Source organism: Streptomyces albipurpureus (assembly GCF_023701525.1).
In the GTDB taxonomy this organism is placed as follows: Bacteria; Actinomycetota; Actinomycetes; order Streptomycetales; family Streptomycetaceae; genus Streptomyces; species Streptomyces albipurpureus.
The window spans coordinates 57,672-115,204 of the sequence record NZ_JAMQAW010000052.1 but is presented as its reverse complement, the minus strand read 5'-3'; the positions used below and the strand labels follow the sequence as shown (position 1 = coordinate 115,204).

General features: G+C 68.8%; 52 protein-coding genes and 1 pseudogene (2 of these 53 cut by a window edge). 38 read left to right on the top strand and 15 right to left on the bottom strand.

Going from position 1 to position 57,533, the window contains the following annotated elements; translation table 11 throughout:
• The 13 genes and pseudogenes from trmD to NBG84_RS32485 all read left to right on the top strand — a co-directional run.
• Positions 1-507: the 3' portion of a tRNA (guanosine(37)-N1)-methyltransferase TrmD gene (gene trmD, locus NBG84_RS32545; protein ID WP_250923280.1), read on the top strand. The gene continues 315 nt to the left of window position 1, outside the view; only the last 507 of its 822 coding nucleotides appear in the window; its start codon lies beyond the left edge, outside the window; it ends in the stop codon at positions 505-507.
• 130 nt (positions 508-637) lie between these two features.
• Positions 638-988, top strand: a complete 351-nt coding sequence (rplS, locus tag NBG84_RS32540; protein ID WP_250923279.1) for a 50S ribosomal protein L19 — start codon at positions 638-640, stop codon at positions 986-988.
• 152 nt (positions 989-1,140) lie between these two features.
• Entirely contained in the window at positions 1,141-2,028 is an 888-nt protein-coding gene (lepB, locus tag NBG84_RS32535; protein ID WP_250923278.1) for a signal peptidase I, read from the top strand.
• Positions 2,021-2,988: pseudogene (gene lepB, locus NBG84_RS32530) on the top strand (signal peptidase I); the annotation flags it as partial. The gene lepB (NBG84_RS32535) and the pseudogene lepB (NBG84_RS32530), both read left to right, overlap by 8 nt.
• 13 nt (positions 2,989-3,001) lie before the next feature.
• Positions 3,002-3,949: a signal peptidase I gene (gene lepB, locus NBG84_RS32525; protein ID WP_250923333.1), complete on the top strand. Its 948-nt coding sequence runs from the start codon at positions 3,002-3,004 to the stop codon at positions 3,947-3,949.
• A 92-nt stretch (positions 3,950-4,041) separates the two neighbouring features.
• Complete coding sequence (lepB, locus tag NBG84_RS32520) at positions 4,042-4,779, top strand: signal peptidase I (RefSeq protein WP_250923277.1); 738 nt, start codon at positions 4,042-4,044, stop codon at positions 4,777-4,779.
• On the top strand, positions 4,772-5,380 hold the full coding sequence (locus NBG84_RS32515; protein ID WP_250923276.1) for an NUDIX hydrolase: 609 nt from the start codon (positions 4,772-4,774) through the stop codon (positions 5,378-5,380). Before lepB (NBG84_RS32520) ends, NBG84_RS32515 begins: the two co-directional genes overlap by 8 nt.
• Before the next feature lie 55 nt (positions 5,381-5,435).
• Complete coding sequence (locus tag NBG84_RS32510) at positions 5,436-5,744, top strand: DUF2469 domain-containing protein (RefSeq protein WP_003965949.1); 309 nt, start codon at positions 5,436-5,438, stop codon at positions 5,742-5,744.
• Between the two features lie 85 nt (positions 5,745-5,829).
• A complete protein-coding gene (locus NBG84_RS32505) occupies positions 5,830-6,189 on the top strand; it encodes a YraN family protein (protein ID WP_250923275.1) in 360 nt (119 codons plus the stop codon).
• Positions 6,189-7,802, top strand: coding sequence for a YifB family Mg chelatase-like AAA ATPase (locus NBG84_RS32500; protein ID WP_250923274.1), 1,614 nt, complete (start codon positions 6,189-6,191; stop codon positions 7,800-7,802). The genes NBG84_RS32505 and NBG84_RS32500 overlap by 1 nt, the downstream gene beginning before the upstream one ends.
• A gap of 500 nt (positions 7,803-8,302) precedes the next feature.
• Positions 8,303-9,475, top strand: coding sequence for a DNA-processing protein DprA (gene dprA / locus NBG84_RS32495; protein ID WP_250923273.1), 1,173 nt, complete (start codon positions 8,303-8,305; stop codon positions 9,473-9,475).
• Between the two features lie 253 nt (positions 9,476-9,728).
• On the top strand, positions 9,729-10,565 hold the full coding sequence (gene whiG, locus NBG84_RS32490; RefSeq protein ID WP_250923272.1) for an RNA polymerase sigma factor WhiG: 837 nt from the start codon (positions 9,729-9,731) through the stop codon (positions 10,563-10,565).
• A gap of 71 nt (positions 10,566-10,636) precedes the next feature.
• Positions 10,637-11,194 (top strand): TetR/AcrR family transcriptional regulator, encoded by a 558-nt coding sequence (locus NBG84_RS32485; protein WP_250923332.1) that lies wholly within the window; start codon positions 10,637-10,639, stop codon positions 11,192-11,194.
• Positions 11,195-11,826: 632 nt separating this feature from the next.
• On the opposite strand, the gene NBG84_RS32480 is transcribed toward NBG84_RS32485, so the two are convergent.
• Positions 11,827-12,501, bottom strand: a complete 675-nt coding sequence (locus NBG84_RS32480; protein WP_250923271.1) for a M23 family metallopeptidase — start codon at positions 12,499-12,501, stop codon at positions 11,827-11,829.
• Positions 12,502-12,758: 257 nt separating this feature from the next.
• Between NBG84_RS32480 and rpsB the strand changes: the two genes are divergently transcribed.
• From rpsB to NBG84_RS32435, 9 genes are all read left to right on the top strand, one after another.
• On the top strand, positions 12,759-13,715 hold the full coding sequence (rpsB, locus tag NBG84_RS32475; RefSeq protein WP_250923270.1) for a 30S ribosomal protein S2: 957 nt from the start codon (positions 12,759-12,761) through the stop codon (positions 13,713-13,715).
• Between the two features lie 145 nt (positions 13,716-13,860).
• Positions 13,861-14,706, top strand: a complete 846-nt coding sequence (tsf, locus tag NBG84_RS32470) for a translation elongation factor Ts (RefSeq protein ID WP_250923269.1) — start codon at positions 13,861-13,863, stop codon at positions 14,704-14,706.
• A 192-nt stretch (positions 14,707-14,898) separates the two neighbouring features.
• Positions 14,899-15,693 (top strand): UMP kinase, encoded by a 795-nt coding sequence (gene pyrH / locus NBG84_RS32465; protein ID WP_250923268.1) that lies wholly within the window; start codon positions 14,899-14,901, stop codon positions 15,691-15,693.
• Positions 15,694-15,841: 148 nt separating this feature from the next.
• Positions 15,842-16,399 (top strand): ribosome recycling factor, encoded by a 558-nt coding sequence (gene frr, locus NBG84_RS32460; protein WP_250923267.1) that lies wholly within the window; start codon positions 15,842-15,844, stop codon positions 16,397-16,399.
• Positions 16,399-17,544, top strand: a complete 1,146-nt coding sequence (locus NBG84_RS32455) for a phosphatidate cytidylyltransferase (protein WP_250923266.1) — start codon at positions 16,399-16,401, stop codon at positions 17,542-17,544. Before frr ends, NBG84_RS32455 begins: the two co-directional genes overlap by 1 nt.
• 535 nt (positions 17,545-18,079) lie before the next feature.
• Positions 18,080-19,189: a dual-specificity RNA methyltransferase RlmN gene (gene rlmN, locus NBG84_RS32450; protein WP_250923265.1), complete on the top strand. Its 1,110-nt coding sequence runs from the start codon at positions 18,080-18,082 to the stop codon at positions 19,187-19,189.
• Positions 19,190-19,475: 286 nt separating this feature from the next.
• Complete coding sequence (locus NBG84_RS32445; protein ID WP_250923264.1) at positions 19,476-20,573, top strand: thiamine ABC transporter substrate-binding protein; 1,098 nt, start codon at positions 19,476-19,478, stop codon at positions 20,571-20,573.
• Positions 20,549-22,243 carry an ABC transporter permease gene (locus NBG84_RS32440; RefSeq protein ID WP_250923331.1) on the top strand — a complete coding sequence of 565 codons (1,695 nt, stop codon included), beginning with the start codon at positions 20,549-20,551 and terminating at the stop codon, positions 22,241-22,243. Before NBG84_RS32445 ends, NBG84_RS32440 begins: the two co-directional genes overlap by 25 nt.
• Positions 22,243-23,295, top strand: coding sequence for an ABC transporter ATP-binding protein (locus tag NBG84_RS32435; RefSeq protein ID WP_250923263.1), 1,053 nt, complete (start codon positions 22,243-22,245; stop codon positions 23,293-23,295). The genes NBG84_RS32440 and NBG84_RS32435 overlap by 1 nt, the downstream gene beginning before the upstream one ends.
• Positions 23,296-23,376: 81 nt before the next feature.
• Here NBG84_RS32435 and NBG84_RS32430 read toward each other — a convergent pair whose 3' ends face one another.
• The 5 genes from NBG84_RS32430 to NBG84_RS32410 form a co-directional block, all read right to left on the bottom strand.
• Positions 23,377-23,847 carry a nuclear transport factor 2 family protein gene (locus tag NBG84_RS32430; protein WP_308312142.1) on the bottom strand — a complete coding sequence of 157 codons (471 nt, stop codon included), beginning with the start codon at positions 23,845-23,847 and terminating at the stop codon, positions 23,377-23,379.
• 165 nt (positions 23,848-24,012) lie between these two features.
• On the bottom strand, positions 24,013-25,164 hold the full coding sequence (locus tag NBG84_RS32425) for a hypothetical protein (RefSeq protein WP_250923262.1): 1,152 nt from the start codon (positions 25,162-25,164) through the stop codon (positions 24,013-24,015).
• Positions 25,146-25,874: an ABC transporter ATP-binding protein gene (locus NBG84_RS32420; RefSeq protein ID WP_250923329.1), complete on the bottom strand. Its 729-nt coding sequence runs from the start codon at positions 25,872-25,874 to the stop codon at positions 25,146-25,148. The genes NBG84_RS32425 and NBG84_RS32420 overlap by 19 nt, the downstream gene beginning before the upstream one ends.
• A gap of 205 nt (positions 25,875-26,079) precedes the next feature.
• Positions 26,080-27,459 carry an aspartate aminotransferase family protein gene (locus tag NBG84_RS32415; protein WP_250923261.1) on the bottom strand — a complete coding sequence of 460 codons (1,380 nt, stop codon included), beginning with the start codon at positions 27,457-27,459 and terminating at the stop codon, positions 26,080-26,082.
• On the bottom strand, positions 27,444-27,935 hold the full coding sequence (locus NBG84_RS32410; RefSeq protein WP_250923260.1) for an Lrp/AsnC family transcriptional regulator: 492 nt from the start codon (positions 27,933-27,935) through the stop codon (positions 27,444-27,446). The genes NBG84_RS32415 and NBG84_RS32410 overlap by 16 nt, the downstream gene beginning before the upstream one ends.
• Before the next feature lie 182 nt (positions 27,936-28,117).
• On the opposite strand from NBG84_RS32410, the gene NBG84_RS32405 reads away from it, so the two are divergent.
• Positions 28,118-29,557, top strand: coding sequence for a gamma-aminobutyraldehyde dehydrogenase (locus tag NBG84_RS32405; protein ID WP_250923259.1), 1,440 nt, complete (start codon positions 28,118-28,120; stop codon positions 29,555-29,557).
• A 269-nt stretch (positions 29,558-29,826) separates the two neighbouring features.
• On the opposite strand, the gene NBG84_RS32400 is transcribed toward NBG84_RS32405, so the two are convergent.
• The 5 genes from NBG84_RS32400 to NBG84_RS32380 form a co-directional block, all read right to left on the bottom strand.
• A complete protein-coding gene (locus NBG84_RS32400; protein ID WP_250923258.1) occupies positions 29,827-30,213 on the bottom strand; it encodes a VOC family protein in 387 nt (128 codons plus the stop codon).
• Positions 30,210-30,503, bottom strand: coding sequence for an ArsR/SmtB family transcription factor (locus tag NBG84_RS32395; protein ID WP_250923257.1), 294 nt, complete (start codon positions 30,501-30,503; stop codon positions 30,210-30,212). The genes NBG84_RS32400 and NBG84_RS32395 overlap by 4 nt, the downstream gene beginning before the upstream one ends.
• A gap of 73 nt (positions 30,504-30,576) precedes the next feature.
• Complete coding sequence (locus tag NBG84_RS32390; protein WP_250923256.1) at positions 30,577-31,362, bottom strand: SAM-dependent methyltransferase; 786 nt, start codon at positions 31,360-31,362, stop codon at positions 30,577-30,579.
• A 53-nt stretch (positions 31,363-31,415) separates the two neighbouring features.
• Entirely contained in the window at positions 31,416-32,144 is a 729-nt protein-coding gene (locus NBG84_RS32385) for a glycerophosphodiester phosphodiesterase (protein ID WP_250923255.1), read from the bottom strand.
• Positions 32,145-32,213: 69 nt separating this feature from the next.
• Positions 32,214-33,239 (bottom strand): adenosine deaminase, encoded by a 1,026-nt coding sequence (locus tag NBG84_RS32380; RefSeq protein ID WP_250923254.1) that lies wholly within the window; start codon positions 33,237-33,239, stop codon positions 32,214-32,216.
• 113 nt (positions 33,240-33,352) lie between these two features.
• On the opposite strand from NBG84_RS32380, the gene NBG84_RS32375 reads away from it, so the two are divergent.
• Positions 33,353-33,967: a DUF4190 domain-containing protein gene (locus NBG84_RS32375; RefSeq protein WP_250923253.1), complete on the top strand. Its 615-nt coding sequence runs from the start codon at positions 33,353-33,355 to the stop codon at positions 33,965-33,967.
• A 571-nt stretch (positions 33,968-34,538) separates the two neighbouring features.
• Here the strand turns inward: NBG84_RS32375 and ybiA are convergent.
• Positions 34,539-35,093, bottom strand: coding sequence for a riboflavin biosynthesis intermediates N-glycosidase (gene ybiA / locus NBG84_RS32370; RefSeq protein WP_250923252.1), 555 nt, complete (start codon positions 35,091-35,093; stop codon positions 34,539-34,541).
• Positions 35,094-35,406: 313 nt separating this feature from the next.
• Between ybiA and NBG84_RS32365 the strand changes: the two genes are divergently transcribed.
• The 8 genes from NBG84_RS32365 to NBG84_RS32330 all read left to right on the top strand — a co-directional run bounded on the left by NBG84_RS32365 (position 35,407) and on the right by NBG84_RS32330 (position 45,370).
• Positions 35,407-36,918, top strand: a complete 1,512-nt coding sequence (locus NBG84_RS32365) for a gamma-aminobutyraldehyde dehydrogenase (RefSeq protein ID WP_250923251.1) — start codon at positions 35,407-35,409, stop codon at positions 36,916-36,918.
• 56 nt (positions 36,919-36,974) lie between these two features.
• Positions 36,975-38,231, top strand: coding sequence for a polyamine ABC transporter substrate-binding protein (locus NBG84_RS32360; protein ID WP_250923250.1), 1,257 nt, complete (start codon positions 36,975-36,977; stop codon positions 38,229-38,231).
• Between the two features lie 75 nt (positions 38,232-38,306).
• Positions 38,307-39,461 carry an ABC transporter ATP-binding protein gene (locus tag NBG84_RS32355; RefSeq protein ID WP_250923249.1) on the top strand — a complete coding sequence of 385 codons (1,155 nt, stop codon included), beginning with the start codon at positions 38,307-38,309 and terminating at the stop codon, positions 39,459-39,461.
• On the top strand, positions 39,458-40,381 hold the full coding sequence (locus tag NBG84_RS32350; protein WP_250923248.1) for an ABC transporter permease: 924 nt from the start codon (positions 39,458-39,460) through the stop codon (positions 40,379-40,381). Before NBG84_RS32355 ends, NBG84_RS32350 begins: the two co-directional genes overlap by 4 nt.
• Positions 40,381-41,178 (top strand): ABC transporter permease, encoded by a 798-nt coding sequence (locus NBG84_RS32345; protein ID WP_250923247.1) that lies wholly within the window; start codon positions 40,381-40,383, stop codon positions 41,176-41,178. Before NBG84_RS32350 ends, NBG84_RS32345 begins: the two co-directional genes overlap by 1 nt.
• Before the next feature lie 36 nt (positions 41,179-41,214).
• Entirely contained in the window at positions 41,215-42,627 is a 1,413-nt protein-coding gene (locus NBG84_RS32340; RefSeq protein WP_250923246.1) for an NAD(P)/FAD-dependent oxidoreductase, read from the top strand.
• Between the two features lie 384 nt (positions 42,628-43,011).
• Positions 43,012-43,473, top strand: a complete 462-nt coding sequence (locus NBG84_RS32335) for a hypothetical protein (protein WP_250923245.1) — start codon at positions 43,012-43,014, stop codon at positions 43,471-43,473.
• A 97-nt stretch (positions 43,474-43,570) separates the two neighbouring features.
• Positions 43,571-45,370 carry a chitinase gene (locus NBG84_RS32330; RefSeq protein WP_250923244.1) on the top strand — a complete coding sequence of 600 codons (1,800 nt, stop codon included), beginning with the start codon at positions 43,571-43,573 and terminating at the stop codon, positions 45,368-45,370.
• Here NBG84_RS32330 and NBG84_RS41245 read toward each other — a convergent pair.
• Together NBG84_RS41245 and gabT are read right to left on the bottom strand one after the other, a co-directional pair.
• Positions 45,306-45,803 (bottom strand): phosphatase PAP2 family protein, encoded by a 498-nt coding sequence (locus NBG84_RS41245; protein WP_308312141.1) that lies wholly within the window; start codon positions 45,801-45,803, stop codon positions 45,306-45,308. The genes NBG84_RS32330 and NBG84_RS41245 overlap by 65 nt on opposite strands.
• A 493-nt stretch (positions 45,804-46,296) precedes the next feature.
• Positions 46,297-47,631 carry a 4-aminobutyrate--2-oxoglutarate transaminase gene (gene gabT, locus NBG84_RS32320; RefSeq protein ID WP_250923242.1) on the bottom strand — a complete coding sequence of 445 codons (1,335 nt, stop codon included), beginning with the start codon at positions 47,629-47,631 and terminating at the stop codon, positions 46,297-46,299.
• Positions 47,632-48,538: 907 nt separating this feature from the next.
• Here gabT and NBG84_RS32315 point away from each other — a divergent pair.
• The 6 genes from NBG84_RS32315 (at position 48,539) to NBG84_RS32290 (ending at position 57,162) form a co-directional block, all read left to right on the top strand.
• Positions 48,539-50,692, top strand: a complete 2,154-nt coding sequence (locus NBG84_RS32315; RefSeq protein WP_250923241.1) for a type IV secretory system conjugative DNA transfer family protein — start codon at positions 48,539-48,541, stop codon at positions 50,690-50,692.
• A 209-nt stretch (positions 50,693-50,901) separates the two neighbouring features.
• Positions 50,902-52,464 (top strand): PucR family transcriptional regulator, encoded by a 1,563-nt coding sequence (locus NBG84_RS32310; protein ID WP_250923240.1) that lies wholly within the window; start codon positions 50,902-50,904, stop codon positions 52,462-52,464.
• A gap of 213 nt (positions 52,465-52,677) precedes the next feature.
• Positions 52,678-53,673, top strand: a complete 996-nt coding sequence (locus NBG84_RS32305) for an EamA family transporter (protein ID WP_250923239.1) — start codon at positions 52,678-52,680, stop codon at positions 53,671-53,673.
• Positions 53,674-53,839: 166 nt separating this feature from the next.
• Complete coding sequence (locus NBG84_RS32300) at positions 53,840-55,285, top strand: aldehyde dehydrogenase family protein (protein WP_250923238.1); 1,446 nt, start codon at positions 53,840-53,842, stop codon at positions 55,283-55,285.
• A 93-nt stretch (positions 55,286-55,378) separates the two neighbouring features.
• A complete protein-coding gene (locus NBG84_RS32295; protein WP_250923237.1) occupies positions 55,379-56,584 on the top strand; it encodes a UDP-N-acetylglucosamine--N-acetylmuramyl-(pentapeptide) pyrophosphoryl-undecaprenol N-acetylglucosamine transferase in 1,206 nt (401 codons plus the stop codon).
• A gap of 278 nt (positions 56,585-56,862) precedes the next feature.
• Positions 56,863-57,162: a hypothetical protein gene (locus NBG84_RS32290; RefSeq protein WP_250923236.1), complete on the top strand. Its 300-nt coding sequence runs from the start codon at positions 56,863-56,865 to the stop codon at positions 57,160-57,162.
• A gap of 121 nt (positions 57,163-57,283) precedes the next feature.
• On the opposite strand, the gene NBG84_RS32285 is transcribed toward NBG84_RS32290, so the two are convergent.
• Positions 57,284-57,533, bottom strand: the final stretch of a protein-coding gene (locus NBG84_RS32285) for an NsdA family TPR-like regulatory protein (protein WP_486679382.1). Its footprint extends 980 nt past the window's final position; only the last 250 of its 1,230 coding nucleotides appear in the window; its start codon lies off the right edge, out of view; the stop codon is at positions 57,284-57,286.

Below are 57,533 nucleotides of genomic sequence, written 5' to 3'. Positions count from 1 at the left end.
TCCGCCCTGCCCTGGCTGGTTTTCACCCCAGCCCGCTATGAGGGCATCGACCGTCGGGTCATCGACGAGTACGCCACCCGCATGCCGGTGTACGAGGTGTCCATCGGGGACTATGTGCTGGCGGGCGGTGAGGCGGCCGTGCTGGTGATCACCGAAGCGGTGGCCCGGTTGCTGCCGGGGGTCCTCGGCAACGCCGAGTCCCATCGCGATGACTCCTTCGCCCCGGGCGCGATGGCCAATCTCCTCGAAGGACCCGTCTACACCAAGCCGCCGCAGTGGCGCGACCGCGCCATTCCGGATGTGCTGGTCAGCGGGCACCACGGAAAGATCGCACGCTGGCGCAGGGACGAAGCCCTGCGCCGCACGGCGCTCAACCGGCCCGATCTCCTGGAACGCTGCGAAGCCGGTGACTTCGACAAGAAGGACCGGGAGATCCTCTCCATCCTGGGCTGGGCGCCGGAACCAGGCGGCCGATTTTGGCGCAGGCCGGAAGGCGTGGAAGAATAGGCCGTTGCCGTACGTCCGGCGCGCGCCCCTGCCACAGGGGGACACGACGCCCGCTTCGACGCAGCGGCCCTCCGAATTTCCACCTCTCTCCCGCTGATGACCTGTGGCATCGCGAAGAAAGCAGACGAACATGTCGCACGTGCTCGACACCGTCAACTCCGCCTCGCTGCGGACCGACCTTCCGGCGTTCCGTCCCGGTGACACCGTGAACGTGCACGTTCGCGTCATCGAGGGCAACCGCTCCCGTATCCAGCAGTTCAAGGGCGTCGTCATCCGTCGCCAGGGTGCTGGGGTCAGCGAGACCTTCACCGTTCGCAAGGTCTCCTTCTCCGTCGGCGTTGAGCGCACCTTCCCGGTGCACAGCCCGATCTTCGAGAAGATCGAGCTGGTCACCCGCGGTGACGTTCGCCGCGCCAAGCTGTACTACCTCCGTGAGCTGCGCGGCAAGGCCGCGAAGATCAAGGAGAAGCGCGACAGGTAAGCCACGGCGCCCGCCGGGCGCTGATGGGCAACCGGGCTACCGCGATGCGGTGGCCCGGTTTTTCGTTGCCCGTTTGAGCTGCGGGGCAGCGCCGAGCCCTTGGTTCTGGGCGCATTCGCCTCCACAGCCGGGCCGGATAGGCTTCCCCCTCGATGGACACCGAAGCGAAGTACTCAGAGCGCGATCCCGCCACCGATCCCCATCCGGGGGAGTCGGCGGAGGGATCGCGCTCTGCGGATTCGCGGGGCGATACCGGTACTGAGGCCACCACGGAATCCATCTGGGCACGACTGGGGATCGGCTCCTGGCGCGGAATGGCCGTCCTGGGTGTGACCGTCATCACCGTTGTCCTGCTCTTCAGCCATTTCGTGATCCAGCCGTTCCAGATTCCCAGCGGTTCGATGGCTCCCGCCCTGCACTCCGGGGACCGGGTTCTCGTCAACAAGCTGGCGTACCGTTTCGGTGCGGAACCCGAGCGCGGGGATGTGATCGTCTTCGACGGTAGGGGATCGTTTGTTCGGGAAGGCTTGGAGGAGAATCCGGTCAGTGCTGCGGCGCGGGGTGTCCTCACGGCAACCGGCCTGATGGACCCCGACGACACGGATTTCGTCAAACGAGTCGTGGGCGTGGGCGGTGACCGGGTGGTCTGCTGTGACAAGGGGGGCGGGATCCAGGTGAATGGCGTAGCGGTCGACGAGGGCTATCTGTATCCCGGCGACAAGGCGTCCGAGGTGGCGTTCGACATCGTCGTCCCGGACGGCACCCTCTGGGTGATGGGGGATCATCGGAGTGATTCCCGTGACTCCCGTGATCATCTTGGTCAGCCCGGTGGCGGGATGGTTCCGGTGGAGAAGGTCGTGGGGCGCGCGGACTGGATCGCCTGGCCGGTCAGCCGCCTGACCTCGTTGGAAAAGACCGACGCGTTCGCCCGCGTACCCGATGCCTCAGCGCGGCCGTCCCATGGGCGGATGAGCGGGCGGAGCGCCCCGCCCGCCGGTGTGCCCATGGGTTCGTCGGCGCCCGGCGGCATAGATGGGTAGGCGGGGCCGGCACGCGGCACCCCGGACGGACAATCCGCTGCCCACCGGGACGCGGCGGACCGATGAGGCCCGGCAACTGCCCGGGCGGGCCGAGCGCCGCAGACTCGCCAAGAAGGTGCGGCGTAAACGCAGGCGCTCAGCCTTGGGGGAGATTCCCCTGCTCATAGTGGTCGCGTTGATGATCGCGCTGGTCCTCAAGACGTTTCTGGTGCAGGCCTTTGTGATTCCGTCGGGCTCCATGGAGCAGACGATCAAGATCCAGGACCGGGTGCTGGTGGACAAGCTCACCCCCTGGTTCGGCTCCAAACCCCGGCGTGGCGATGTGATCGTCTTCAAGGACCCCGGCGGCTGGCTCCAGCAGGAGAACAGCCCGGTCAAGAAGAACGACCCCATCGGGGTCAAGCAGATCAAACAGGGGCTCACCTTCATCGGTCTGTTGCCGTCGGATGATGAGCAGGACCTGATCAAGCGGGTGGTCGCAGTCGGTGGTGACACCGTGAAGTGCTGTGACGAGAAGGGGCGCGTCACCGTCAACGGGGTACCGCTCATCGAGCCCTACCTCAACCCCGGCAACGTCCCCTCCTCACTGACCTTTGAGGTGAAGGTGCCGCCCGGGCGGCTCTTCGTGATGGGGGACCACCGCTCCAATTCGGCCGATTCACGCTTCCACCTCGACAAGGACGAGCGGGGGACGGTCTCCGAGGATCTGGTCGTCGGGCGGGCCGTGGTCATCGCCTGGCCGGTCAAGCACTGGCGCAGGCTGGAAGAGCCCGAGACCTACGCATCCGTCCCCAATGCGGGTGGTGGGGCGACCGCGGCGATGCGCGAGTCGAATAGTGTGTCGTCCCAGGATCACAAGGGAATGGTCCTGCTCCCGCGCCCTGCGGAACTTCCGCTCGTTATGGGAGTAGTGGGTCTGCTCCTTCTGCGGGGCAGGCGGTTGGCAACGGAGTGAGGAGTTGATGTGGGGGACGTGGCGGTCGGCGCACGGTCCGGACACGAGCAGCCGGATGACAGGCCGGGGAAGCCCGCCGAGCCATCCCCGCCGATGTCGGGCGATTCTCCCGGGGAGCCCCCGGGAGGCGGCTCGTCCGGCTTTTCCGACGATGGTTCTCCCGGTCCCGCCGAGGGCGATGACCCGGGGAGGAAGAAGCAGCAGCGCTCCTTCTGGAAGGAGTTGCCGCTGCTGATCGGCATCGCGCTGATCCTCGCGCTTCTGATCAAGACATTCCTGGTGCAGGCGTTCTCGATTCCATCGGACTCGATGCAGAACACCCTCCAGCGGGGGGACCGGGTGCTGGTGGACAAACTCACCCCCTGGTTCGGCTCGGAACCCGAGCGCGGTGAGGTCGTCGTCTTCCACGACCCCGGTGGCTGGCTGCTCGGCGAACCCACGCCCGAACCGAATGTGCTCCAGAAGTTCCTCAGCTTCATCGGACTGATGCCGTCCGCTGAGGAGAAGGACTTGATCAAGCGGACGATCGCGATCGCTGGTGACACGGTCGAGTGCAAGAAGGGCGGCCCGGTCAAGGTCAATGGCAAGGCCCTCAACGAGCCCTACATCTACCCTGGCAACACGGCCTGCGACGACCAGCCCTTCGGCCCGTTCAAGGTGCCGAAGGACCGGATCTGGGTGATGGGCGACCACCGGCAGAACTCCAAGGACTCCCGCTACCACATGGAGGACTCCAACGAGGGCTTCGTACCGGTCGACAAGGTCGTCGGTCGCGCTGTGGTGGTGGCCTGGCCGGTCAACCGCTGGTCGACGCTTTCGGTGCCGTCCACCTTCGGCCAGCCCGGGCTGAACGCGGCTGCGTCGGTGGCGGTCTCGTCCGCGCCGCTGGCGATGGGCGCGATGGGTGCGCTGCCGATTGTGCTCTGGCGCAGGAAGCGGCTGACCACGGCACATACCCCCCGGTAAGGTTCCGTCCCAGCCGCGGATCGCCCGTTGGATCGCCGTGGGAGGCCATCAGACCTCCCACCCGGCGGTCGGCCGGGGTGAGGAGCACTGGGATGGGAACTGGACGTACCAACGACGGCCGCGGCCGACTCGGCAGCGCACTGTCGGGTGTGGCCGTGGCCGTCGGCTGTGTGCTGTTCCTCGGGGGTTTCATCTGGGGCGCCGTGGTGTACCAGCCGTACACCGTTCCGACGGATTCCATGGCGCCGACGGTCGATATCGGCGACCGGGTGCTCGGTCAGCGGATCGACGGGGACCAGGTGCGTCGGGGGGACATCGTCGTCTTCCGTGACAGCGGGTGGGGCGATCTGCCGATGGTGAAGCGGGTCGTCGGGATCGGCGGGGACGAGATCACCTGCTGTGGTGAGAGCGGCCGTCTGACGGTCAACGGGCAACCGATCGAAGAACCGTATCTGCCCGCCGACGGGCCCGCCTCGGTGAGCAACTTCACCGCGAGGGTGCCCAAGGGACAGCTGTTCCTGCTGGGCGATGAGCGAATGGGTTCATTGGACTCCCGCACCCACCTTGAGGACCCTGGACAGGGATCGGTGCCCCGCTCGGCGGTCGAGGCGCGGCTGGACGCCGTGGCATGGCCGCTTGACGGCGGAGTGCTGGAGCGTCCGCGGAGCTTCGCCGAACTGCCCGGCGGGGTGTCGCGACCCGGGCCGGTGAAGGTGATCGTCGGTTCGGTGGTCGCGGGCATGGCGCTGATCTTCGGCGGGGCCGCGTACGGGCCGCTGGCCAAGGTGCTGACCCGCCGCCGGGACGGAAAGGCAGCCGCCCATGTCTGATCACGACGCCCACGGGCGTACGGGCCCTCAGCGGGGCGACCCTGCCGGGGCTGGAGCGCCGGGGACCGGTGCGGGGTTCTCCACCGCGAACGAGGCGGCGGCGCGCGCCTCTGATGCCGGGGCGCTGCGGAAGGTGGCCCGGGTGGTGCTGCTCGACCCCCAGGAGCGCATTCTGCTGATGCACGGCTATGAGCCGGACGATCCAACCGATTCCTGGTGGTTCACCCCCGGAGGCGGGCTGGAGGGTGCGGAGAGCCGCGAGGAGGCGGCCCGTCGCGAGCTGGCCGAGGAAACCGGGATCACCGAAATCGAACTGGGACCGGTGATCTGGCGACGGATCTGCTCGTTTCCCTTCGACGGCCGCCGCTGGCACCAGGACGAGTGGTACTTCTTGGCACGCACCGCCCAGCCCGCGCTGGGTCCGCGTGCGCTGACCGAGCTGGAGCAGCGCAGCGTCTCGGGCCTGAGGTGGTGGACCTCCGCCGAACTGTCGTCGGCGCGTGAGACGGTGTACCCGACCAAGCTCGCCGAGCTGCTGCGCACGCTGCTCGCCGAGGGTCCTCCGAGCACGCCGGTCGACCTGGGCCCCGAAATCGTCTAGGGGCGCATGGGGCTGGCGCACAATAGGGGGACGCAAGGCTGAAGGGGAACATGCCATGAGCGCCGAGGACCTCGAAAAGTATGAGACCGAGATGGAGCTGAAGCTCTACCGGGAGTATCGAGACGTCGTCGGGCTGTTCAAATACGTGATCGAGACCGAGCGTCGTTTCTATCTCACCAATGACTATGAGATGCAGGTCCACTCGGTCCAGGGCGAGGTCTTCTTCGAGGTCTCGATGGCGGATGCCTGGGTCTGGGACATGTATCGGCCGGCCAGATTCGTGAAGCAGGTACGGGTGCTCACGTTCAAGGACGTGAACATCGAGGAGTTGAACAAGAGCGATCTCGAACTTCCGGGTGGCTGAGTTATCCACAATCGCCGGGTTATCCACCAAGATCCACAGATAGTGATCTGACGCGGCAGAGTCGGTGCCGGAGGTGGTGCCGACAATGAACGCAACGGGGGCACTGGGGCGGTACGGCGAGGAATTGGCGGCGCGGCTGCTGATCGAGATCGGAATGACGATCCTCGCGACGAACTGGCGTTACGGGCGGATCGGCGAGATCGACATCGTCGCCCAGGACGGCGACACGGTCGTTGTCTGCGAGGTGAAGACTCGCAGACCAGGGCCGTTCGGGCCACTGGCCGCAGTCACACCCGCGAAGGCCGAGCGGCTGAGGCATCTCGCCGAATGCTGGCTGCACCAGCACGGGGGAGCGCCCCCGGGCGGAATGCGGATCGACGCCATCGCGGTCGTACTGCCCCGGCGTGGTGCACCGCTCATCGAGCATGTCCGCGGGGTGGCCTGATGGCGTTCGCCCGGGCTTGTTCCGTGGCGCTGGTGGGCGTCGAGGGCGTGGTGGTGGAGGTCCAGGCCGACCTGGAGCGGGGAGTGCCGAACTTCACGCTGGTGGGGCTGCCCGACAAGAGCCTGGTCGAGAGCCGGGACCGGGTGCGCGCGGCCGTGGTGAACTCAGGTGCCGAGTGGCCGCAGATGAAACTGACGGTTGGGCTCAGTCCCGCCTCCGTGCCCAAAGGGGGCAGTGGGTTCGATCTCGCCGTCGCGGCAGCCGTGCTCGGTGCGTCCGGGCGCATCGATCCGGATGCGATGGCCGATCTGGTGCTCATCGGCGAGCTGGGCCTGGACGGAAGGGTCCGGCCCGTGCGCGGAGTCCTGCCGGCCGTGCTCGCCGCGGCGACGGCCGGGTATCGACAGGTGGTCGTCCCTGAGCAGACCGCGGGCGAGGCGGCCCTTGTGCCGGGTGTGTCGGTCTTGGGTGTGCGGAGCCTACGGCAGCTGATCGCGGTCCTGGCCGAAGAACCGGTCCCCGATGAGCCGCCGCTACCCGATGGCAAACCGGACAGCTTGCTGGCCGGACTGATCCTTCCCGGCGCAGGTGTGGGCACAGGGCTGGCCATGGCCGCGACGGGCGGCCCCGACCTCGCCGACGTCGCCGGCCAGCGGATAGCGCGCAAGGCCCTTGAGGTCGCCGCGGCAGGCGGTCACCACCTGTTTCTCTCGGGGCCGCCAGGCGCGGGCAAGACCATGCTGGCCGAGCGACTGCCCGGGGTGTTGCCGCCGCTGACCCAACAGGAATCCCTGGAGGTCACAGCGGTCCACTCGGTGGCCGGCATGCTGCCGCTCGGTCAGCCACTGGTGCGCATGCCTCCCTACTGCGCGCCCCACCACTCCGCGACCATGCCATCGCTCGTCGGCGGCGGGAACGGCCTCCCCAGACCGGGAGCGGTTTCCCTGGCGCACCGAGGAGTCCTCTTTCTGGATGAGGCGCCGGAGTTCTCCGGGAAATCCCTGGACGCCCTGCGCCAACCGCTGGAATCGGGACATGTGGTGGTGGCCCGTAGCGGAGGTGTGGTTCGGCTTCCCGCCCGGTTTCTGCTGGTGCTGGCCGCGAATCCCTGCCCTTGCGGACGGCACACCCTGCTCGGCGCGGGATGCGAGTGCCCGCCGTCGGCGGTGCGGCGCTATCAAGCGCGGCTCTCGGGACCCCTCCTCGACCGGATTGATCTACGAGTGGGGGTCGAGCCCGTCAGCCGGAGCGACCTCCTCGGGCAGGGCTGCCGCGGCGAGCCGACCGCGGCGGTCGCGGCCAGGGTGCTGGAGGCGAGGGAACGAGCCGAGGCCCGGTTGACCGGGACCCCCTGGCGGGTGAACAGCGAGGTCCCCGGCCCTGAGCTGCGCACCAGATGGCGAGTGGGCCCCGGGGCGCTGGCCATCGCGGAGCGGGACATGGAGCGGGGGCTGCTCACCGCCCGCGGTCTGGACCGGGTGCTGCGGGTGGCTTGGACCCTGGCGGATCTGGCGGGTCGCGACCGGCCCGAAGGCTCTGATGTCGGCCTCGCCCTGGCGCTGCGCACGGGCGTCACCCGGGGCACCCCTCAACGGGCCACAGGGCGGCCATGACGCCCCGGCCCGGCCGCGACCGGCCCGCTTCCACTGCTCTGGGAGTTCCCCGCGTTCCCTGTCCCGCGCAGCCCCGGCGTCCTTGAAGCACCAACGGAACGGCCACTGGAGCGGTGTGGCCGTTGCCAGGGGAGGGGCCCTGCCCCTGGCGGGGCCAGTCGATGGCGTGGCGAACAACGGGGACAGGGGCTGCGTGGGGCAGCGGCCGACTGCGACCGGGGCCGACTGTGACCGGGGGCTGTGTACGGGAGCTCATGAGCTCCGCTTCGGAGGGGAGGCGGTGACGGAGGAGACGAGCCGATGTCCGGTGCGGGTTGGGGCCGCGGATTGAGGTGCTGGGCGTGGAGCGGGCGATGTCCAGGCCGGGACGGAAGGGGGCGGGGACTGACCGGAAGGGAGCGGGCGCGCGGGAAGAGGGGGCCTGGATCTCCTCCCTCGGGCGGGGCGAGGGGTGTGGCGGCGGCATGGGCGGCTAAGGGCCTGAGTGGAGGGGGAAGACAATGACGGCGACACCGGGGGCTGGAGACCCCGAGAGGAGGGCGCGGGCGGCGCTTTCCCGAGTGATTGAGCCGGGGGACGAGAGAGCGGGGCGTTGGCTACGGGAGATCGGCGCGCAGGAGCTGATGGAGCGGCTCACCGGCCCGGAGTCCGCGACGGCGGAACTACCCGGCGCGACCGCACGCCGGACGGCGAGCTGCCGGGCAAGGGCAGCCGAAGCCAGGCCCTCTCATGACCTGGCGGCCATCGCGAGGGTCGGCGGCCGCTTCGTCTGCCCGGGCGACCAGGAATGGCCCACTCAGCTCGATGACCTCGGGGACGCCAGACCCACCGGACTCTGGGTCAGAGGGCAGCCGGACCTACGCGTCTGGGCGTTGCGGTCGGTGGCCATCGTCGGCGCCCGGGCATGCACGCCCTACGGCGCGCATATGGCCGCAGTCCTCGGTTCCGGCCTCGCTGAGCGAGGCTGGGTCGTGGTCTCGGGGGCCGCGTTCGGTGTCGATGGCGCAGCGCACAGAGGCGCACTGGGGGCAAACGGAGCCACTATCGCGGTACTCGCGTGCGGCGTGGATGTGGCCTATCCGCGTGGACATGTCGAGTTGATCGAGCGGATCGTCGAACAGGGCCTGGTCATGGGGGAGTTACCGCCGGGCGACCATCCCACCCGGAGTCGATTCATCCTCCGCAACCGTGTCATCGCATCACTCACCAGAGGCACGGTGGTGGTCGAGGCCGAGTACCGCAGCGGCTCACTGGTCACCGCGCGCTGGGCGCAGCGGTTGGGGCGACACACGATGGGAGTGCCTGGCCCGGCCACGAGTGGACTCTCCGCGGGGGTTCATGAACTGCTGCGCGGTGAAGGGGTTCTGGTGACCGATCCGGATGAAATCGTCGAGCTGGTGGGGGAGATAGGAGAGCTCGCTCCTGACCGGCGTGGCCCCGTACTTCCCCGCGATCTCCTTGACGACAGGAGTGCGAGGGTGCTGGAGGCCCTTCCGGCGCGGGGAGCGGTCGACAGTGCCCGACTCGCCCGGACCTCGGGAACCACCCCGGACGAAGCGCTCGGCAAGCTCTACGAACTCCACGCACTGGGCTTTGTCGAACGACTCGGGGATGGATGGCAGTTGACGGATCAAGCGATCCCTCGATCGAACGCGCGGCGAGGCGGTTCTTGACCTGGGTCATTCGGGTGAAAAGGTGATGCCGAGGACCTTGTCGCGGGCCCGTTGGTGGCGCTGGAAGGGCCGGCGGGTGATGTCTCGGTGCCGGTTCGAAGGTGTGGACGACGGTGGATACCCCGTAGTGGGTCGTTCACCAGACCTTCGCCCACCGCGACCGTTCAGTCACGCTACGCTCACCCTCCTGGCCCAGACGCTCGTCGAACCCCTCACCGACCCCCCTCACAGCAGAACGGCTCAAGGCAACGCCATGCCACAGCACACCTCCGGGTCTGACCGCGCGGCAGTGCCCCGCGCTGCCCGTGGCACCGTGCGGCCACCCGCGCCCTCCTCCCTGGAGGAGCTGTGGCGGTCGTACAAGTCCACGGGGGACGAGCGGCTGCGTGAGCAGTTGATCCTGCACTACTCGCCGCTGGTGAAGTACGTCGCTGGTCGGGTCAGTGTCGGGCTGCCGTCAAATGTGGAGCAGGCGGACTTTGTCTCATCCGGGGTCTTTGGGCTGATCGACGCCATCGAGAAGTTCGATATCGAGCGGTCCATCAAATTCGAGACCTATGCCATCACCCGCATTCGCGGCGCGATGATCGATGAACTGCGAGCCCTGGACTGGATTCCCCGCTCGGTCCGGCAGAAGGCACGCGCTGTGGAGCGCGCCTACGCCACCCTGGAGGCCCAGCTCAGACGGACTCCTTCGGAGGCCGAGGTGGCCACCGAAATGGGCATCGCGGTGGAAGAACTACACGCGGTTTTCAGCCAGTTGTCCCTCGCGAATGTTGTCGCGCTGGAGGAGCTGCTACATGTCGGCGGCGAGGGTGGCGACCGGCTCAGTCTGATGGACACCCTGGAGGACACGGCCGCGGACAACCCGGTCGAGGTGGCCGAAGACCGTGAGCTGCGCCGGCTGCTGGCCCGTGCCATCAATACGCTGCCCGACCGGGAGAAGACGGTGGTGACCCTCTACTACTACGAGGGCCTCACCCTCGCGGAGATCGGAAACGTCCTCGGGGTCACCGAGAGCAGGGTCAGCCAGATCCACACGAAATCGGTCCTTCAGCTGCGGGCGAAGCTCGCCGACGTGGGACGTTGAACGCTGAATCGTGCCTGCCTCTTGCGCGGCATCCGTAAAGTGGAGACGTGCCCAGGATTCGAGCGGCCTCCGTGGCCGAGCACCGGACCATGCAGCGCGACGCCCTGCTCGACGCCGCGCGTTCCCTCCTGTCTGAAGGCGGTACGGAAGCGTTGACCTTCCCCGCCCTCGCCGAGCGCACGGGTCTGGCCAGGTCTTCCGTGTATGAGTACTTCCGCTCACGGGCGGCGGTCGTCGAGGAGCTGTGCGCCGTCGACTTCCCCGTCTGGGCGAAAGACGTCGAGACGGCAATGGCCCGGGCCGACACGGCCGAAGGCAAGATTGAGGCGTATGTGCGTCAACAACTCGCACTGGTGGGCGATCGGCGGCATCGGGCCGTGGTCGCCATCTCGGCCAGCGAGCTGGATGCCGGTGCCCGGGAGAAGATCCGGGCCGCACACGGCGGACTGATCACGATGATCGGTGAGGCGCTGGGCGAGCTCGGACATCGGCAGCCACGCTTGGCGGCCATGCTGCTCCAGGGAGTGGTCGATGCCGCGGTGCGCCGCATTGAGCTCGGTGCGGCCGAGGAGCCCGGCGTGATCGCGGATGCGGCGGTCTCCATGGCGCTCCGCGGCGTCCAGACCTGACCCCCGGCCACTCGATCCCCCTGCATCCTGGCCGAGGGTCCCGCAGGCCTGCCCAGGGGCGTGAGGCGGTCCCCCACGTGATCGTCGCCCCCTCTCTCGGCGACGGCCTGCCCCAGGGGCGGGTGGGGCTTCTTGCGCGGAGCGGCTCCTCATGGTCTGCCGGGGCATGGTTTGAGGGTGGAAGCGCCCGACCAGGCCCAGTGAGGTTGCGGCGGACCCTTGCCCCATGGTGCCAAGGCCCCACCGCGCGCAGACCCCGCGACACCAAGACCTCACGACACCGAGGCTCCACGACACCAAGACCTCACGACACCGAGGCTCCACGGCGCCGAGGCCTCACGGCGCCGAGGCCTCACGGCACCAAGGCCCCACGACACCGAGACCCGGCGTCAAGGCCCCACGGCCGCGGGCGCGCGTCGAGGTGGCCATCCATCCGCGAGGGAGGCCCCTGCCTCGGCGGGCTGGTCATCAGTCGGCAGAGCCGCGGGGGCCTTGTGGCGCAGGGCCCAGCAGGGGCCCAGCGCTGCCGTTGGTGAGTGTCGCCGTGTAGATCGGTAGGGCCCCATGCCGGGTGGCCCGCCGGTGAGTCCGGGGCGATGCAGCCAGGGGTCAATGCAGCCAGGGTCGGTGAGTCAGGGCCGGTGTGGCGGTCGGTGAGCCAGAGCGGGTGCGCCGGGCAGCGAGGCCTCCGGGGTGAGCGGTCGTGTACCGGTGACCGGGAGCAGTCGATGGCCCGTGCGGCTCAGCATGCCCGGCGGCAGCAGGGAGAGCGGGTCGAGATACTCCGTGCCGCGTAGCAGTCCCCAGTGCAGACAGCCCGTCGCGCAGTGGGAGGCACCGGAAGCGACCGTGCCCACCGGCTGCCCCGCAGTCACCTCCGTACCCACGGGTAGTGCTGGATCGACTGGCTCGTATGTGGTGCGCAGCGCGGGATCACCCGTCCCGGTGAGGTTGATCGACAGAACTCCACGACCTGCCACCTGGCCGGCGAAGGAAATCCGGCCGGCCGCCACCGCCAGCACCTCCGAACCCGCCGGTGCCGCCAGATCCACCCCCCGATGGCCGGGTCCGTAGCTGGACGCGGGTGGTTCCCAGCCCCGCACCACCAAGGGGCGCGGTGGGCCCATGGGCCAGCTTCGAGGGGCCTCGGCGGTCTCCGCGCGGATCACGGCCGAGACCGGGCCGGCCCTTGTCGCGTGGTCGGCCACCGACGCCGATGGGGTCGCCCCCGCGCCGATGAGCAGCAGGGCACCAGAAATGAGCCAGCCGAACACAGGAAAATGCCAGCCGAGAAGTCGTCGATTCATGGCACAAACCGTCTCGCACAACGCCGATTCGAGCGGATCATGCCCGGTATCTGTGGAGTACCGGCCGGTTGTGGACAACGACGTCACCCGGCACCGTACGGGTCCCGTACACTTCTATCGGCGACTCGGGTCACCGAGTCGACTTCGCACGCCCCGCCACCAATCACCTTTCAGGTTTCGGTGGCCGCGCTCCTCGGTCCCAGTGGCACGGCGCGTCGGGGCGTCAGGACACAACCGAGAACCAAGGAGATACGGCTATGGCCGTCGTCACGATGCGGGAGCTGCTGGAAAGCGGCGTCCACTTCGGTCACCAGACCCGTCGCTGGAACCCGAAGATGAAGCGCTTCATCTTCACCGAGCGCAATGGCATCTACATCATCGACCTGCTCCAGTCGCTGTCGTACATCGACCGCGCCTACGAGTTCGTCAAGGAGACCGTTGCCCACGGCGGCTCCATCATGTTCGTTGGCACCAAGAAGCAGGCCCAGGAGGCGATCGCCGAGCAGGCGACCCGCGTGGGCATGCCGTATGTCAACCAGCGCTGGCTCGGCGGAATGCTGACCAACTTCTCCACCGTCTACAAGCGGCTCCAGCGCCTCAAGGAGCTTGAGCAGATCGACTTCGACGATGTGGCCGCCTCTGGCCTCACCAAGAAGGAGCTGCTGGTCCTCTCCCGCGAGAAGGCCAAGCTGGAGAAGACCCTCGGCGGCATCCGCGAGATGCAGAAGGTGCCGAGCGCCGTCTGGATCGTCGACACCAAGAAGGAGCACATCGCCGTCGGTGAGGCGCGCAAGCTCCACATCCCGGTCGTCGCGATCCTCGACACCAACTGCGACCCCGACGAGGTCGACTACAAGATCCCGGGCAACGACGACGCGATCCGCTCCGTCACCCTGCTCACCCGCGTGATCGCCGACGCTGTCGCCGAGGGCCTCATCGCCCGTTCCGGCGTCGCCACCGGCGACTCGAAGCCGGGCGACAAGGCCGTTGGCGAGCCGCTCGCTGAGTGGGAGCGCGACCTGCTCGAAGGCGACAAGAAGTCCGACGACGCCGAGAAGCCGGCTGAGGCCGCTGCTGAGGCTCCCGCCGAGGCCCCGGCCGACGCGGACGCCCCGGCCGCTGAGGCTGAGGCCCCCGCCGCCGACGCTCCGGCCGCTGAGGCCCCCGCCGCCGAGGCTGAGGCCCCGGCAGCGGACGCCGAGCAGCAGGCCTGATCGTCGTACAGCTTCGGTAGGTGAATCGGCGGGGGACGGTGCCTGGTGCATCGGCCCCCGCCGTACACCCGTAGATCTTCGACGGATCGTCGCAAGGTCTTCGGCAGATCTTCGACTTTTGACTTTCGAGAAGAGATTCAAGGACATGGCGAACTACACCGCCGCTGACATCAAGAAGCTCCGTGAGCTCACCGGCGCCGGCATGATGGACTGTAAGAAGGCGCTCGACGAGGCCGAGGGCAGCGTGGACAAGGCTGTCGAGCTGCTCCGCGTCAAGGGGCAGAAGGGCGTCGCCAAGCGCGAGAGCCGTAACGCCGAGAACGGCGCCTTGGTCTCCCTCATCTCCGAGGACAAGACCTCCGGCGTTCTGCTTGAGCTGAAGTGCGAGACGGACTTCGTCGCCAAGGGCGACAGGTTCCAGACCGTCGCCAACACGCTCGCCGCGCACGTCGCCGCGACCTCCCCGGCCGACCTTGACACCCTGCTCGCCTCCGAGATCGAGGCCGGCAAGACCGTCCAGGCGTATGTCGACGAGGCCAACGCCAACCTTGGCGAGAAGATCGTCCTCGACCGTTTCGCGCAGTTCACCGGCGCGTACGTGGGTGTCTACCTGCACCGCACCATGCCCGACCTCCCGCCGCAGGTCGGCGTGCTGGTCGAGCTGGACAAGGGTGGCGACGACGCCGCGGCCATCGCCAAGGACATCGCGCAGCACATCGCCGCCTTCGCGCCGAAGTACCTCACCCGTGAGGAAGTTCCGGCCGACGTCGTCGAGAACGAGCGCCGCGTCGCCGAAGCCACCTCACGTGAGGAAGGCAAGCCCGAGGCTGCCCTCCCGAAGATCGTCGAGGGTCGGGTCAACGGCTTCTTCAAGGAGATCACCCTCCTTGACCAGCCGTTCGCCAAGGACAACAAGAAGTCCGTTCAGAAGGTTCTGAACGAGGCCGGCTTCACGCTGAAGCGCTTCGCCCGCATTCGCGTCGGCGCCTGAGCTGACGGCGAGTACGCGATCGGTCCGGGAGCCCGCTAGGGTTTCCACCGCAGTCATCGGCCGCGAATGCCATGCGGCAGGGCTGCGCCGAGGCGCCGGACGACCGCAGATCTGACGAGGAGGCCATTGCCGACAGGGACACCAGCACCCAGACGGCAATGGCCTTCTTCGTATGTGCACGAGGAGATCTCCATGAACAAGGGCGCGGACGCCAACGAGGCTGCCGGCGACATCAACGATCACGACGGGAAGCACGAAGTGAACAAGGCCGGGCGCTTCATGCTGAAGCTCTCCGGTGAGGCGTTCTCCGGCGGCGGAGGGCTCGGCGTCGATCCGGATGTTGTGCACGCGATCGCCCGTGAGATCGCCGCCGTCGTGCGCGACGGTGCCCAGATCGCGATCGTGATCGGTGGCGGCAACTTCTTCCGCGGCGCCGAACTCCAGGTACGCGGCATGGACCGGGCCCGCTCCGACTACATGGGAATGCTCGGCACCGTGATGAACTGCCTCGCCCTCCAGGACTTCCTGGAGAAGGAGGGCATCGACTCCCGAGTGCAGACCGCCATCACCATGGCCCAGGTCGCGGAGCCGTACATCCCCCTGCGGGCCGTGCGGCATCTGGAGAAGGGCCGCGTCGTGATCTTCGGCGCGGGCATGGGCATGCCGTACTTCTCCACCGACACCACCGCTGCCCAGCGCGCTCTGGAGATCGACGCCGAAGCCCTGCTGATGGGGAAGAACGGTGTTGACGGGGTCTATGACTCCGACCCCAAGACCAACCCCGACGCGGTGAAGTACGACGCCCTGGAGTACGGCGAGGTGATCACCCGGAACCTCAAGGTCGCCGATGCCACCGCGGTCACCCTCTGCCGGGACAACAGCCTCCCGATCCTGGTCTTCGAACTCCTCGCCGAGGGCAATATCGCGCGAGCCGTCCGAGGTGAGAAGATCGGCACGCTCGTGAGCGATCAGGGCACTCGAACCTGACCCGGGGGTGTCCAGGGACGGCCGGGTACGGCCGTTCAGGGATGGACAAAGCCCTGCCGGTCGGACACCGTGCAGGGGAAGACGCGAGACAGGTTCCGCCCGCCCGAATTGCAACGCCGGGCCTACTCAAGACACGCAGGAGCAAGTGGTGATCGAAGAGACCCTCCTCGAAGCCGAGGAGAAGATGGAGAAGGCCGTCGTGGTCGCCAAGGAAGACTTCGCGGCGATTCGCACCGGTCGGGCGCACCCGGCGATGTTCAACAAGATCGTGGCCGACTACTACGGTGCACTGACCCCGATCAACCAGCTGGCCTCGTTCTCGGTGCCGGAGCCGCGCATGGCCGTGGTGACCCCGTTCGACAAGACCGCGATGCGCAACATCGAGCAGGCGATCCGTGACTCGGACCTCGGCGTCAACCCGAGCAACGACGGCAACATCATCCGTGTGGTGTTCCCCGAGCTGACCGAAGAGCGCCGCCGCGACTACATCAAGGTCGCCAGGAGCAAGGCCGAGGACTCCAAGATCTCGATCCGCGCCGTGCGCCGCAAGGCCAAGGAAGCCATCGACAAGCTGGTCAAGGATGGCGAGGTCGGCGAGGACGAGGGGCGCCGCGGGGAGAAGGAGCTCGACGACACCACCGCCAAGCACGTGGCACAGGTGGACGAGCTGCTGAAGCACAAGGAAGCCGAGCTGCTCGAAGTCTGATGAACGACTCTTCCTGGGGGGCCCCGGCGAGGGCCAGTTACGTCGGGCAGTGGCCGCCGTCCGACCAGGGACCTGCCTCGGCGGGTCCTGCATACGATGTGCGTGATGCACAGCAGACTCGGCCCATGCCGATCGTGCCGGACTTTCCCGATGCAGGTAGAGACGCCGAAGACCACGACGATCACGGATCACGTGATGAGCGCGAACGGGGGGCTGCTCGGCTGAGCGGCCCTCTGTTCCGCGATGAGAACGCGCAGGAGCCCATGCCCACCCCGCAGCCCGATCCGTCCCGGCGCCAGCGCTCGGGCCGTCAGGCCACCCGGGAGAAGAAGCGGGCCGGCCGGGATCTACGTGCCGCCATAGGGGTCGGAGTCGGGCTCGGCGCGGTGATCGTGGCCTCGCTGTTCGTGGTCAAAGCGGTGTTCGTCGGGGTGCTGGTGGTCGCCGTCGTGGTCGGGCTGTGGGAGCTGACCACCCGGCTCGATGAGCGCAAGCAGATCAAGGCGCCGCTGGTGCCGCTCGCGGTCGGCGGTGCGGCCATGGTCGTGGCCGGATATGTGCGCGGTGCGGAGGGAGCCTGGGTCGCCATGGCCCTCACGGCCCTCGCCGTACTGGTCTGGCGCATGACCGAACCGCCCGCGGGATACCTCAGGGACGTGACGGCGGGCGTGTTCGCCGCCTTCTACGTTCCTTTCCTGGCGACGTTCGTGGCGCTGATGCTCGCCGCTGACGACGGTGCCAAGAGGGTGCTCATCTTCCTGGTGCTCACCATCGTCAGTGACACCGGGGCGTACGCGGTGGGCTGGCGTTTCGGCAAGAACAAACTCGCTCCGCGCATCAGCCCCGGCAAGACCCGGGAGGGTCTGTTCGGTGCGCTGGGCTTCGCGATGGTGGCGGGCGCGCTGTTCATGGAGTTCCTGATCGACGGCGGTGCGTGGTGGCAGGGGCTGCTGCTGGGACTCGCGGTCGCGGTCAGCGCCACGCTGGGTGATCTTGGCGAGTCGATGATCAAGCGGGACCTCGGCATCAAGGACATGGGCACGCTCCTTCCGGGGCACGGCGGGATCATGGACCGGCTGGATTCTCTGCTGCCCACGGCTCCGGTGGTGTGGTTGCTGCTGGTCCTGTTCGTGGGTTCAGGCTGAGAAACCCTGGCGTTGCCCGGGCCACGGGGCGAGGCGTACGGCTACCGCCGGCGGCTTCGACTCGTGGCCTTCCGTGTTTCTCCGTTTCTCCGCTTCGCGGTTTCTGGCTCACTGGCTCCCTGGCCGGCCCGCTCCCGAGCGAGCCGGCCAGGGAGCCGAGTACTTCTCGGGGTTCCCTCGCGTATCCCGGTGGAGTGGATTCGGGTCCGGCGCGGGTGGCGGGTGTGGAGCGGCACTCGGTGATGGCGGTCATATCCGGTACGCCGGGGGTGAGCGCTGCCGCCACAGCGGTAGCGCTGGTGCATCGACGGACCCCGGGCCGCCGGCGGCTGTGTGCGGGCCCATCCGCCGGGGCCCGGTGGCCGGCCTCGCACCCGTTACCCTGGAAGGGCGTGTCGCTCATGCAGCGGCACGCCCTTCTGGCCCCGCAGCCCCGGGGCGGCCGTCGCGGAGCTGAGTGCGCCGGCACCACACCGTCGTCGGCTCCGCCCCCGCGGAGGCTGTCTGGCGTCGTCTCACTGAGGAGTTACCGCTCATGGCCCCCGCCCCGGGAGAGCTCACTTTCGTCGCACCTCGCGGAGCCAAGAAGCCCCCGCGGCACCTCGCTGACCTGTCCCCCGAGGAGCGGAGGGAAGCCGTCGCGGCCATCGGCGAGAAGCCGTTCCGGGCCAAGCAGCTCTCCCAGCACTACTTCGCGCGGTATGCGCACGACCCGGCCCAGTGGACCGACATCCCCGCCGCCGCACGTCAGAAACTCGCCTCCGAGCTGCTGCCCGATCTGATGTCCGTCGTACGCCATATCTCCTGCGACGACGACACCACCCGTAAGACGCTCTGGCGGCTGCACGACGGCACCCTCGTGGAGTCCGTGCTGATGCGCTATCCGGACCGGGTGACGATGTGCATCTCGTCCCAGGCCGGCTGCGGAATGAACTGCCCCTTCTGCGCCACCGGCCAGGCGGGCCTCGACCGCAATCTCTCCACCGCCGAGATCGTCCACCAGATCGTCGACGGTATGCGCGCACTGCGTGACGGCGAGGTCCCCGGTGGCCCGGCCCGGCTGTCGAACATCGTCTTCATGGGCATGGGCGAGCCGCTGGCGAACTACAACCGGGTCGTCGGCGCGATCCGTCGCCTCACCGACCCCGAGCCGGACGGTCTGGGCATCACCCAGCGCGGGATCACCGTCTCCACCGTCGGTCTGGTGCCCGCGATGCTGCGCTTCGCCGACGAAGGCTTCAAATGCCGCCTCGCGGTCTCGCTGCACGCCCCGGACGATGAGCTGCGCGACACCCTCGTCCCCGTCAACACCCGGTGGAACGTGCGCGAGGTCCTGGACGCCGCCTGGGAGTACGCGGAGAAGTCCGGTCGGCGGGTCTCGATCGAGTACGCCCTGATCCGTGACATCAATGACCAGGCATGGCGCGGCGATCGTCTGGGGCGGTTGCTGAAGGGTAAGCGGGTCCATGTCAACCTCATCCCGCTCAATCCCACGCCCGGCTCCAAGTGGACGGCGTCCCGGCCCGAGGACGAGAAGGCGTTCGTCGACGCGATCGCGGCCCATGGCGTCCCCGTAACGGTGCGGGACACCCGGGGCCAGGAGATCGATGGGGCCTGCGGACAGCTCGCGGCATCCGAGCGCTGAGGCTGTTTTATCGCTCTTTGTGGCATTTATCGGGCCAGGGGACCCCTGCCGCCGCGGGTGTTGACCTTGTAGGGTGAGACCCGTACATCTGCATATATCCGACAGGGGAGCGCCACAGCGCTGAGAGTGCGGTTTGAGAAGACCGCAGACCCTCTGAACCTCGCCCAGGTCATTCTGGGTAGGGAGTTCGGTCATCACTCAAGCTGTTGCGCCCTGCCCGGATTCTCGTCGCCGAGAACCGGGTGGGGCCGCGTCTCTTCCTGGCCACCCCCAGGAGGAATTCTCAGTGAGCACCACCAAAAGGATCACGGTCACCGCGCTGGCCGCGGCGCTGGGCGTCACCACGCTCGCGGCCTGCGGCGACGAGGGGTCGAAGGACGGCGAAGCCTCCGGCGGGACCAAGTCCAAGACCGTCACCCTGGTCACCCATGACTCGTTCGCCGTCTCCGACTCGGTGCTGAAGGACTTCACCCAGCAGTCGGGATACACGGTCAAGGTCCTCAAGAGCGGTGACGCCGGCACGGCCCTCAACAAGGAGATCCTCACCAAGGGCTCTCCCCAGGGCGATGTCTTCTTCGGCGTCGACAACACCCTGCTCTCGCGGGCCCTCGGCAACGGTCTGTTCACCGGATACGAGGCCAAGGGCCTGGACCAGGTCGAGGGCGAGGTCCAGCTCGACCGGGGCAAGCACCGGGTCACGCCCGTCGACACCGGTGATGTCTGTGTCAACTACGACAAGAAGTACTTCACCGACAAGAAACTCGCGCCCCCCAACACCTTCGACGACCTCGTCAAGCCCGAGTACAAGAACCTCCTGGTGGTCGAGAACGCGGCCACCTCATCGCCCGGGCTCGGCTTTGTCCTGGGCACGGTCGCCCAGTACGGCGACGCCCAGTGGACGGAGTACTGGAAGAAGCTCAAGGCCAATGGCGTCAAGGTCGTCGACGGCTGGGACCAGGCGTACAACGAGGAGTTCTCGGGCTCGGCCGGTGGCAAGAAGGCCAAGGCCGACCGGCCGCTGGTGGTCTCCTACGCCTCCAGCCCACCGGTGGAGGTCCTCTACTCCAAGCCGCAGCTGAAGGAAGCCCCGACCGGGGTCGCCACCGGCACCTGCTTTCGGCAGATCGAGTTCGCCGGACTGCTGAAGGGCGCCAAGAACGAGGCGGGCGGCAAGGCGCTGCTGGACTTCATGGTCTCCAAGACCTTCCAGGAGGACATGCCGCTCAACATGTTCGTCAACCCGGTCGTCAAGGGTGTCAAGCTGCCCGAGTTGTTCACCGCGTTCGGTGCGGTCATCGACAAGCCGAAGACCGTCGCGCCCGACACCATCGCCAAGAACCGGGAGCAGTGGGTCCAGACGTGGTCCTCGCTCGTCGTGAAGTAGTACGGCCCGGCCGTAGGGCCGCGCTGCGCGCGAGTGCGGCGCGGCTCGGCCTGCTGGCCGTGCCCATCGTCTTCTTCGCCGTCTTCTTCGCCTACCCGGTCGCCGCGATCGTCGGCCGGGGCCTGGGGGACGGCGGAGTCCGGCAGTTCAGCCGGATCGGCGAGGTCCTGGGCCGCGACGATCTTCAGCGGGTGCTGTGGTTCACCACCTGGCAGGCGCTCGCCTCCACCGCGCTCACTCTCCTCATCGCCCTTCCCGGTGCCTATGTCTTCGCCCGGCTGGACTTTCCCGGCAAGCGGCTGCTGCGGGCGGCGGTGACGGTGCCGTTCGTACTGCCGACCGTGGTGGTCGGAACCGCGTTCCTCGCCCTCCTGGGGCGCGGCGGACCGCTCGACGAGCTCTGGGGCGTCCGGCTGGACACCACCGTCTGGGCCATCCTGCTCGCCCATGTCTTCTTCAACTACGCCGTGGTCGTCAGGACGGTGGGCGGGCTCTGGGCGCAGCTCGATCCACGCCAGGAGGAGGCCGCTCGGGTGCTGGGCGCCGGACGGTTCGCGGCCTGGCGCCGGGTGACCCTGCCCGCGCTCACCCCGGCGGTGGCCGCCGCCGCCCTGATGGTCTTCCTCTTCACCTTCACCTCCTTCGGAGTCGTCCAGATCCTCGGTGGCCCCTCCTACGCCACCTTGGAAGTGGAGATCTACCGGCAGACCGCGCAGCTGCTCGATCTGCGGACGGCCGCCGTGCTGACGATGGTGCAGTTCGCGGCGGTCGGCGCCGTGCTCGCGGTGCACGCGTGGACCCTGCGGCGGCGGGAGGGCGCACTGCGACTGGTGGACCCGGCGCGGACCGCGAGCCGTCCCCGGGGCACCCGGCAACGGGTGCTGCTCGGTGGGGTGCTCACCACCGTGGTGGTGTTGCTCCTCGCGCCCCTCGCCGTGCTGGCGGAACGTTCCCTCGACACCCCCACCGGCTATGGCTTCGACTACTACCGCGCTCTGGGCTCCCTCGACGACAGCGGTTCCGCGTTCCTCGTCCCACCGATCGAGGCGGTGTGGAACTCCCTTCAGTACGCGCTGGCCGCAACCGCCATCGCCGTACTCATCGGTGGGTTGGCGGCCGCCGCGCTGACCCGGAGAGCCGGCCGTCTCCTTCGGGGCTTCGACGCCCTGCTGATGCTGCCGCTGGGGGTCTCGGCGGTGACCGTCGGCTTCGGCTTTCTGATCACCTTGGACGAGCCGCCGCTGGACCTGCGGACCTCCTGGATTCTGGTGCCGCTCGCCCAGGCCCTGGTCGGGGTGCCCTTTGTCGTACGGATCATGCTGCCGGTGCTCCGTGCGGTGGACGGACGGCTGCGGGAGGCCGCCGCTGTGCTCGGGGCCTCGCCGCTGAAGGTGTGGCGTGAGGTCGACTTCCCGATGGTGCGCCGGGCGGTGATGGTCGCGGCCGGATTCGCGTTCGCCGTCTCGCTCGGGGAGTTCGGCGCCACCGTCTTCATCGCCCGGCCCGATCAGCCCACGCTGCCGGTCGCGGTCGCCCGGCTCATCGGGCGGCCCGGCGAACTCAACTACGGGCAGGCCATGGCGTTGAGCACGATTTTGATGGCGGTGTGTGCGACCGCGCTGCTGCTGCTGGAGCGGACCAGGGTCCGCAACACCTCCGGAGAGTTCTGATGGCCGTCACCGAACCCCTGCTCCGCCTCGATGGGGTGACCGTCCGCTTCGGTCAGCGGGCGGCGCTCGACGCGGTACGGCTGGAGGTCGCCGCCCATGAGATCGTCTGTGTGCTGGGGCCCAGCGGCAGCGGCAAGTCAACGCTGCTGAGGGTGGTCGCCGGACTGCAACGCGCCGACGCCGGGCGGGTCCTGCTGTCCGGGGTCGACCAGCAGGGGGTGCCGGTGCATCGGCGCGGAGTGGGGCTGATGTTCCAGGACCATCAGCTGTTCCCACAACGCGATGTCGGCGGCAACCTGGCCTTCGGCCTGCGGATGCACGGCGTGGGACGGGTTGAACAGCAGCGCCGGGTGGCCGAGTTGCTGGAGCTGGTGGGGTTGCCCGAGGCGCAGCGGCGGGCGGTCGCGTCCCTGTCGGGAGGCGAGCAGCAGCGGGTCGCCCTCGCTCGGGCACTGGCCCCCGAGCCCCGGCTGCTGATGCTCGATGAGCCACTGGGGCAACTGGACCGGGGGCTGCGGGAGCGACTCGTGATGGAGCTGCGGGAGCTCTTCGGACGGCTGGGTACGACCGTCCTCGCGGTCACCCATGACCATGGGGAGGCGTTCGCGCTCGCCGACCGGGTGGTGGTCATGCGCGAGGGACGGATCGCCCAGACCGGGGCGCCGCTTGAGGTGTGGCAGCGACCGGTCGACGAGTTCGTGGCCAGGTTCCTGGGCTTCGACAATGTGGTGTCCGCCCGGGTCAGCGGCACGGTCGCGGACACCGTCTGGGGGAAGGTCCCGGTACCCGATGGCTCGCGGCAGGGCGAGCGCCGGCTGCTGGTGCGGCCCGCGGGGGTACGGCTCCAGGAGCTCAGCGGGGTGGCCGGTGTGGACGGGCTGCGCTGCCGGGTTGAGGGGCGTACGTTCCGGGGCAGCCGGGTCGCGGTGCGGCTGCGGCCCCAGGAGGGGCCGCCGCTGGAAGCGGAAGTCCCCCTGCGGGAGGTTCCGGAAGAGGGGGCACAGGTGGCCGTGGTCTTCGCGGTGGATGAAGTGGTGGTGCTGGAGTCCTAGCGAACGCCGCCGTCCGCAGCAGCCGGGAACGGTGCCGGACGCCAGAGCGGGGCCTGCCGTCCCGACTTGCCGGAGTGTGACCTACGCGGGGGTGCAGGCCGCTGCGATGGCGAGGGCGTCCTCGACGACGCGGTAGCCGACGATCAGCCCGTCCTTGACCCTCAGCCGCATGGTGAACGGTGATCGGAACGACTTCCCCGTCGCCCGGACCGTACCCGCGAGCCATCCGCTCAGCAGCGCCTCGTCGTCGGTCACGGTGATGGCGCCGATGGAGGTGCCCGCCGGGTCGGCCTGCTGACCCTGGGCCAGCTCACGGAAGTGGTCGGCGACATCGGAGCGGGTCCGGCGGGGCTTGATCCAGGGGACCGCGGGGTTCTCGGCGATCACCCAGTCGACCTCCGGGGCGAACATCTCGGCGATCCGGACCGGTGATCCTTCCTGGAGCCGGGCCAGAAACGCCATGACGGTGTCCCTGGTGGCGTCGGCCTGAGCGGGGGCCTGCGCTGCCTGAGCCGGAAGCCGGGTGGTGGGTGCGGTGGGTGCGCTGGTCATCACAGGTCCCTCTGTCGTGTACGGAGTTGCGGGGGTACGGGGCTACGGGGGAGATCCTGCTGCGGTCCTCGCCACAGGTCGATGACCCCAGAGGTAATGCCGGACGGGCACGGGACAGCCGGCCCTCGCCCTCGTACCGCCGCACCGAGGCCAACCGGCCACCGATCAGCCGGTCAACGGGGCCGCGGCGAGCGTGGCCACGGCCCAGGTGAGCGGGGCGAAGACCAGGAGCAGCACCAGCGTCCGCAGCCCCGCGGCCAACCGGAAGGACTTCGCCGGGGCTCCGAGCTCCCTGAGCCCTTGCACCGCGGTGCTGCGGGCGTAGCGGGCGTCGGTCACCGCGGTGAGCAGGGTCGCCGTCGTGCACGCGATGACCAGCGTCGCTCCCAGACCGGTCAAGGGGCCGAACGGTCCCGGGCCCGCGTCGTACAGGGCCCAGGCCGCGATCGCCGCCGATGCCACCGCGCACAGCACCCCCAAGGGGCGGCCGATCCGGCGTGCCTCGGCCATCAGAATGCGTCCCGCGATCAGTCGTACTCCGCCAGGGCGCCGGGTTTGGAGCAGCCGGCCGCAGAAATGGGTGAGCGCGGGTCCCGCTACGGCCAGTCCCACGGCTGTCAGCGCCCAGCCCAGGAGAACGCCCAGGGGGTGGGCATCGAGCTCACCGGGCAGTTGCACCGTGGCGCCGCCCTTGACGCGTGCCGCGTAGGTGCCCACGGCCAGTCCCGCCGCTGTCAGGGCACAGCCCCAGGGCAGACCGCCGGGCGCGGCCGGGGGCTTCGGGAGCGCGTCGGGGGCGGGTTCGGCCGTCCGTGGCCTCAGCGCCAGCGCTGCCGCCGCCGTGGCCGTCAGCGGGGCGAGCGTCAGTAGGATCAGCGCGGCGGCGAGGGGGAGCGGCTGGTCGGCGGCGAGGAGCTCGGCCGCAGCCCCGTCGAACGGCAGACCGGTGAGGTCCCCGCGCAGATGGAGGAAGAACAGCAGGGCCACCATGCTGCCGAGCGTTGCGGAGAGGGTCGTGGACACCGCGGCCAGCACGGCGAGTCGGCCGGGACCGAGACCGACGGCGGAGAGGCCGGTGCGGGGTCGGGTGCTCGGGTCCGTACGGGCCACCGCCACGGCGAACTGCACGGTGGCGGCGAGCGGGATCAGGCACCAGGAGAGCCTGAGCAGCGATGACGAGGACTCGCCGGGGTGGGAGAGCGCATGGGTCAGTGCGGACAGCAGGAGGAAGCCGACCCCCGCGGATGCTGTGGCCACCAGCAGCCGACGCAGCAGTACCAGGGGGTGGGCGCCACGGGCTAGACGGAGAGCGAGCACTCGGCCCGACCTTCCGTCTCGGCGGCGCTCAGCGAGCTGACGCGGCGGCCGTCCACGAGGAAGGCCGTCCGGTCGGCGAGCGCTGCCACCTCCGGGTCGTGGGTGGCGAGCACCACGGTGATCCGGTGGGAGCGAATGGCGGCCAGCATCGTCCGGAGCAACTGGGCCCGGTCCAGGCGGTGCAGGGACGCGGTGGGTTCGTCGGCGAAGAGGACCGTGGGGGCGGCGGCGATGGCGCGGGCCGTGGCAACGCGCTGGCGCTGGGCCTGGCTGAGGGCGTGGGGCCGCTGTCGGGCCAGCGGCCCGATGTCGAGGTGGTCGAGCCACTCCTGGGCCTGGGCCTTGGCTTGGCGCCGCGGGGTGCCGCGAAGCAGCAGCGGAAGGGCCGCGTTCTCCCAGACGGTGAGCTCGGGCACGAGCGAGGACTCGGGACCGATCCAGGCGAAGCGTTCGCGGCGCAGTCGTTCGCGCCGGTACGGGGGCAGGGTGTGCAGGGCCGAGCCGTTGAAGGAGACCTCGCCCTCGTCCGCGACCGTCTGTCCGGACAGACAGCGCAGCAGCGTGGTCTTTCCGCTGCCGCGCGGGCCGTGCACGGCGAGGACCTCTCCCTCGCGCACCCCGAGTGAGACACCGGCGAGCGCGGGCGATCCGTTGTGTGAGTGGTGGAGGGAGCGCGCCCAGATCACATCGTTGTCCGGCGGGGCCACCATGGCGTACACCTCGGTTCTGATCAGATTTGCCGTCCCCCGCATGGGGGAACGAAGCCAAGGCCGATCGGTCACTCGCACGCTAGGCAGCCGGATGCGGGGTGCTGGGAAGCACACGGCCCGGGTGCGCGCCATCCACTCGGATGGGCGTACCCGGGCCGCCTTCCAGCACCGCGATACGACCTTTAGGGGTCGGATCAGGGCTGGGTCAGAGCTTGGTCCATGCCTCGGTGAGGACGGTCCGCAGCACCTGCTCGATCTCGTCGAACGTCGACTGGTCGGCGATCAGCGGCGGCGCGAGCTGGATGACCGGGTCACCACGGTCGTCGGCGCGGCAGTACAGACCGTTGTCGTACAGCGCCTTGGAGAGGAAGCCGTACAGGACGCGCTCGGTCTCCTCGTCGGTGAAGGTCTCCTTGGTGACCTTGTCCTTCACCAGTTCGATGCCGTAGAAGAAGCCGTTGCCCCGGACATCGCCGACTATCGGCAGGTCGTAGAGCTTCTCCAGCGTGGCCTTGAAGGCACCCTCGTTGTCGAGGACGTGCTTGTTGAGGCCCTCGCGCTCGAAGATGTCGAGGTTGGCGATGCCGACGGCCGCGGAGACCGGGTGGCCGCCGAAGGTGTAGCCGTGCAGGAAGGTGTTGTCACCCTTGTAGAACGGCTCGGCGAGCTTGTCGGAGATGATGCAGGCGCCGATCGGGGAGTAGCCCGACGTCATGCCCTTGGCGCAGGTGATCATGTCCGGGACATAGCCGAACTTGTCGCAGCCGAAGGTCGTGCCGAGCCGGCCGAAGGCACAGATGACCTCGTCCGAGACGAGCAGCACGTCGTACTGGTCGCAGATCTCGCGGACCCGCTGGAAGTATCCGGGCGGGGGCGGGAAGCAGCCGCCGGCGTTCTGTACGGGCTCCAGGAAGACCGCGGCCACGGTGTCGGGGCCCTCGAAGAGGATCTCCTGCTCGATCTGGTCGGCGGCCCAGCGGCCGAAGGCCTCGGGGTCGTCGCCGTGGATCGAGGCGCGGTAGATGTTGGTGTTGGGCACCTTGTGCGCGCCGGGTACCAGCGGCTCGAAGGGGGCCTTCAGCGCGGGCAGACCGGTGATGGAAAGGGCGCCCTGCGGGGTGCCGTGGTAGGCGACCGCACGCGAGATGACCTTGTACTTGGTGTGGTGGCCCATCAGCTTCCAGTACTGCTTGGCAAGCTTCCAGGCGGTCTCCACGGCCTCGCCGCCACCGGTGGTGAAGAAGACCTTGTTCAGGTCGCCCGGGGCCTCGTTGGCAAGCCGCTCGGCCAGCTCGATGGCCTTGGGGTGCGCGTAGGACCAGATCGGGAAGAAGGCCAGTTCCTGGGCCTGCTTGTACGCGGTCTCGGCCAGCTCGACGCGGCCGTGACCGGCGTTGACGACAAAGAGGCCGGCGAGGCCGTCGATGTAGCGCTTGCCCTTGTCGTCGTAGATGTACGTGCCCTCACCGCGGACGATGGTGGGGACGGGGGAGTTCTCGTACGACGACATGCGGGTGAAGTGCATCCACAGGTGGTCGTAGGCGGTCTTTGAGAGGTCCTGGCTCACGGCTATCGGGTTCCCCACATGTAGGTCTGCTTCTTGAGCTTGAGGTAGACGAAGCTCTCGGTGGACCGCACACCGGGGAGGGCACGAATCCGCTTGTTGATCACTTCGAGCAGGTGGTCGTCGTCCTCGCAGACGACCTCCACCATGAGGTCGAAGGAGCCCGCGGTCATCACCACGTACTCGCATTCGTCCATGCCGGTCAGCGCTTCGGCCACCGGGTCGAGGTCGCCCTCGACCTGGATGCCGACCATCGCCTGGCGACGGAAGCCCACGGTGAGCGGGTCCGTCACGGCGACGATCTGCATCACACCTTGATCGAGCAGCTTCTGGACGCGCTGTCGCACGGCCGCCTCGGACAGGCCGACGGCCTTGCCGATCGCGGCGTACGGTCGACGCCCGTCCTCTTGGAGCTGCTCGATGATCGCGAGGGAGACGGTGTCGATCGTCGGGGACGATCCACTGCCGCTCCTGGAGTCTGCGCTTCGACTGGCCACGGACTCACTCTGCACCGCGAGTCGTCGCTCTCGCAAGCCCTAACCGATGAAATTCGTTGATTTGTGCCACCGATCTCACTGAATCCGCAGATATGGAGGGTCGGGGCTATTGAAAGCGTTACTGATGCGTTTAGGCTGGGCTGGACTCATCCATCGGAGATCTGACAGGAGGGGTGGCAACAATGACCACCGAGCTGCGTCGTCTGCGCAACTACATCAACGGGGAGTTCCGGGACGCCGCCGACGGCCGGACGATTGATGTCATCAACCCCGCCACCGGAGATGTGTACGCCGCGTCCCCGCTCTCCGGGCAGGCCGACGTCGACGCCGCCATGGATGCCGCCAAGGCGGCCTTCCCCGCCTGGCGCGACGCGACCCCGTCCGAGCGCCAGCGGGTCCTGCTGAAGATCGCCGACGCGGTCGAGGAGCGGGCCGAGGACCTGATCGCCATCGAGTCCGAGAACACCGGCAAGCCGCTGGATCTCGTGCGCACCGAAGAGATCCCGCCGATGGTGGACCAGATCCGCTTCTTCGCGGGTGCGGCCCGACTGCTTGAGGGCCGCTCGGCGGGCGAGTACATGGAGGGAATGACCTCCATCGTCCGCCGGGAGCCGGTCGGCGTCTGTGCCCAGGTCGCCCCGTGGAACTACCCGATGATGATGGCCGTGTGGAAGTTCGCCCCGGCGCTCGCCGCGGGCAACACCGTGGTCCTCAAGCCCTCGGACACCACCCCCGCCTCCACCGTGCTGCTCGCCGAGATCATCGGCGCGATCGTGCCCAAGGGCGTCTTCAACGTCATCTGCGGTGACCGCGACACCGGCCGGGCGATGGTCGAGCACCCGATTCCGGCGATGGCCTCCATCACCGGTTCCGTACGCGCCGGAATGCAGGTCGCCGAGTCCGCGGCCAAGGACGTCAAGCGCGTCCACCTGGAGCTCGGTGGCAAGGCGCCCGTGGTGGTCTTCGAGGACACCGACATCCCCAAGGCCGTCGAGGACATCTCGGTCGCCGGGTACTTCAACGCCGGCCAGGACTGTACGGCCGCGACCCGGGTGCTGGTGCACGAGTCGATCCACGACGAGTTCGTGGCCGCGCTCGCCAAGGCCGCGTCCGAGACCAAGACCGGCGCGCCGGACGAGGAGGACGTGCTCTACGGCCCGCTGAACAACGCCAACCAGCTCGCCCAGGTCTCCGGCTTCATCGACCGTCTGCCGGCTCACGCCAAGGTGGAGGCGGGCGGCCAGCGCGTCGGCGACAAGGGGTACTTCTACGCCCCGACCGTTGTCTCCGGTCTGAAGCAGAACGACGAGATCATCCAGAACGAGGTCTTCGGCCCGGTCATCACCGTCCAGTCCTTCACGGACGAGGCCCAGGCGCTGGAGTGGGCCAACGACGTCGACTTCGCGCTGGCGTCCTCGGTGTGGACCAAGGACCACGCCCGGGCGATGCGGATGTCCAAGGCGCTGGACTTCGGCTGCGTCTGGATCAACACGCACATCCCGCTGGTCGCGGAGATGCCGCACGGCGGATTCAAGAAGTCGGGTTACGGCAAGGACCTGTCGGCCTACGGGTTCGAGGACTACACCCGGATCAAGCATGTGATGACGTCCCTCGACGCCTGATCCTGCTGACGGTCCCTGGTCCTGCTGACGACGTCTGATCCTGCTGATCGGCGCGTCAGTCGCAACGGCTCGCCGGCCCCCGGTGCCCGTGGGTCGCCTCTGACCGCCCGCTTCCGAGCTGGGTACGGCTCCGTCATCCGCGCCCCGTCCGGTTCCCTCCGGTGCGGGGCGCGGTGGTGTGCGTCGGCGGCCCACCGTGGCTGCGGTGACGGTGTGGGGACGGCTCCGATGTGATCGTCGGGCGGTAGGGCCTGGTCGGCGCCCGGTCCCTACTTCATGTGCACGATCTGGATCAGGTTCCCGCAGGTGTCGTCCAGGACCGCGGTGGTGACCGGGCCCATCTCCAGCGGCGGCTGGGTGAAGCGCACCCCCAGCTTGCTCAGCCGGTCGAACTCCGCTTGTACGTCGTCCACGGCGAAGGCGGTGGCCGGGATGCCGTCCTGGACCAGCGCCGCCTTGTACGGCTTCACGGCGGGATGGCCGTCGGGCTCCAGCAGCAGTTCGGTCCCGTCCGGATCGTCCGGCGAGACCACGGTCAGCCATCGATCCGCGCCCACCGGAACCTCGGTCTTCTTCACGAAGCCCAGTACGTCCGTGTAGAAGCGCAGGGCCTTGTCCTGGTCGTCGACGAAGACACTGGACAGATGGATCCTCATGGGGTGCTCTCCGGTGCGTCAGGCTTGAGCCAGCGGGTCACGATGAGCTCAAGGGGTTCGGTGTTCAGGTCATGGAACTTGTAGCGGCCCTGGCGCCGCGAAAGGACCAGGCCCGCGGATTCCAGTACGGCCAGATGCTGACTGATCGCCTGACGGGACAGTCCCAGACCGTGTTTGGCCACCAGCCGCGTACAAATCTCGAACAGGGTCTGGCCGTCCCGTTCCACCAGCTCATCGAGGATGCGCCGGCGGGTGGGGTCGGCCAGTGCCTTGAAGACATCCTCCGCCATGACCACCACCATAGGCAAGTATCGACTTGCCTATCAAGGGCCAAGGCCCGCTTCCCGACCGGAGAGCCAGGGCCTAGGGCTTGCGGGCCACTGCCCCGTACTGCGCCACCATCGGAGGTTGGGCCGAGTCCGCCTCGATCCGCCAGTGCGCGCAGGAGACCACCCCCGGCTCCAGAATCTCCAGCCCCTCCAGGAATGAGCGGATCTCCGCTCCGGAGCGGGCGGTGATGGGTGGGGTGGCGTTCTCGTTCCAGAAGGCCATGGCGTCCACGTTTCCCTCGCCGCCCAGCTCCAGCGTCGGATGGGTGATCACCAGATAGCTTCCCGAGGGCATCGCCGCCATCAGGTCGCGGGTGATGGAGCGGGCCTGATCGGTGTCGAGGACGAAGTTCAGGATGCCGAGCAGTATCACGGCCACCGGGCGGGAGAGGTCCAAGGGTCCGGTGACGGCGCGCACGATCTCCCGCGGATGGTGGGCATCCGCGTCCAGATAGGAGGTCGCCCCCTCGGGGGCGCTCGTCAGCAGGGCCCGCGCGTGCGCCAGCACGATCGGATCGTTGTCGACATAGACGATCCGGGCGTCGGGCGCGATGCGCTGGGCGACCTCATGGGTGTTCTCGGCGGTGGGCAGCCCGGTACCGATGTCGAGGAACTGCCGTATGCCCGCCTCGGCGGTCAGATGGGTCACCGCGCGGCGCAGGAACGCCCGGTCCGCGCGGGCGACTTCACCGATGCTCGGAAAGAGCGCGGTGACATGGTCACCCACCGCGCGATCCACCGGGTAGTTGTCCTTGCCGCCCAGCCAGTGATTCCACACTCGGGCGTTGTGTGCCACATCGGTACGGATTCTGTCGACCATCGGTGCTCCTGGGCCGGAGGGTGTGAGGGGTGGGTCCATCATGCCGGAAATGATCAACTCTGCGCTGGAGATGGCGCGTTCACCGGAGAGTCCTTGCCGGTGAACGTGGCGACTACGGAACGCAGGGTGCCTATGCGATTGGTGGTGATGGAGTCAACGCCCGCGTCGATCAATCGACGCATGGTGCGCCGGGTATCGGCTGTCCAGGCGGAAACCAGCATTCCGTCCCGATGCACCCGATCCGTCAGCTCCCGACTGACCAGACCGAATCGGTAGTTGAGATAGCGCGGCCGCACGGCCGCGATCAGGGCGGGGCGCGGTGGGGCGAGCGAGGTCCAGGTCAGCGCGATCTCGGCCGCGGGGTCAGCGTCGCGTACGGCGAGCATGGTGGCCGCACCCGCGCAGTAGTAGACCTGCCCGGCCGCCGCACTGTCATGGACGACCCCCACCACCGTGCGCACCGACTCCTGGGACGCGCCGGGCAGATCGATCATCACCCGGTGGTCGGCCAGTTCCCGCAGCGCCTCGGCCAGGGTGGGGACCTTGCCGCCGGTCACCTCGGCGACCTGGATCCGTGTCAGCTCCCTGAGCGGGCGGTCGTGTTCCCACAGCCGCTTCAGGGTGGCGTCATGCAGCAGTACGGGCACCCCGTCGCGGGTGATCCGTACATCGATCTCCACGGAGTCCGCACCCCGGCTGATGGCCGAGCGCAGTGAGGGGAGGGTGTTCTCACGGACAAGATAGGGATCACCTCGGTGCCCTACGGCGGTGACGGTACGCATGGGGCCATTGTCGCCCCGGCGGGCGATCAGCCCCCACTGGATCACTCCGCCGGTGCGCGCCTCGCTCGCCTACGGCGCGAGCCAGGCCTGGGTGTAGGCGTCGATCTCCGAGCTGATCCTGGTCTTGCCGGAGCTGTCGAGGAACGACGCCTCCACGGCGTTCTTCGCCAGCTCCGCGACACCGCGCTCATCGAGGCCGAGCAGCCGGGCGGCAACCCCGTACTCGGTGTTCAGATCCGTACCGAACATCGGCGGATCGTCGCTGTTGACCGTCACCAGCACTCCGGCGGCGACCATCTCCTTGATCGGATGCTGATCGAGGTCGAGGACGGCCCGGGTGGCGATGTTCGAGGTGGGGCAGACCTCCAGCGGAATGCGGTGCTCGGCGAGGTGTGCCAGCAGCGCCGGGTCCTGGGTGGCGCTGGTGCCGTGTCCGATGCGCTCGGCCCGCAGGTCGTTGAGCGCGTCCCAAATGGTTTCAGGGCCCGTGGTCTCACCGGCATGCGGTACGGACCGCAGCCCGGCCGCGATGGCCCGGTCGAAGTACGACTTGAACTGCGGCCTGGCCACACCGATCTCCGGACCGCCGAGGCCGAAGGAGACCAATCCCTCGGGGCGCAGGTCCACCGCGAGCCGGGTGGTCTCCTCGGCCGCTTCGAGCCCCGCCTCCCCGGGGATGTCGAAGCACCACCGCAGCACCACGCCCAGCTCTCGCTCGGCGGCCTCGCGGGCGTCCTCGATCGCGGCCATGAAGGCCCTCTCGTCGATGCCGCGGCGGGTCGAGCTGAAGGGCGTGATGGTCAACTCGGCATAGCGAATGTTCTGCCGGGCCATGTCACGCGCCACCTCGAAGGTGAGCAGACGTACGTCCTCGGGGGTGCGGATCAGATCGACCACCGAGAGATAGACATCGATGAAGTGCGCGAAATCGGTGAAGGTGAAGTAGTCCACCAGCGCCTCGGGGTCCGTCGGCACCCGGGAGTCCGGGTGCGCGGCCGCCAGAGCGGCGACGATGCGCGGCGAGGCCGACCCCACGTGGTGCACATGCAACTCGGCCTTGGGCAGCCCCGCGATGAAGCTGTGCAGATCCGTCATCGGGGGGTCCTCCAGGTGTGATCAAGCGTCCGGGGCAGGGATCATCGTAGGCGGCCGGTTCGCCACCAGACCAAAGGCTTTAGCATGACCGGAGGACAACCGGGGGGAGAACCATGACCAATCACCCGTCCCAGCCGAGCGGCGCCCATGAGCCTCGCGACCGCGATCCATGGGCAGCGCCCGAGCAGGGGGCGCCCCACGGCGGTGCCACCGGGCCCGCCACTCCGGCCTATCCATCGCCGCACGTCCACGACCAGCCGACCATCGCCGCCATGCCTGGCGCTGGGTCCCAGCCCCCCATGGGTGCGATACCCCCGCCCCCGATGGCGCCCGGCGGTCCGGCCACACCACCGGCGGGCCCCTACGGCTACCCGGCGGCGCCGACCGCCCCGCAGCCGAACCAGGGTTATGCGCCCTACCCGGGTTACTCGGCCTATGGCCAGCAGGGGCATCAGCCCATGCTTCCCCAGCAGAACGGTCTGGGCACCACCGCGATGGTGCTGGGCATCGTCTCCACCGTGCTGTTCTGCCTCTACGGGGTGCTGTCGATCATCCTGGGCATCATGGCGATCGTCTTCGGCAGCATCGGCCGCAAGCGGGTGCGGCAGGGCGAGGCGGACAACGGCGGGATGGCGCTCTCCGGGATCATCCTGGGGGTGATCGGGATTGTGCTCGGTGTGCTGTATCTCGTGCTGATGGTGTGGGGGATCGCCAGCGAGCAGATCTAGCGGCGAGCGGACCCTGGGGGCGAGCAGACCGCGGCGGTCCGCCCGGGCGGGGTGCGCCGCCCCGGGCCCACTGGTCTCGCCCGCCCAGCCGATCCGTGCTCCACCAGCGGTGGATTCCGACGGAACCCGGGGCGCCGCGAGCCCACGAGCCTCTGCGGCGTTCCCGAGCGGGTACGTCGAGATCGGGCAGTCCGTGTCTCCGTGCCCGCGGGGAATCGCTGACACCCCCCGCTCCCCGCGACGCCGAACCGATGGTGCGCACCCGCGTCCGCCATCTCAGGGGTGTGGCGTTCCCCGTATGAGCGTGGCTCCGCCTCTGGTGCACGTAGGGGCGGGCACTTCGGAACGCGGACGCGGTGCTTCCCCGCAGGACCATGGCGTCGGCGGCCATCGGAGCGCCGCGATGGACAGGCGTACTGCCCGGCAGCCATAGCGGGCTTGCGAACCATGGTCCAGAAGTCTTCTGAGCACTGGTCAACGGCCACGCCCCCACCTCCGGCCAACGAATTCCAGGAGCGAAGGGGGGCGCTGTGCGGCAGTGGCTCCGCGAGAGGTGCGAGCAGCCGACGCGCTAACCGCCCGCCCTGCCCCGCAACTCCTCGCGCGCCTCCATCAGAGCGAATCCCAGCAGATTCAGCCCCCGCCAGCGCGTCGGGTCGGTCGCCCGCTCATCGTCGGCCGTCAGACCGATGCCCCAGATCCGGTCCCGCGGGCTCGCCTCCACCAGCACCCGCTCACCCGTGCCCAGCAGAAACGCCCCCAGCTCCGAGAGCTGACCGAACTTGTGCACACTGCCCGTGCGCACGATGCGAAAGCGCTCCCGCTTCCACACGATCTCGTCGAAGCCGCGCACCATCCGACCCGCGTTCTTCGCCTGGGCCGGACTGCCCGCCGCGAGCGCCTGCTGCTCCGCGTCGGTGTCTTCGAACAGCCGGGCCTTCTCCGCCATCATCCAGTGCTCAGCCGTCGCGTAACGCACTCCGTCGACGACAAAGGGCGATGGCCACCACTGGCTGAGACAGCTCGCTCCGATCTCTCCGTCCGGGCGCGGTGTATGACCCCAGAAATGCAGATACTTGACGCGCTCACCACTGCTGACCTGCTGAATCAGCTTGTCCATTGCCATGCAGCTGAGTCTTCCATCCACCACTGACACTCCGTACGGGTATTAGCTCCTCCACCCGACACATGGTCGACCGATTCCGTCGCGTAACCAAAAGGCAACAACGGAATCACTTGTTGGGTCATCGGTGCTCTGTCAGGATCGGCACTCCCATCAGGCTGGGACAACAACGTCGGGCGTCAAAATCCAGGCGTTCTTGGCCCACGACATTCAGACATCTTTCAGGCACGATTCAGACACCGCCTCGGCAAGAGCCAGGCACCAACCAGTCGACCTCCAGTGCGATGACAATCGAACTGGGGCTACGGAGACCGTCATGGGCAACCGCGACCAGATGCAGGACCGTTTCGCGGACGGCGCGCAGTACATCGGCGGGCGGCTACGGCCCGGCACCTCGGGACGTACCCAGAACATCGTCAACCCGGCCACCGGTGAGACCGTCCTCGGCTATGAGCTCGCGGGTGACGCCGACGTCGACGCGGCCGTCGGTGCCGCGCGCGAGGCATTCCCCCAGTGGGCCGGCGCGACCCCCGGTGAGCGTTCCGACGCGCTGCACAGCTTCGCGTCCGTGCTCGCCGCCCAGGCCGATGACTTCGCCCGGACCGAATCCCTCCAGTGCGGGAAGCCGATCAAGCTCAGCACCGAGTTCGACGTCCCCGGCACCGTGGACAACACGGCCTTCTTCGCGGGTGCGGCCCGCCACCTCCAGGGGCAGTCGGCCGGTGAGTACAGCGCCGACCACACCTCCTACGTACGGCGCGAGGCCATCGGCGTCGTCGGTTCCATCGCCCCTTGGAACTACCCCCTCCAGATGGCTGCCTGGAAGATCCTTCCGGCCATCGCCGCTGGTAACACCATCGTTCTCAAGCCCGCCGAGATCACCCCGCTGACCTCGTTGATGTTCGCCCAGGCGGCGACCGAGGCCGGTATCCCCGACGGCGTCATCAACATCATCTCCGGCGCCGGCCTGGGTGCGGGTGAGCACCTCGTGGGGCATCCCGATGTCGCCATGACCTCCTTCACCGGCTCGACGGCCGTGGGCAAGCGGGTCGCCGAGATCGCCACCTCCACCGTGAAGCGCCTCCACCTCGAACTGGGCGGCAAGGCCCCCTTCGTCGTGTTCGATGACGCCGACCCCGAGGCCGCCATCCAGGGCGCGGTCGCCGGAGCGCTGATCAACTCGGGCCAGGACTGCACCGCGGCCACCCGCGTCTACGTCCAGCGCCCGCTCTACGACCAGCTGACCGCGGGCATCGCCGATGTGATGGCCGGGGTCCGCGTCGGTGACCCCTTCGACCCCTCCACCGACCTCGGCCCGCTGGTCTCGCACACCCACCGCGACCGGGTCGCCGCCTTTGTGGAGCGGGCCCGCGCCTACGCCACCGTCGTCACCGGCGGTGCCGTACCGAAGAACCACCCCGAGGGCGCGTTCTACCTTCCGACCCTGATCGCGGGCGCCGCCCAGGACAGCGAGGTCGTCCAGTCCGAGATCTTCGGCCCTGTCCTCGTGATCCTGCCCTTCGACTCGGACGACGAGGGCATCGCGCTCGCCAACGACACCCCGTACGGCCTCGCCGCCTCCGCGTGGACGCGCGACGTCTTCCGTGCGGGCCGGGCCACCCGTGAGATCAAGGCGGGCTGTGTCTGGGTGAACGACCACATCCCGATCATCAGCGAGATGCCGCACGGAGGCACCAAGGCATCGGGATACGGCAAGGACATGTCGGTGTACTCCTTCGATGAATACACGCAGGTCAAGCATGTGATGTACGACAACACCGCGGTGGCCAGGAAGGACTGGCACCGCACGATCTTCGGGGACAGATAGCCAGCCGCCGCCCCTCCCCGCGAGGGGCGGCCCCCATCCCGAAAGGGCGCAGTTTGATGGACCGAAACGAGTCCGAGGGTTTGTACGACCTGTCCAGGGCACAGGTCGCGGCGATACAGCGCACACTCACCAACGGCCGGGGCGCGCTGACCCGCCGTTCGGTTCTGCGCGCGAGCGGCGTCGGTGCCCTCTCCGTCGGTGGCCTGGCCGCCCTGACCGGCTGTGGCATCCCGCCTGCCAAACGCGAAGGCGGAGCGCAGTCGTCCGACGACCGCTCCGACCAGGAGAAGACCCTCAGCTTCTCCAACTGGACCGAGTACATGGACATCAGCGAGGACGAGAAGAGCCGTCCCACGCTGACCGAGTTCACCAAACGCACCGGCATCAAGGTCAAGTACACCGAGGACATCAACGACAACGTCGAGTTCTTCGGCAAGATCCAGCCCCAGCTCGCGGCGGGCCAGGACACCGGCCGCGACCTGATCAGCGTCACCGACTGGCTCGCTGGCCGCATGATCCGCCTCGGCTGGGCGCAGAAGCTCGACGCATCGCTGCTACCGAACGCGTTCGCCAATCTCTCGCCGCAGTTCCGCAGCCCCGACTGGGACCCCGGCCGGGCCTACTCGTACCCCTGGACCGGTATCTCCACCGTCATCGCCTACAACAGCAAGGCGACCGGCGGCAAGAAGGTCGACTCCGTCACCCAGCTCCTCGACGACCCCAGCCTCAAGGGCCGGGTCGGCTTCCTGACCGAGATGCGCGACACCGTCGGCATGACCCTGCTGGACATCGGCAAGGACCCGGGCGACTTCACCGACGCCGACTACGACGCCGCCATCGGCCGGCTCCAGAAGGGCGTCGACAAGAAGCAGATCCGCCGCTTCACCGGCAACGACTACACCTCGGACCTGGACAAGGGCGACCTCGCGGCCTGTCTGGCCTGGGCAGGCGACGTCATCCAGCTGCAAGCAGGCAACCCCGACATCAAGTACGCGATCCCCGCCGCCGGCTACATCACCTCCAGCGACAACCTGCTGGTCCCGGCCCAGGCCCGCCACCAGAAGAACGCGACCCGGCTCATCGACTACTACTACGAGCCCCCGGTCGCCGCGCGGCTCGCCGCCTACATCAACTACGTCTGCCCGGTCGAGGGCGTACTCCCGGAACTGGCGAAGATCGACCCCGCCTTGGCCAACAACACGCTGATCATCCCGGACAAGGCCATGGCCGCCAAGTCCAACTCCTTCCGCTCCCTCACCGCCAAGGAAGAGAAGGCGTACGAGGAGAAGTTCGCCAAGCTCATCGGCGCTTGAGCCCGCCCCGGCCCATGCGCCCCGCCACCCTGCGCCCCCATCCCCGTATCTCCGCAACCCCTGGGAACGCGACCGATGACTGACACACAAGCGGGCGGAGATGTCCGCCTCTCCGGGATCAGCAAGAACTACGGCTCCTTCCAAGCAGTGCACCCCCTGGACCTCACCGTCCCGCAGGGCTCGTTCTTCGCCCTGCTCGGAGCCTCCGGCTGCGGGAAGACCACCACCCTGCGGATGATCGCCGGGCTGGAGGACCCCACCACCGGCACCGTCTTCCTCGGCGACCGCGATGTCACCGGCCTACCGCCGTACAAGCGGCCGGTGAACACGGTCTTCCAGAGCTATGCGCTCTTCCCGCATCTCACGATCTACGAGAACGTCGCCTTCGGTCTGCGCCGCCGAGGCATCAAGTCGGTGAAGAAGCAGGTCGGCGAGATGCTGGACCTCGTGGAGCTCGGTGACTTCGCCCAGCGCAAACCGCACCAGCTCTCCGGTGGCCAACAGCAGCGAGTGGCCGTGGCCCGAGCGCTCATCAACCATCCCCAGGTGCTGCTGCTCGATGAGCCGCTGGGCGCCCTCGACCTCAAGCTGCGCCGCCAGATGCAGCTGGAACTCAAGCGCATCCAGACCGAGGTCGGCATCACCTTCGTCCATGTCACCCATGACCAGGAAGAGGCCATGACCATGGCCGACACGGTCGCGGTGATGAACGGCGGACGGGTGGAACAACTCGGCGCGCCCGCGGAGCTCTACGAGAATCCGCACACCACCTTCGTCGCCAACTTCCTCGGCACCTCCAACCTGATCGAGGCCGAAGTCGTCTCCACCAGCGCTGGCAAGGTCGTTGTCTCCGCCGCCGACGCCACCCTGCGGCTGCCCGCCGACCGCTGCGCCACCGCACCCACCACCGGGGGCAAGATCCTGGTGGGCGTACGGCCGGAGAAGATATCCCTGCTGCACGCCGATGAGGCGGCCCAGATCACCGACGGCCGCAACCGCCTCACCGGCACCATCACCGCCTCCAGCTTCATCGGCGTCTCCACCCAGTTCGTCATCGACAGCCCGGTCTGCCCGGACCTTGAGGTGTACGTCCAGAACATCGAGCGGGACGTCCGGCTGGTGCCCGGCGCGCGGGTGGTACTGCACTGGAACCCGGAGCACACCTTCGGGCTCGATGCCGCACAGGACATCGACGCGGGCGTGGAGACGGTGGGGGAGTCGGCCTCATGACGGCGACCGCCACCGCCGCTCCCGCGGCCGAACCCGGCGTGGTCCACAAGCGTTCACTGCGCCGCAAACTCGTGCCGTACTGGCTGCTGCTCCCCGGCATCCTCTGGCTGGTGGTCTTCTTCGCACTGCCGCTGGTCTACCAGGCGTCCACCTCGGTACAGACCGGCTCCCTCGAAGAGGGCTTCAAGGTCACCTGGCACTTCCAGACCTACTGGGACGCGCTGACCGAGTACTGGCCGCACTTCGTGCGTTCCGTGCTCTACGCGGGCACCGCCACCGTGCTGTGTCTGCTGCTCGGCTATCCGCTGGCCTATCTGATCGCGTTCAAGGCAGGCCGCTGGCGCAATCTGCTGCTGGTGCTGGTCATCGCGCCGTTCTTCACCAGCTTCCTGATCCGCACCCTGGCCTGGAAGACGATCCTTTCGGACAGCGGCCCGGTGGTGGACGTCCTCGACACCGTCGGCTTCCTCGACATCACCAATCTGCTGGGGATGACCGACGGCAGCCGGGTGCTCGCCACCCCGCTCGCGGTCGTCACCGGTCTGACGTACAACTTCCTCCCCTTCATGATCCTTCCGCTCTACACCTCGCTGGAACGGATGGACTCCCGGCTCCATGAGGCCGCGGGCGACCTCTACGCCAAGCCGTCGACCACCTTCCGCAAGGTGACCCTCCCGCTCTCCATGCCGGGTGTGGTCTCGGGGACCCTGCTGACCTTCATCCCGGCCAGCGGTGACTACATCAACGCCGAACTGCTCGGCTCCACCGACACCAAGATGGTCGGCAATGTCATTCAGTCGCAGTTCCTGCGGGTGCTCGACTATCCGACCGCGGCCGCGCTGTCATTCATCCTCATGGCGGTCGTGCTGATCGTGGTCACGATCTACATTCGCCGGGCCGGAACGGAGGACCTGGTCTGATGCGCTGGCTCCGACGCAATATCGTCGTCTTCGCGGGCCTCTTGACGCTCGCGTATCTGATCCTGCCGAACATCGTCGTGATGGTGTTCTCGTTCAACAATCCGGCCGGGAAGTTCAACTACTCCTGGCAGGAGTTCTCCACCGAGGCGTGGCAGGACCCCTGCGGTGTCGCCGATATGTGCGGCTCGCTCGTCCTCTCCCTCCAGATCGCCTTCTTCGCCACCATCGGGGCCACCGTCCTCGGCGCGATGATCGCCTTCGCCCTGGTCCGCTACCGCTTCAAGGCGCGCGGCGCGATCAACTCGCTGATCTTCCTGCCCATGGCCATGCCCGAGGTGGTGATGGCCGCGTCCCTGCTGACGCTCTTCCTGAACCTCGGTGCCCAACTGGGCTTCTGGACCATCCTCATCGCCCACACCATGTTCTGTCTCAGCTTTGTGGTGGTGGCCGTCAAGGCACGGGTCCTCTCCATGGACCCGCGACTCGAAGAGGCGGCGCGCGATCTCTACGCGGGACCGGTACAGACCTTCCTCCGGGTCACCCTGCCGATCGCCGCTCCGGGTATCGCCGCGGGCGCGATGCTCGCCTTCGCGCTCTCCTTCGACGATTTCATCATCACCAATTTCAACTCGGGCAGTACCGTCACCTTCCCCATGTTCGTGTGGGGCTCGGCACAGCGCGGTACACCTGTTCAGATCAATGTCATTGGTACGGCCATGTTCATCATCGCCGTACTGATCGTGGTCGTCGCCCAGCTGATCAGCAGCCGGCGAAAGCACAGCGCACAATCCAAGTAAGGCCCGCGCCCGCGGGCTCTCGAAGGAGTGGAAACCATGGCCCCAGCTGCCATGACCTTTGCCTCATCCCTGTCCGACGTCCAGCCCCTCTCCTACTGGCTGGACGACCCCGACAAGCCGGTACCGCTGCCCGCGCTCACCGGTGACGAGCGCTGCGATCTCCTGGTCGTCGGCGGTGGCTACAGCGGTCTGTGGACCGCGCTGCTAGCCAAGGAGCGCGATCCGGCCACCGATGTCGTACTGATCGAAGGCCGCGAGGTGGGCTGGGCCGCCTCCGGCCGCAACGGCGGCTTCTGCGCCGCGTCCCTCACCCATGGCCTGGGCAATGGGCTCGCCCGCTGGCCAGGGGAGATCGACCAACTGGAGGACATGGGCGCCCGCAACCTCGACGGAATCGAGGAAGCCGTCGCCCGCTACTCCATCGACTGCGACTTCGAGCGCACCGGCAGCATCGACATCGCCACCGAGCCGTACCAGGTGGCCGAGCTCGCCGAGATGCACGAGGAGACCGGGCGGCTCGGGATCGAGGGGCTCACCCTCCTCGACCAGGACGCCGTCCGCGCCGAGGTGAACTCCCCGATCTTCCTGGGCGGGCTGTGGGACAAGCGCGGCACCGCCATGCTCCACCCCGCCAAACTCGCCTGGGGTCTCAAGCGCGCCTGCCTCGACCTCGGGGTGAGGATCTACGAGAACACCGCCGGGCTTGAGATCGCGACGGTCGGTGCGGGCATGGGCGTCCGCACCGCGTACGGCAGGGTCTTCGCCGGCCGGGTCGCCCTCGGTACCAATGTCTTCCCCTCCCTGGTCAAGCGGGTCCGCCCGTACACGGTGCCGGTCTATGACTACGCGCTGATGACCGAGCCGCTCAGCCCCGCCCAACTCGCTGAGATCGGCTGGGACGGACGTCAGGGCCTCGGCGATGTCGCCAACCAGTTCCACTACTTCCGGATCACCGCCGACCACCGCATCCTCTGGGGCGGCTATGACGCGATCTATCCGTTCGGCGGCCGGATCAGCGCCGAGCTCGACCATCGCCCCGAGACCTATCTCAAGCTCGCCGAGCACTTCTTCCGCTACTTCCCGCAGCTGGAGGGGGTTCGCTTCAGCCATGCCTGGGGCGGTGCCATCGACACCTGCTCCCGTTTCTCGGCCTTCTTCGGTACGGCACACTCCGGCCGGGTCGCCTACGCCGCGGGCTATACGGGCCTGGGCGTGGGAGCGACCCGGTTCGGCGCGGACGTGATGCTCGATCTGCTGGCGGGGGAGCGCACTGAGCGCACCGAACTGGAGATGGTGCGGAGCAAGCCGCTGCCGTTCCCGCCCGAGCCGGTGGCCTGGGCGGGCATCGGTATCACCAAGTGGTCGATGGCCAAGGCGGACGCCAACGGAGGCCGGCGCAACGTCTGGCTGAAGACAATGGACCGACTGGGCCTCGGGTTCGACAGCTGACGCGTCCGAACAGCCCACCGCACGTTCCGGGACCTGCCCTTGAAGTGGGGGCGGGTCCCGGCTCGCATTCGTACGAAATAGCGGTACTTGGCGTGCTGTTCGACAGGTCATGACGCGGACCCGGCCCAAGGTCTAGGGAATCTATGATTCCGACCTCTCTGGCGCCGGTTGCTGAGCTTCGGTTCTGGCCTCTGAAAGCCCTCCTGCCAGGTCCTTTCCCGCTACTGGGGCTGTGCTGTGACGGCGCCGCGCGGTCGTCAACCGCGGCGTGGCCCAGTTCACTACTAACGAGTAGCAAACCCGCGTCATAGCCGGAGCCCAACCCGCTCTCTCCGTGTGCAGGCGATTTTTCGCATACATGGATCGAAGGACGGAGACCGGGCGATGACTGTCTCGGGGGCCAAAGCGGCAGTGGAGTGGTTGGCGTCGGTGGCGCCGGACCCGGATGAGTGCCGGTGGGAGTGGGAGCGCAACCCCTTCCGGATTGCCCTGCTCCCCGCCGGCAGGCGTTGGGATGTGTTGATCCTGCCGAGCCGACTCGGCTATCCCACCCTTGATGTGCTCAATCGGCTGGTGGGTCGGCCGGGGCCGGTTCTGGTCGACTTCGGCGACGCCCGGATGGGCTTCTTCGTCCCGCCGGGCACGGCCGGCCGGTGGCTCGGCACGGGAATCCGCGGCGCGGGTCAGGGTGCCTGGATCGTGGTCCCCCACCCCGCTCGGGCCAGCGGGGGAGGCAATCGCTGGTTGATCGCGCCCGACGGCTCGGGGAACCTCACCGATCCGATGCTGCTGGAGCTCGCGATGCACGAGGCGGCGGCCGTTCTGGCCCGCCATGAGGACGAGTGAGTGTCGTGGTGTCTGTGAGAACCCTTGACAACCTTATTGGTCTGGACCAAATTGTGCGCGACTCAGCCTCCCAACCCCCCATGTACCGGAGGTAGTTGTGAATCGCACCAGACTCGCGGCCGCTCTGACCGCGGCCGTGCTCGCCCTCGGTGGGCTCGTCGCCACCGCCACCACCGCCCAAGCGGCCGACCAGGAACTCGCCGTCAACGGCGGTTTCGAGGCGGGCCTGACCGGCTGGAGCTGCTCAGGGAGTACGGGTACGGCCGTGACCTCGCCGGTCCACGGCGGCACCTCGGCCCTGAAGGCCACCCCGGTGGGCAATGACCACGCCAAGTGCAGCCAGACGATCAACGTCAAGCCCAACTCCGCCTACACCCTCAGCGGGTGGGTCCAAGGCGGCTACGCCTACCTCGGTGTCTCCGGCACCGGTACCACCGATTCCTACACCTGGACCCCGTCGGCCAGCACCTGGCAGAAGCTGACCCAGACCTTCCGCACCGGTGCGTCGACCACCTCGGTGAGCGTCTACACCCACGGTTGGTACGGGACCTCCGCCTATCACGTCGATGACCTCTCGGTCTTCGGCCCCGGCGGCGATCCGATAGTGGTCCCACCCACCCCCACGGGACTCGCCGCGGGGTCGCCCGACTCCACATCCGTACCGCTGACCTGGACCGCGGCACCCGGCGCCACCGGCTACAACGTCTACCAGGGCAGTCGGGTCATCCCGGTGACCGGCACCTCGACGGTGGTGACCGGACTGACCCCGTCCACCGCCTACAGCTTCCAGGTCGCGGCCACCAACAGCGCCGGTGAGTCGGCCAAGTCCGCGGCGGTGAGCGCCACCACCACCAGCGGGGGCACTCCCGGCACCGGGCTGCTGCCCGCCCACGCCCTGGTGGGCTATCTGCACAGCAGCTTCGCCAACGGCTCCGGCTACACCCGGATGGCGGACGTCCCCGACTCCTGGGACGTCATCAATCTGGCCTTCGGTGAACCGACCTCGGTCACCTCGGGCGACATCCGCTTCAGCCTCTGCCCGGTGACCGAGTGCCCCAACGTGGAATCGGTCGCCGAGTTCAAGACCGCCATCAGGGCCAAGCAGGCGGCGGGCAAGAAGGTGCTGATATCCATCGGCGGCCAGAACGGTCAGGTCCAGCTCGCCTCCACCGGAGCCCGGGACGCGTTCGTCACCTCCGTCTCGAAGATCATCGACGAGTACGGGCTCGACGGGCTCGACATCGACTTCGAGGGCCACTCCCTGTCGCTGAACACCGGTGACACGGACTTCCGCTCCCCGACCACACCCGTGGTCACCAATCTGATCGCGGCGGTCAAGTCCCTCAAGGCGAAGTACGGCGCCAACTTCGTCCTCACGATGGCCCCGGAGACCTTCTTCGTCCAGCTGGGCTACCAGTTCTACGGCTCCGGCCCCTGGGGAGGCCAGGACCCGAGGGCGGGCTCCTACCTCCCGGTGATCCACGCCCTGCGCAGCGACCTCACCCTGCTGCACGTCCAGCACTACAACTCGGGCCCGATCATGGGCCTCGACAACCAGTACCACACCATGGGCAACGCGGACTTCCACATCGCGATGGCCGACATGATGCTCACCGGCTTCCCGGTGGCCGGCAACCAGTCGCGCATCTTCCCGCCGCTACGGCCCGAACAGGTCGCCATCGGTATGCCGGCGTCCACCCAGGCGGGCAACGGTCACACCGCCCCCGCCGAGGTGAACAAGACGCTCGACTGCCTCACCAAGAAGGTCAACTGCGGCTCGTACCAGACCCATGGCACCTGGCCCGCGCTGCGCGGTCTGATGACCTGGTCGATCAACTGGGACCGCTACAACCAGTGGCAGTTCTCCCGGAACTTCGACGCGTACAACTGGAGCTGATCACCAGCAGCGCCGTACACAGGCTCCAACTGCCGATGACGTCCAACGGCCAGTGGTAGCCGCGCAGCACCAGACCGATGCCCGTCGCCAGGGTGAGTACCAGGGCGGCGGGCATCGCCCATGCCCGCCGCGGATAGGGGGTGAGGAGGATGGCGGCGCCGCAGTAGGCCACCAGGGCGGTCGCCGCATGGCCCGACGGGTAGTAGCCGGTGGCCGCTGTCAGCGGGCCGGGACGGTCCAGCAGGGCCTTGAGCGGGACCACCAGCGCGGGTACGACCGCCATGGCGAGCACCACGCCCAGCACCTCGTACCGTCTGCCGCGGCCCTCCCGCCAGAGGGTGTACGCGACGGAGGCGGCCAGCGCGGGGAGTGCGACCGTCAGATTGCCCAGATCGGCGAGGAGTTCGGTCAGCGGCCGTGGACCGTGGCCCACGATCCGTCGCTCGATGCGCTCGTCCAGGCCAACGAGAGGTCCATCGACGGCGACTTGCCAGGTGACCAGCGCAAACGTCAGCAGACTGAGCAGGCCGACGGCATACAGGAGAAAAGTCGGCCGCCCCGGAACAGGGGGGGTAGTTCCGAGGCAGCCGACTGGATCGGACTGCCGCGCGCCCCGGGGGGTTTGGGGCGAGCGGCCATCCGATCGGTGAGGAGTTCCAGAGCCCAGGGCTCCGGTGGAGTGCGCCAAGGCGCGGCCGGTGCGGTGCTGGGGAGGCTCCGCACCGGACTCGCCCGCAATCCCCTGCGGGCGGGGTGTTTCTCTCATCTGCAGAAACCGTACGGCAGTGACAGGGGGGATCGACAGCGCCATCTCCATGCCACCATCGGGCCCCCACATGTTCTTCACAGGGTCCGACCGTTCCGGCTGGTCAGACCAGGGTCGTTACCGCCGGTCACGCCGGTTGCGAAAACCGCCGCCGGGCGCCTCAGACCCCGCTGAACGCCTGCTCGATGACGTCCAGACCCTCGTTGAGCAGGTCCTCACCGATCACCAGCGGCGGCAGGAAGCGCAGCACATTGCCGTAGGTGCCGCAGGTCAGCACCAGCACGCCTTCGGCGTGGCACGCCTTGGCCAGCGCGGCGGTGGCGGCCGGGTTCGGCTCCTTGGTGTCGCGGTCCTTGACCAGCTCGATCGCGATCATCGCGCCACGTCCGCGGATGTCGCCGATGATCTCGAACTTCTCCTGCATCGAGGCGAGGCGGCCCTTCATGACCTCCTCGATGCGCTTGGCCTTCGCGTTGAGGTCAAGCTCCTTCATGGTCTCGATCGAGCCCAGCGCACCCGCGCAGGCCACCGGGTTGCCGCCGTAGGTGCCACCGAGGCCACCCGCGTGCGCTGCGTCCATGATCTCGGCGCGGCCGGTCACCGCGGCCAGCGGCAGACCGCCCGCGATGCCCTTGGCGGTGGTGATCAGGTCCGGGACGATCCCCTCGTCCTCACAGGCGAACCACTGGCCGGTACGGCAGAAGCCCGACTGGATCTCGTCCGCGACGAACACGATCCCGTTGTCCTTGGCGAACTGCGCGATGGCCGGCAGGAAGCCCTTGGCCGGCTCGATGAAGCCGCCCTCGCCCAGCACCGGCTCAATGATGATCGCGGCGACGTTCTCGGCACCGATCTGCTTGCTGATCTGGTCGATGACCTGAGCGGAAGCCTCAGCGCCCGCGTTCTCGGCGCCGGTGGGCCAGCGGTAGCCATAGGCCACCGGCACCCGGTAGACCTCGGGCGCGAACGGCCCGAAGCCCTGCTTGTACGGCATGTTCTTCGAGGTCAGCGCCATGGTGAGGTTGGTGCGGCCGTGGTAGCCGTGGTCGAAGACGACGACGGCCTGGCGCTTGGTGTAGCTACGCGCGATCTTGACCGCGTTCTCCACGGCCTCGGCGCCCGAGTTGAAGAGGGCGGACTTCTTGGCGTGGTCACCCGGAGTGAGCTCGGCCAGCGCCTCGGCGACGGCGACATAGCCCTCGTAGGGGGTGACCATGAAACAGGTGTGGGTGAAGTCGGCGAGCTGTGCGGTGGCGCGGCGGACCACGGCTTCCGCGCTGGCGCCGACGCTGGTGACGGCGATGCCCGAGCCGAAGTCGATCAGACGGTTGCCGTCGACGTCCTCGATGATGCCGCCGCCCGCGCGCGCGGTGAAGATGGGCAGCACCGAACCCACACCACTGGCGACCACCGCGGTGCGGCGGGCCTGTAGCTCGACCGACTTCGGTCCGGGAATGGCGGTGACGACGCGGCGCTCCTGCGGGATGGCGGTCATAGGGGCTCCTGGGGTGTTCTTGGACGCTCGTTCTCTTGCTCGCAGGCTAGGGGCGGGGGAGGCAGGGGGGCATGCGCCGTTCGGGAGTGTTGGGGGCGTGTCCTTGTCCGCACCGGACATACCGTCGCCCGGGTGCTTCCATCCGGGCCCGTACGAGGCTCCCGAGCATGGCACGGGCGGCCGGTAACCGGGTGGCCCGCTGGGCGGGCGCCCGGCTGGAGACGGCATTCGGGCAAGGGGTCTCGCTCCCCCGGCGGGTCGTGCGCGGGGCCAGTGCGGACGCCCGGTCGTCCCGTGTCACCGCCGCTGGCCCCACCGCCGGTGCGAGACCCATCTGGCCGGTGTGGGACCCGTCTGCCGGCCATCGCCGCGAGTGCTGGGGCCCCGAGGCGGCACCTCGCGCGCGGGTTCGCTCCGATCCGTACGCCAGAACGGCACTCCGCGCTCGTGGCGGCACCTCGGGCGCGGGTTCGCTCCCTGGGCGAGCGCGGCCCCCGGGTGGGGTGTGTGGCGCCCCCGCCCCTGGCCGCCGGGCTGGGTCTTGGTTGTCGTCGTTCCTGAGGTCGCGGGGTGTGGGCTCTTGGTCGCCGGGCCGTCCTTTGGTCGTCGTCGTAGCCGGGCTGGTGCGGTGTGTGCCCCTGGTCGCCGACCCAGCCCCTGGTCGCTGGCCCTGCTCGCGTCCGTCGTCCTCCCCAGCCGCCGACCCAGCCCCCGTCTGTCGTCCTCCCCGTCTGTCGTCCTCCCCGAGCGTTCTCCGACCCAGAACCGCTTCTCCGTACCCCGCGGTCCGACCAATGGCCGAGGCGGTGACGGCAGTCGGCCGGGGTCGAATCAGTGAACTCCCCCCACCGGGGCACTAGATTGACCGTGCAAAGAGCGGGCCTGGCTGGTCAGGGGGCAGCGGTAAATGGATTCCGAAGGCACATTCGACGCACGGGGCACACAGCCCCCGGGGCCGGGCGCTCACTCCGTGCCGCAGCCGCCGCCGGTGCCCGCAACCCCGCCCGGCTACCCCCCGGCACCCTCCCTGCACACCCCCGGCATCCCCGCACTCCCCGGCCACGCCCCCTCGACCCGCCCCGTCATCACCGAGTGGCTGCGCATCCCCCGCCCCGCCGCCGACCCCGGAGTCTGGCGGCTGGGCCACCGCGCACGCCCCGACGAGGAGCCGGACGAGGTGCCGGCCCGCCGGCTCTTCGCCGGCGCGGTGATCGCCCTGCTCACCGGCTGGCTGCTGTGGTCCCTCCTGTGGAACGGCTATCTCGGCCGCTACTGGATCTGGCCCCTCCTGGTACTCACCCCTGACTCCTGGCGCTCCGACCCACCCCTGTGGGCCACCGCCAGCTACACCTACTACGTCCTCGTCGGCGGCGGACTGCTGGTGTTCTTCGCCCGGATCGGCAGCGTGCCGGAGATCTGGCGCCGCTACGCCCGACGCTCGAAGCAGCCGCGTAAGCAGGCCCCCCAGACCGGCCCCGACCTGGCCGAGTGGCCCGACCTACGCGCGGCCGGCCTCACCGACGCCGCCCACAGCCTCACCGAGGCCGCCAGGACCGGTGCACTCGGCGATGTGGACTACGCACGCATCCGACGCGCCTGGCAGGGCGTCCAGAGCCGCCCCGAACTGCTCCCCTCCTTCACCGACGCGGTGCGCCGCCAGGGCGCGGCCGCCTGCGCCCACCCGTCGGGGCTGCGCGATCTACCGACCCGTACGGCCACCCATGACCTCGCCACCGCGCAGGTGCGGATCGGCACCGCGGCCGACGACCGCCGCAACCCCTACGCTCGCCGCACCACCGGTGTCGCTCTCGATCCGTCCCTGCTCGGTACCTCGCTGCTCGCCGTGGGCCCCTCCGGCTGCGGCAAGAGCGTTCGGCTGATCCGCCCGGTCACCGAATCCCTCGGCCTGCTCGCCCTCGCCAACCGGGCTGCCGTCGTCGCCGTCACAGCCCAGGGCGCCCAACTGGCCCCCGACGATGCGTTTGACCTGGTCATCGCCGTTGGCCGACCGAACTCCAGCCACGATCTCGATCTCTACGGCGGGTCCACCGACCCTGACGAGGCCGCCCGGGTGCTCGCCGAGGCCCTGGTCGGCGATCTCGCCGCCACCCTCCCCGGCGGCGACAGCCGACGCGCGGCCACCGCCCTGGCCCAGCTGATGGGCCCCTACCACGCCCTGCACGGACGCTTCCCCGCCATACCGGAGCTACGGGAACTCCTCAGCGGCGCCCCCACCGCCCTCGACGCCCTGCGCTCCGCCCTCATGGCTCAGAGCGGCCCCGGCGCCGCCGCCCAACTGCGGGAGCTCGACGCCCGCGACCGCCAGTCCGCCCGTGCGGATGACATCGGGGTGCTGCTCGCCGAGCGCATCGCCTTCCTGGACCGGCCGGCTTTCGCCTCGTTCTTCCACACCGACGGAAGCAGCCGGCAGTTCTCCCTACGGTCCATCGAGCATCCGCTGCGGGTCCGTATCGATCTTCCCGAACGCGGTCACGCCGAGGCCTCCCGCATCATCGCGCGCCTGCTGCTCGCCCAGTTCACCGAAGCGGCCCTGAACCGCTCGGACCGTTCCCTCTTCGCCGCGCTGATCCTCGACGACGCGACCTACACGGTGACCGCCGACTCGGTACGCGCCATCCAGCGGCTGCGCTCCGCCAACGCCGGCGTCGTCCTCTCCCTGCGCACCCTGGCGGACGTCCCCGAGCCGCTGCGCGGCCCGCTGCTCGGCGCGGTCGGCTGCCGGATGGCGTTCGCCGGCCTCGCTCCCTGGGACGGTGGCCGGTTCGCCGAGACCTGGGGCACCGAATGGGTGCAGACGCGGGATGTCACCAATCGCCAGATCATCTCCGATGAGCCCCTCACCAAGGCGCTCCACGCCATGCGCCGGCTGGTCACCGGTAAGGCGACCACCGCCGAGGCGATCACCGTCCGGGAGGTGGAGCGGGCCCGCTGGTCGGCCTCCGATCTCGCCCATGCGGTACCCGCAGGGCATGCGGTGCTCTCGCTGACCAACATCAGCGGTGAGCACACCCCACCCCTGCTGGTCGATCTCCGAACATAACGACCGATATCCCCTGGTTCGCGCTGCACCCTGACCGCCCAGAACTACTACGAGCTGGCAGAATCAAAGAGAGTCGTTCATACGGCACGGCGAAATCGGCGACATCGGCTGCATCCGCGTAGTCGGCGAAACCGGGGTACGTCGCATTCCGCCGGCCGATCTGAACCCTCCCGACCGACCAGCCGCGCAGAACCAGTACTGAAGGTGCCATGCCGCCCACGCTCGCCTCCCTCGTCCAACACTCGGCGCTCAAGCTCACCGTGCGCGCCGGCGAGGAGCGGCTTGACACCCCCGTGCGCTGGGCCCATGTCAGCGAGCTGGCCGACCCCGTCCCCTATCTCGAAGGCGGCGAGCTACTGCTCGTCACCGCGATGACCCTGGACGCCCAGGACCGCGACGCCATGAGCCGCTATGTCCGCAGGCTCTCCGCCGCGGGCGTCGTCGGTTTGGGCTTCGCCGTCGGCGTCTTCTACGAGGACATCCCCGACGCCCTCCTCGACGCCGCCCAGGACGAGGGCTTCCCGCTGCTCGCCGTACCCCGCCGCACCCCCTTCCTCGCCATCAGCAAAGCGGTCTCGGCCGCCATCGCCGCCGATCAGTACCGGGCGGTCACCGCCGGATTCGAGGTCCAGCGTGAACTGACCCGGGCCGCGCTCTCCGACGGCCCGAGCGCCGTCATCGCCCGACTCGCCGCCCATGTGCACGGCTGGGCCGCGCTCTACGACGCGTCGGGCGCCGTCGTCGCAGCGTCCCCCGACTGGGCCGCCCGGCGCGCCGCCCGGCTCACCGGCGATGTGGAGCGGCTGCGCGAGCGTTCCGCACCGGCGAGCGCCGTCGCCGGCGACACCGGCGACGATCGGGTCGAACTCCAGTCGCTGGGCAGCGGGCGCCGGGTCCGTGGGGCGCTCGCCGTCGGCACCGGCGCCCCACTCGGCACCGCCGAACGCTATGCCGTGCACTCCGCCATCGCCCTGCTCACCCTCACCACCGAACGCTCCCGCGCGCTCCAGCAGGCCGAACAACGCCTGGGCGCCGCCGTCCTGAGCATGCTGCTCTCGGGCGAACCCGACCATGCCCGGGCCGTCGCCGGCGACCTCTACGGCACCCTCCTCGACGCCCCCTTCCGGCTGCTGCTCGCCGAACCCCTCTTCCCCGCCGACGACGGCGGCCCGCAACTCCAGGCCCTGGCCGAGTCACTGGAAGCCGCGGCCTCACGGGCGGGGCAGACACTGATCGCGGTACCGGACACCGACGGTCGACTGGCGGTGCTGGCCGCCGACGGAGGAGCGGTGGTCGCCGACTGCCTCGCGGTGTACGCCCCGCAGGAAGCCGACGAAGCCGGGGTGGTGATCGGCCTCTCCGCGCCGACCGGCCCCATCGCCGTCGCCGGTGCGTACAAACAGTGCGAACAGGCACTCTCCGTCGCCCGTCGACGCGGCCGCGCCCTCGTCGAGCACGAAGACCTGGCGGCCGGTTCCGTCGTTCCGCTGCTCGCCGACGACGCCGTACGGGCCTTCGCCGATGGGATGCTGCGCCCGCTCTACGAGCACGACGCGACGGGCCGGGGCGATCTGGTGGCCTCGCTCAGAGCCTGGCTGTCACGCCACGGCCAGTGGGACGCCGCCGCCGCCGACCTCGGGGTACACCGTCACACCCTGCGCTATCGGATGCGCCGGGTGGAGGAGATCCTGGGCCGCTCACTGGACGATCCGGATGCGCGGATGGAGCTGTGGCTCGCCCTGAAGACCACGGCAGGCCCCGCCGGACAGTGAACTGACCCGGACAGTGAACTGACCCGGACAGTGAACCAACCCCGGTCAGTGAACCAACACAGAAGATCTCTGAACCAGCGCAGAAGATCCTTCCGTCCTACTGCCCGAAGTCGGGCAAAAGCCTTGGCAGGCCGCCGCCGTACTCCCTAAAGTCTCGTCGACGCAGCGGAGGGGAGTCGCCCGGACCGCCGTCTGGGGACTTCAGAAGGACTGATGAGAGAACGCGCTGACACCGGCCTGCCCGCCGCCGACTCCACCGCACCCGTCGCACCCGTCGCACCCGTAGAGGGTCTGGCACTCGCGCCGCCGACTCGCCCCCGTCGGCGAATATCCAGTGCGGTCTGGGCCGCGCTCGCCATTGTGTACGTCGTCTGGGGCTCGACCTATCTGGGCATCGCCGTCGTGGTCGAGACCATGCCGCCGTTCCTCTCGGCCGGAGCCCGCTTCATCCTCGCGGGCCTGATCCTCGCCGCCCTGGTCGCCTGGCGCCAGGGCCTGGCCGCACTACGGCTGACCCGGGCCCAACTGGCCTCGGTCACCCTGGTCGGTCTGCTGCTACTGCTCGGCGGCAACGGTCTGATCGTCCTGGCCGAGACCGCCGTCCCCTCCGGCCTGGCAGCGCTCCTGGTGGCGGTCGTACCGGCCTGGGTGGTGCTGCTGCGTCTGCTGGCCGGTGAACGCCCCGGCATCGGCGCGTACGGCGGTGTGCTGCTGGGCTTGGTGGGCCTGGCCGTGCTCACCCTGCCGGGCCTCAGCGGTGACGTACAGCTCTGGGGCGTCCTCGTGGTGATCGCGGCAACCCTCTGCTGGTCGGTGGGCTCCTTCTCCTCCTCCCGCATCCCGATCCCCGCCAACCCGTACACCGCGAGCGCCTACGAGATGTTCGCGGGCGGCATCGGCTGTGCGCTGGTCGGTTTCGGCAGGGGCGAGCAGCGGGGCTTCGTACTGAGCGAGGTCTCCACCGGCTCCTGGATCGCCCTGGCCTATCTGCTGGTGTTCGGCTCGCTGGTGGCGTTCACCGCCTACGCCTGGCTGCTCCACAGAGCTCCGCTCTCCCTGGTGGCGACCTACGCCTATGTCAATCCGGTGGTGGCGGTGCTGCTGGGGTCGTTGTTTCTCCAGGAGGAGCTGAGCTGGCCGATCGCGGTGGGCGGTGCGGTGGTCGTGGCAGGCGTCTGTCTGATCGTGAGCACCGAACGCCGCGGCTGACCCCCTCACCAGCAGGCACCGGGAGTACCACTCACCGACGCGCCAAAGCGGCAGGAACCCCTCGACGATCACTCCACCCCGGATAAACCAACAATTCGCCTCCCGGCCCTACCGTGGGGCGGGCACCGCCTCACTCATACGCACTCCACCTCGGAAGGGCCGGGACATGACCTCCACCCACGCCTTCTGGCTCGCCGGCCGTGCGGCCACTGGCGAGACCACCTTTGATGTCACCAACTCGTGGGACGGTCGTCTCGTCGGCCGGGTCTCGGTGCCCACCGAGGCCCAGGTCGAGGAAGCTGTCGCCGCCGCCTACGCCGTACGCGAGGAGTTCGCGGCCACCCCGGCCCATGTGCGCGCCACCGCGCTCGACCACGTGGCGAAGCGTCTCGCCGAGCGCAACGAGGAGATCGCCCAGCTGATCTCGGCCGAGAACGGCAAGCCCATCAAGTGGGCCCGCGGTGAGGTCGGCCGGGCCGTGTCCGTCTTCCGGCTCGCCGCAGAGGAGGCCCGCCGCTTCAACGGCGGCGAGGCCCAGCGCCTGGACACCGACGCCGGCGGCACCGGACGTCTCGCCCTGACCCGGCGCATCCCCAAGGGCGTCGTCCTCGGTATCGCGCCCTTCAACTTCCCGCTGAACCTGAGCGCCCACAAGGTGGCCCCCGCACTCGCCGTCGGCGCCCCGATCATCCTGAAGCCCGCCCCGGCCACCCCGATCTCCTCGCTGGTCCTCGGCGAACTGCTCGCGGAGACCGAGCTGCCGGCCGGCTCCTGGTCGGTGCTGCCGGTCCCGAACGACCGGATGCCCGCCCTGGTCCAGGACGAGCGGCTGCCCGTGATCTCCTTCACCGGCTCGGGTCCCGTCGGTTACGCGATCATGGACTCGGTACCGCGCAAGCACTGCACCCTGGAGCTCGGCGGCAACGGCGCCGCGGTCGTCCTCGCGGACTGGGCGTCCGACCAGGACCTGGACTGGGCCGCGACCCGCATCGCCACCTTCTCCAACTACCAGGGCGGCCAGTCCTGCATCTCGGTCCAGCGGGTGATCGCCGACGCCTCCGTCTACGACCGACTGCTCCCGAAGATCGTGGCCGCCGTGGAGGCCCAGGTCACCGGCGACCCCGCCGACGACGCCACCGACGTGGGCCCGCTGGTCAACGAGGACGCCGCCAAGCGCGTCGAGTCCTGGGTGAACGAGGCCGTACAGGCGGGCGCCCAACTCCTCACCGGCGGCAAGCGCGACAACGCCACCTACGCCCCCACCGTCCTCGCCGAGGTCCCCGCGGACACCACCATCTCCTGCGAGGAGGTCTTCGGACCGGTCCTCACGGTCAGCAAGGTGACCGGCGAGGCCGAGGCGTTCGCCGCCGTCAACGACTCCCCGTACGGCCTCCAGGCCGGAGTCTTCACCCACGACGTCCAGACCGCCTTCCGCGCCCACCGCGCGCTGGAGGTCGGCGGCGTGATCGTCGGCGATGTCCCGTCCTACCGCGCCGACCAGATGCCGTACGGCGGAGCCAAGCAGTCCGGCGTGGGCCGCGAGGGAGTCGCCTACGCGATGGACGACTACACCTATGAGCGGGTACTGGTCCTGACGGGCCTCGCCCTGTAGTTTCCCGCGAGTACAAACCAACGGCCGGAGCCCACACTGTGCGGGGGCTCCGGCCGTTTTCCTCTATGCGCGCCCGCCAGTAATGTGCGGGGGGTGAACAGCGCTTCCCATCCCTCAAGTGCCTTCCGCCTGATCGTCACTGGGGGAGGGACCGGCGGCCACACTTATCCGGCCTTGACTGCGATCCGGACGCTACAGGCCCGACTCGCGGCGAACGGCCGAGCGTTGGACGCGCTGTGGATCGGTACGCAGGACGGCCTGGAGGCACGAGTTGCCCCGGCCGAGGGCGTCGCGTTCGTCACGGTCGCGACGGGCAAGATCCGCCGTTCGGCGAATCCGCTCAAATTGGTGTCGCCGGCGAATGTGCGGGACATGGCGCGCGTGCCGCTCGGTGTGGCTCAGGCCCGGAGGATCATCGCTGGCTTCCAGCCGGATGTCGTACTCGCCACCGGCGGGTATGTCGCTGTTCCCGCCGGTCTGGCTGCCCGTATGTGCCGCCGCCCGCTGGTGTTGCACGAGCAGACCGTGCGCCTGGGCCTGGCCAACCGGAAACTCTCCGGCTCGGCGACGTACATCGCCCTCTCGTCCGAGTCGTCTCTGCCGCTCCTGCCCGAGTCGGTACGGGAGATGGCGGTGGTGACGGGCAATCCGATTCGCCCCGAGGTACTGGCCGGGCACGCGAGCAAAGCGATCGAGACGCTGGAGCTGCGCGGCTTCGACCGGAACGTGCCAACGGTGTACGTCACTGGGGGCGCCCAAGGGTCTCAGCAGATCAACGATGTTGTGCGGGATGCGCTCCCCTGGCTGTTGGAGCGTGCGAACGTGATCCACCAGTGCGGGCCGGCACATGTCGAAAGCCTGCGGAAGCAGGCCGCCGCACTTTCCCCCGCGTTGTCCCGCCGGTACCACCTGACCGGGTTCGTCGGCCCGGAGCTTCCTGACGTCCTGGCGCTGGCAGACGTCGTGATCTCGCGAAGCGGGGCGGGCACGCTGGCGGAGCTGACCGCCCTTGGCAAGCCCGCGGTGTTCATCCCGCTTGCCTCCTCGGCCGGGAACGAGCAGGCGCACAACGCCCGGCACCTGGAGGAGAGCGGCGCGGCCGTTGCTCTGCTGGGTGAGGTCACAGCCGACAGCTTGCGCGCAGCGGCCGGTCCGCTCCTGACGGACCCCGTGCGGCGTGTCGCCATGGCGGAGCGGGCCCGGGCACACGGACGGCCGGATGCGGCGGACAGGCTGGTGGACGTGATCTTGTCCGCCGCATCCGGCCATCCCACTGGGCCTGGACGGGCAGGCCGATAGGCCCTTGCCCGAAGCGCGCTACGTCGTGAACGGGCCATCAGTCCGTCGCCCAGACGTACCTCTGCCTGGACGCTGAGGATCGAGCAACGGGCAGGTGCTCGTTCCCGGCGAAACTCGACAGTACGGTCGAGGTCCCACTCACTCCGAACGCGGGAGTGCCCGACGCGCTCCCCACGCCCTCGGTTGGCCCCACGCGCCGGCTGGTGGGACCACATGTCCTGAGTGCCGTCCTCCTACGATGACCGGGAGTGGGGCCCGTATCTGCGGAAGGGAATCAAATGGCCCATACAGGTCATCACTTGGCGATGTATATGACGGCCGGGACCGTGCGGCTGCCTGCCACGATTCGCGGCGTCCGGGAAGCACTGCCAGAGGAGGAGCGCGCTGCGTTCACGGCTGAGATCGAGAACGCAGCGGCTGACGAGCTACGCACGGTGTTGGTCCGCTGGGCGATGAACATTCCCACCGAGCACGACGACGCTGAGCGGGCCCTGGTGGAACGGATTCGGTCCGGAGACCTGTCGGGCGTCACCTTCGCCGAGGATCTCGATGACGACGAGTACCGGAGCGCGGGATGAGCCGCTATCTCGTGGCGTACACCCCCTTGGCGTAGGCGTACTCCATTTACCTGGACGGCAGTTCGGCGGCCTGCTCCTGGCCTACTGGTTGCTGATGCTGGCAGTCACGAACCGGCCCGTCCTAGGCGGCTGCGACGATTCGCCGCACAGCTGTGATCCGCCCGGTGAGGCGAGGAATGACGAGAGAGGGTGTCTCGATCTCGGCAAGGGTCGCGGCAGCGCCTTCGCGCTCGCTGTTGAGCACCTGAAGCTCAGCCAACTGCACCTGGATGTAGGCCCTGCTGCGACGCAACGCGGGAGGGAGAAGGCCCAGCGCCTGGGTGGCAGCGGCTTCTGCGTGGTCGTAGGAGCCCAGCTCTCGCTGGGCATGT

Coding starts and splice junctions, on each gene's coding strand:
- NBG84_RS32385 (WP_250923255.1), bottom strand. CDS start 32,144: ATGCGTACCGTCACCGCCGTAGGGCACCGAGGTGATCCCTATCTTGTC.
- NBG84_RS32345 (WP_250923247.1), top strand. CDS start 40,381: ATGCGCTGGCTCCGACGCAATATCGTCGTCTTCGCGGGCCTCTTGACG.
- rpsB (WP_250923270.1), top strand. CDS start 12,759: ATGGCCGTCGTCACGATGCGGGAGCTGCTGGAAAGCGGCGTCCACTTC.
- whiG (WP_250923272.1), top strand. CDS start 9,729: ATGCCACAGCACACCTCCGGGTCTGACCGCGCGGCAGTGCCCCGCGCT.
- NBG84_RS32435 (WP_250923263.1), top strand. CDS start 22,243: ATGGCCGTCACCGAACCCCTGCTCCGCCTCGATGGGGTGACCGTCCGC.
- NBG84_RS32390 (WP_250923256.1), bottom strand. CDS start 31,362: ATGGTCGACAGAATCCGTACCGATGTGGCACACAACGCCCGAGTGTGG.
- NBG84_RS32400 (WP_250923258.1), bottom strand. CDS start 30,213: ATGAGGATCCATCTGTCCAGTGTCTTCGTCGACGACCAGGACAAGGCC.
- NBG84_RS32375 (WP_250923253.1), top strand. CDS start 33,353: ATGACCAATCACCCGTCCCAGCCGAGCGGCGCCCATGAGCCTCGCGAC.
- rplS (WP_250923279.1), top strand. CDS start 638: ATGTCGCACGTGCTCGACACCGTCAACTCCGCCTCGCTGCGGACCGAC.
- NBG84_RS32515 (WP_250923276.1), top strand. CDS start 4,772: ATGTCTGATCACGACGCCCACGGGCGTACGGGCCCTCAGCGGGGCGAC.
- ybiA (WP_250923252.1), bottom strand. CDS start 35,093: ATGGCAATGGACAAGCTGATTCAGCAGGTCAGCAGTGGTGAGCGCGTC.
- NBG84_RS32510 (WP_003965949.1), top strand. CDS start 5,436: ATGAGCGCCGAGGACCTCGAAAAGTATGAGACCGAGATGGAGCTGAAG.
- NBG84_RS32355 (WP_250923249.1), top strand. CDS start 38,307: ATGACTGACACACAAGCGGGCGGAGATGTCCGCCTCTCCGGGATCAGC.
- dprA (WP_250923273.1), top strand. CDS start 8,303: ATGACGGCGACACCGGGGGCTGGAGACCCCGAGAGGAGGGCGCGGGCG.
- NBG84_RS32300 (WP_250923238.1), top strand. CDS start 53,840: ATGACCTCCACCCACGCCTTCTGGCTCGCCGGCCGTGCGGCCACTGGC.
- NBG84_RS32340 (WP_250923246.1), top strand. CDS start 41,215: ATGGCCCCAGCTGCCATGACCTTTGCCTCATCCCTGTCCGACGTCCAG.
- lepB (WP_250923277.1), top strand. CDS start 4,042: ATGGGAACTGGACGTACCAACGACGGCCGCGGCCGACTCGGCAGCGCA.
- NBG84_RS32310 (WP_250923240.1), top strand. CDS start 50,902: ATGCCGCCCACGCTCGCCTCCCTCGTCCAACACTCGGCGCTCAAGCTC.
- NBG84_RS32365 (WP_250923251.1), top strand. CDS start 35,407: ATGGGCAACCGCGACCAGATGCAGGACCGTTTCGCGGACGGCGCGCAG.
- NBG84_RS32305 (WP_250923239.1), top strand. CDS start 52,678: ATGAGAGAACGCGCTGACACCGGCCTGCCCGCCGCCGACTCCACCGCA.
- NBG84_RS32380 (WP_250923254.1), bottom strand. CDS start 33,239: ATGACGGATCTGCACAGCTTCATCGCGGGGCTGCCCAAGGCCGAGTTG.
- NBG84_RS32290 (WP_250923236.1), top strand. CDS start 56,863: ATGGCCCATACAGGTCATCACTTGGCGATGTATATGACGGCCGGGACC.
- pyrH (WP_250923268.1), top strand. CDS start 14,899: ATGAACAAGGGCGCGGACGCCAACGAGGCTGCCGGCGACATCAACGAT.
- NBG84_RS32395 (WP_250923257.1), bottom strand. CDS start 30,503: ATGGCGGAGGATGTCTTCAAGGCACTGGCCGACCCCACCCGCCGGCGC.
- gabT (WP_250923242.1), bottom strand. CDS start 47,631: ATGACCGCCATCCCGCAGGAGCGCCGCGTCGTCACCGCCATTCCCGGA.
- NBG84_RS32360 (WP_250923250.1), top strand. CDS start 36,975: ATGGACCGAAACGAGTCCGAGGGTTTGTACGACCTGTCCAGGGCACAG.
- NBG84_RS32315 (WP_250923241.1), top strand. CDS start 48,539: ATGGATTCCGAAGGCACATTCGACGCACGGGGCACACAGCCCCCGGGG.
- NBG84_RS32350 (WP_250923248.1), top strand. CDS start 39,458: ATGACGGCGACCGCCACCGCCGCTCCCGCGGCCGAACCCGGCGTGGTC.
- NBG84_RS32455 (WP_250923266.1), top strand. CDS start 16,399: ATGAACGACTCTTCCTGGGGGGCCCCGGCGAGGGCCAGTTACGTCGGG.
- NBG84_RS32335 (WP_250923245.1), top strand. CDS start 43,012: ATGACTGTCTCGGGGGCCAAAGCGGCAGTGGAGTGGTTGGCGTCGGTG.
- lepB (WP_250923278.1), top strand. CDS start 1,141: ATGGACACCGAAGCGAAGTACTCAGAGCGCGATCCCGCCACCGATCCC.
- NBG84_RS32430 (WP_308312142.1), bottom strand. CDS start 23,847: ATGACCAGCGCACCCACCGCACCCACCACCCGGCTTCCGGCTCAGGCA.
- NBG84_RS32505 (WP_250923275.1), top strand. CDS start 5,830: ATGAACGCAACGGGGGCACTGGGGCGGTACGGCGAGGAATTGGCGGCG.
- NBG84_RS32405 (WP_250923259.1), top strand. CDS start 28,118: ATGACCACCGAGCTGCGTCGTCTGCGCAACTACATCAACGGGGAGTTC.
- rlmN (WP_250923265.1), top strand. CDS start 18,080: ATGGCCCCCGCCCCGGGAGAGCTCACTTTCGTCGCACCTCGCGGAGCC.
- NBG84_RS32500 (WP_250923274.1), top strand. CDS start 6,189: ATGGCGTTCGCCCGGGCTTGTTCCGTGGCGCTGGTGGGCGTCGAGGGC.
- NBG84_RS32420 (WP_250923329.1), bottom strand. CDS start 25,874: ATGGTGGCCCCGCCGGACAACGATGTGATCTGGGCGCGCTCCCTCCAC.
- NBG84_RS32480 (WP_250923271.1), bottom strand. CDS start 12,501: ATGAATCGACGACTTCTCGGCTGGCATTTTCCTGTGTTCGGCTGGCTC.
- tsf (WP_250923269.1), top strand. CDS start 13,861: ATGGCGAACTACACCGCCGCTGACATCAAGAAGCTCCGTGAGCTCACC.